We start from the raw sequence: 54,001 nt of genomic DNA, 5'->3' as shown, positions 1-54,001 counted from the left end.
TGGCCCGCGCCGGTGCCGACGCAACGGGTGTGGCCAAGCGGTTCACCACCCGAAAAGGGGATGCGTTCGATGTGATGGCCGCATTGGCAGAAGAGGGGGCGTCATTTGACATTGTCGTTTGTGACCCACCAGCTTTTGCACCGTCAAAACAGGCCCTCGACGCCGGTCTGCGCGCCTATGAACGTGTGGCGCGGCTCGCCGCCCCGTTGGTGAAGAAGGGCGGTTATCTGGCCTTGTGTTCCTGCTCGCACGCTGCGGATTTGACGCGGTTCCGCAACGCATCATCGCGCGGGATTGGACGGGCTGGGCGGCGCGGGCAGATCATCCATATGGGCTTTGCCGGGCCGGACCATCCGCTTTTGCCGCATCTGGCGGAAAGCGGTTATCTCAAGGCGCTTGTCTACCGCCTATGAGAGTGATGATCGACGCCTGCGTGCTCTACCCGACCGTGATGCGCGAGGTGCTGATTGGTTGCGCGAAAGAAGGCCTGTTTGAGCCACGCTGGTCGACGCGCATTCTGGATGAATGGGCGCTGGCAGTGGCGAAGCTGGGCCCGCAGCAAGAGGTGATTGCGCAAGGCGAAATCGCGGCCCTCAAAGCAGCATTTCCCGACGCAATGGTGCGGTTTGAAGCCGATTTCGCGCGGCAATTCTGGCTGCCTGATCCGAACGACATCCATGTGCTTGCCGCCGCGGTCGCTGGATCATGCGACACGATCCTGACGCTGAACCACAAAGACTTCCCGCGCGATATCCTCGCGGATGCGATGCTAGAGCGCGCGGGGCCGGATCTATTCCTATGTGACCTCTTGTCTGAGGCCCCGGATCAGGTCCGGGGCGTGGCAGAGGCCGTGTTGGCGCAGGCAAATCACTTGTCCGAGCGGCCTTGGACGATGCGGGCGCTGATGAAAAAGGCGCGGCTTCCGCGATTTGGCAAGGCGCTGGAACGCGGTTAGGCGTTGGTCAGCCCGCCGCTCCATTTCGCCTCATTCGCCTCAATAGCGGCAATGCGCTGGTCGGTTTTCGGGTGGCTCAGGATCCAGGCTGGCATGGCGGCACCGCGCGCACCCGTCAGCTTCTCGAGCTTGGCGAAAAGCGATTTCTGCGGCCCTGTCCCGATGCCCGCCTTCACAAGCAGGGCCGAGGCATAGGCATCCGCCTCAAACTCGTCATTGCGGGAGAGTTTTGCGGCCAAGAGGCTGATCAGCCCATTGACGATCCACGGGCCGATATAGGGAATGAACCGCCCGACAATCATTATCAGTGCAGTGCGCATTGCGTTCTGACCGGAAAAGTCGATCATCCTGCGGCGGGAATGGCCGAGGGCCACATGACCCAGCTCATGTGCGATGACGCTCGCCATTTCTTCAGAGGTCACCTGACCTTGCCGGTATTTGTTGAAGAACCCGCGTGTAATGAAGATGCGCCCGTCAGGTGCGGCCAGGCCGTTGACCGGCTCAATCTCGTAGATGTGGACCCGGATGCGGTCGATATCGAGCGCCTTGGCCATATTGTCCATTAGCACCTTGAGGATCGGGTCGGCCAGTTCGGTGGAGTTCGCGTCCAACTCGCGCTTCGTCCGCCACGCAGAAAAGCGATACATGGCCAGACCGTAAAGCACGGCAAGCAGGATGGGCATCAATTTGATCATGCCGTGAATATGGGGGCGTGTGCCGAGATTTCAAAGTGCGCAATGCCGCAGGCGCCGTGGCTAGACGTCGAGCCTTTCCTTTGCAATTGCATGCAGCTTTTGCGGTGCGGGCAAGGCGAGGGCGCGCTGCAGGAAATCGTCGTCTTTGAACTTGGTGCGATAGGCGCGCATATAGTCCACCACGGTGATCCTGTCGCCGTCGTAAAGTGTAAGATCAACCTTCATCCCCCTGGAAACGCTGCCTTCTTGAAGGACCCGCGCGTAGGCGCCGGGGCGCTCCGCGGCGTAAAACTGCTTGATTGCGCGCCCGTCCCCGATATGGGCGGCATAGGTGGCGCAGGGGATGCGCGGCGCAGTGATCTGCAAGGTAACATCGCCAATGGTCAGGATGTCTCCCATCGCGAGGGATGACGTATCTAGGTCCGAGATCACGAGATTTTCACCAAAGAAACCGGGTAGTGTGTCACGGCCAAGCTCTTTTGTCCACCATTCCAGATCCGGCGTCCCAAACAGGTACACGGCCTGATCCACGCCACCGTGGTTTTTCAGATCACAGATCGCATCACCTTCCAGGCCAAGGCTATGGATGGCCACTGGCCCATCGACAGGTTTCTTGAAATGGCCGGTTGGACCTGTCTTGGCAGGTGTCTTTTCCGGCTTTCCAATCTGAATGCTGAGGAGTTCCATCTTAACGACCTAACAGTTTCATTCCGGTATCAATCCCTGACAAAGTCATCGGCACCATGCGATCAGCCCCGAAAATCTCTTGGATCATCGCAATCGACTGGGTGTAGGGCCAATAGCGTTGGTCGAGCGGGTTGATCCACAGGTGGTTCGGCCATTGCTCGCGCGCGCGGGTGAGCCAGGTTTGTCCCGCTTCCTCGTTCCAATGCTCATTGGCACCGCCGGGAAAGGCGATTTCGTAGGGCGACATGCTGGCGTCACCCACAAAGATGCATTTGTAATCCGGGCCATAAGTGCGCAGCACCTCCCATGTAGGGGTCTGCGCGTTCCAGCGGCGGCGATTGTCTTTCCAGACGCCTTCGTAAAGACAGTTGTGGAAGTAGAAATATTCGAAATGCTTGAACTCGGATTTCGCGGCGCTGAAAAGTTCCTCAACCACTTTGATATGTGGGTCCATGGAGCCACCCACATCGAGGAACAGCAGGACCTTGACGGCATTGCGGCGTTCCGGGCGGGTCTGGACGTCAAGATATCCATGCTCTGCCGTCGCGCGGATCGTGCCGTTCAGGTCGAGTTCTTCCGCCGCCCCGTCACGCGCCCACATGCGCAGGCGCTTGAGCGCGACCTTGATGTTGCGCGTGCCCAGTTCCACCGTGTCGTCAAGATTGCGAAACTCCCGCTTGTCCCAGACTTTGACCGCGCGTTGATGGCGACTTTTCTCCTGTCCGATCCGCACGCCTTCGGGGTTGTAGCCATAGGCACCAAAAGGCGATGTGCCCGCGGTACCCACCCATTTATTGCCGCCTTGATGGCGGCCCTTCTGTTCTTCCAAGCGTTTTTTGAGCGTTTCCATCAGCTTGTCGAAACCACCCATCGCCTCAATCTCGGCCTTTTCAGCGTCTGTCAGATGCTTTTCGGCAAGCTTCTCCAACCACTCTTTAGGCACATCAACGGCATTCAGCACAGCCTCCGCCGGGATCGCATCCAACCCTTCGAATGTTGCGGCAAAGGCGCGGTCGAACTTGTCGAGATGCCGCTCATCCTTGACCATGATGGTGCGAGCGAGGAAATAAAATGCCTCGACATCGTACGTGGCCAATCCGGCCTTCATCCCCTCCAAAAATGACAGGAATTCGCGCAGCGAGACCGGGACCCCCTGACGGCGCAGATTTTCAAAGAAGGGCAGAAACATCAGCCTTGCACGATGCTGCGTTGCACGAAAATCAGCACAAACAGCCCGATGAGGCCGAAGAGGATCGCAAAGACTGCGGCCCATTGTGCGATATCTTTGGCCGTGCCGCCCCGCCGCTTTGCGCGAAACGCACCCAGCAGAGCACCGATTACAAGTCCTGATAGCGGATAGATCATCGTGCTCCCTAGCTTGGCGGTATGCGCGGTGGTAACGACGCGATTTCGTTCAACCGATCAATCACCTCTTGTCGGCTGCCAAAGCCATAGAGGCCCCAACCTAGGCTGTCCAGTCGCAGCGCCATCCCTTCATCCGTGTCGCCCTGAAGGTCCAGTGCTTCGGCTTTGAACATCATCAAGAGCGCTAGAAGGGCCGCGTTTTCGTGTTGCTCGGCGACCGGAATGGCCTCTTCGGTGATGGTGATCGTGGCGTCGGCATCGCCTGAAATGAGTGTGAAGGCGGCCAGTTGCACCGCGATATGCGCCGAATGGATGTTGGTGACCGGGCTTTGCCCATAGGCACGGCCAGCGGCGTTGAATGCGCCAAGTGCAAGCGTGGCATCATTGCCGATCTGCAGGCGGCCAAAGGCGTAATTGGCGAAACCTTCGCGCGTCCCGGTCCAGCCACGGCTTTGGCCGATGGCGACGGCACGAGCGGCGGCCTGCCTGCGCCTGGAATCAGAGCTGCCATCGCTCAGAGCCGTTTCAATCGCATTAATCCATGCGCGCGAGGTGTTGCTGGGGATCTGTCCGCCGGGCCGTTCGCCGCGTGGGTTCAGCCGGGCCAGAATGCGGGGCAGGCGGTCGGCCACCTGGCGTTCGGTCATGCCGCTTTGCAGCTCAGGCGCATAATAGGTGCGCAGGATCAGCATATCAAATCCGGTCAGGACCGCATGGATATTGTCATCGTTGAAGATCGAATCTGGCAGGCGATAAAGGTCATTCAGCGGACCCAGGGCCTGTGCCAGCTCTTCGTGCAGACAGTCGCGGATTTCCTGCGGCGGGGCGTCCGAGGGCAAGAAGATCGCCGCCTTTTCACGCCGCCGCAAGGTAGCCCAATCCAATGTGGGCGTATTGCGGGCGCGGCGCAGTTCCGCCCAGCTTTGCACACGCGGCACGACAAAGCAGGCGGCGTTAGGCGCCACGCGCTGCAACGCACGGGACGGGACCGCTTCGATCACGATATTGGCGTCATCCCCTTGCGCGTAATTGATATCGATCCGTGCCTCGCGCCGCAGCCGGCCGAGCAAGTCGGTCAGGTCCTCCGTCAGCGATGGTGGCGGTGCGCCTGCCACGCGCACGGTAATCGGCTCTTCAAACCGGGTTAGAAGCGGGAGTTCTCGCCCACTTTCCATCCGGAAGGCGAGGTCGATGAAGTCCAGCGCGATTTCCGAATTCGGTCGCGTCGCGCGCCCGGGGCTCTCCGCCGCAAAGTTGCGCATCTCTGGGAAATCCAATCGGATCGGCTCCGGCCCCTCAGGAACTGGCGTGCAGGCCGCAGCGAGGGCGAGGGCAAGCGCCGTGAAACGCTTCATGCGGGCCTCTGATACTTGATGAATTTTGTCACTTGGCCAATCCGGTCGTAGAGCCGCCGCCCAACATGGTTGTCTTCCTCGGTCGTCCAATAGACCTGAGCCGCACCTGCTGCATCGGCGGCGGCGTAAACCGCCTCGATCAGCTTGCGCCCGACGCCCAAGCCCCGCGCCTCTGGGGCGGCGTAAAGATCCTGGAGGTAGCAGACATTCTCGATCCGCCAGCAATGGCGATGAAACAAATAATGCGCCAGGCCGACGGGCTTGCCATCCATCTCGGCGATCAGGCAGTTGTAGTCTTGCGCGTCGGTGCCGAGAAGCCGTTTGAACGTCGCTTCATAGACCTCTGGTGTCACGGATGTCCCATAGAATTCGAGGTAGCCGGTCCACAAAGCTTCCCATTCGGACCGGTCGGTGGATCGGAGTGGTCGTATCTTAGCTGCTGTGTTGCCTGCCATCGCGTTTCTTCTTTGTTTGTTTGACATCAGCATAGCCGCGAAAATCCCGCTGACCAATCAAATGCATGTGCAAGATGCACGCGGGCAAAACCTGTGGCTTATCGCCCCGACCGCGCCATAAAAGCCAGCCGCTCGAACAGATGCACGTCCTGTTCGTTTTTCAGAAGCGCGCCGTGCAGCTTGGGCAGCGCATTTGCGCCACCGCGCTTGAGGTCCTCGGCGTTCAGATCCTCGGCCAGAAGCAGTTTGAGCCAATCCAGCACCTCCGAGGTCGACGGCTTCTTCTTCAGCCCCGCCGTTTCGCGGATCTCATAAAATTGCGTGAGTGCCGCGGTCAGCAGCGCGGCTTTGATCCCCGGATGATGCACTTCGACAATCTGGCGCATCGTTTCCGCGTCGGGAAAGCGGATGTAGTGGAAAAAGCAGCGGCGCAGAAAGGCATCGGGCAGTTCTTTTTCATTGTTGGAGGTGATGATCACGATGGGGCGGTGCTGTGCTTTGACCGTCTCTCCGGTTTCATAGACGTGAAACTCCATCCGGTCGAGTTCCTGCAACAAATCGTTCGGAAACTCGATGTCGGCCTTGTCGATCTCATCAATCAGCAGCACCACCTTGCCGTCTGCGGCAAAGGCCTGCCACAGCTTGCCCTGTTTGATGTAATTGGCCACATCATGAACGCGTTCGTCACCTAACTGGCTGTCGCGCAACCGGCTGACCGCGTCATATTCGTAAAGGCCCTGCTGCGCCTTTGTCGTCGATTTGATATGCCATTCGATCATCGGCAGACCCAACGCGGCGCTGACCTGGCGGGCCAGTTCGGTCTTGCCTGTCCCGGGCTCGCCCTTGACCAGCAATGGCCGCTCCAGCGTGACCGCCGCATTGACCGCCATGGTCAGATCTTCCGTCGCAACATAGCTGTCAGTGCCGGTAAATTGCATGCTCGAAACCTCTTTATTTACCCGGCAACCTAGCAGGCATTTGTCAATCATCAACACCTCGCGACGAGAGCAAAAAGAGGGGGTGACAGTGCTGGGACAAGGGAGTACACCCGCCCCAAAATACAGGACCAAGGCACAGTGGGGGCTGGACCGGTGTGCATAAGGGATAAAGGGTATGACTATGAAAGCCGAAGTATTTCTGCCAGAAGACTATCGCCCCGCAGACAACGAACCGTTCATGAATGAACGCCAGACCGAATATTTCCGCCGCAAATTGTTGAACTGGAAAGCCGAGCTTTTGGAAGACAGCCGCGACACGGTCGCAGGCATGAAGGACCAGACCCGTAACATCCCTGATGTTGCCGATCGCGCGTCCGAGGAAACAGATCGCGCGCTGGAATTGCGCACTCGTGATCGTCAGCGCAAGCTGGTCAGCAAGATCGATGCAGCGCTGCGCCGCATTGATGAGGGCGAATACGGCTATTGCGAGATGACGGGTGAGCCGATTTCACTCAAACGCCTTGATGCGCGCCCTATCGCCACGATGAGCCTTGAGGCGCAAGAGCGTCACGAGCGCCGCGAGAAAGTCCATCGCGACGACTAGTCCGGGGCATAACGCAGGCCGCGACGTTGCTATCATCGGCGGCGGGATTGGCGGCTTGACGGCGGCTCTCGCCTTTGCCCGGCAGGACGCAAAAGTCACCGTCTATGAACAGGCACCCGCGCTGACCGAGGTTGGTGCTGGGTTGCAAATCACACCGAATGGTGCGCGAGCCCTGATTGATCTGGATTTGGGGCCGGCGCTTGCCGCTTCCGGTCTGGTGGCGCAGGCTGTTGTGCCGATGGATGCGCTGACGGGAGATGAGGTTGCACGGTTTGACCTCTCTACCCATAACCCGCCTTACCGGTTTTTGCATCGCGCTGCATTGATTGATCTTCTGGCCCGGGCCTGTGCCGCGCAAGGGGTGAAGGTCGTGCTGGACACGACCGTTTCTGGGGTCAGCGCAGATGGGTCGTTTGAGGCGGGCAGCGCTGTGGTCAAACCTCAACTGACGATAGGAGCTGATGGCGTCAAATCGCAGGTCCGTCAGACCATTGGTCGGCCCACCGAGGCCTTTTTTACCGGTCAGGTTGCCTGGCGCGCCATGATCACAAGACCGGATGCTGATCCTGTCGCACGCATCTGGATGGCGCCGGGTCGGCATATGGTGACCTATCCGCTGCAAAATGGCAGGCTCAACATCGTTGCCGTGCAAGCGCGGCAGCAATGGGCTGAAGAGGGGTGGCACCACCCGGATGAGCCCGGCAATCTGCGCGCCGCCTTTGCCGATACCTGTTGGGAGATCAAGGGGATCCTCGGCGAGGTCGAGGAGGTGAAGCTCTGGGGCCTGTTCCGCCATGAGGTGGCGCAGAACTGGCATGCCGGGCCTGTTGCGATCCTTGGTGATGCAGCACATCCAACTCTGCCATTTCTGGCACAGGGGGCCAATCTGGCGATTGAGGATGCCTATGTTCTGGCCCGGTGCTGCAATGAAAATGCGTCAATTGAGGATGCCTTACAGGCCTATCAGACGAAACGACGTGCCCGCGTCACCCGCGCCATCCGCGTGGCGAATGCCAATGCGCGTAATTATCACCTGAAGGGTATACAACGCCGGGTGGCGCACACGGCCTTGCGCGGCATGGGCCGGCTTGCGCCAGATGCTTTCCTCAGGCGGCTTAGTTGGCTTTATGATTATGATGTGACGGCGTGAGTTAGCGCCAGTTGCGGCTGGCCTGATGCGTCACACGTTCCAACACTTTGTGACTGCGCCAATCGACGCGGTAGATGTCGTTTTCGATGCGCATATAGACCCAGCCATCGCTCACACGGGGCAGACCATAATATGTCGCGTTCATCAGCATGGAGTATTCGCCGCGCTCCAGAACTTCCCCGATTTCAACAGGGCCGGGGCGGGGAGCAGCGGATTTCGGGATTGCGACACAGGCGGTTCCTGCCACGGCAATGCGGCATTGGGCCAATGACAATGATGGGAAAGACGCGGCCAAAACCGCAATAATCACCAATCTGCCGAGCATTAGATCGCTCCTTCGCGTTACCATCACTGCCCGGTTATTGTTGTTGTGGGGATACTGCAGCTTATGCCGCCAGGTCAACCCAGACGGGCACGTGGTCAGATGGCTTTTCGCGACCGCGCACATCTGCTTCGATCCAGCAATTGTTCAAAAGATCGGCGCATTGCGGGGTGAGCAGGAAGTGATCAATGCGGATGCCATCATTTTTGTCCCATGCGCCGGCCTGATAGTCCCAGAACGAATAATGGCCTGCGCCGGTCTCGCGCGCGCGAAAGGCTTCGGTCAGACCAAGATTCTGAAGACGGCGAAACGCGTTCCTGCTTTCAAGGCGAAAAAGCGCGTCTTCGCGCCACGCGTCAGGTCGCGCCGCATCCTCAGCCTGGGGAATAATGTTGTAGTCTCCGGCCATTAGGGCCGGTTCTTCAAGGTTCAGGAGTTCTGCCGCGCGTGCCCGCAGCCGCTCCATCCAGCGCAGCTTGTAGTCGTATTTCGGCCCCGGCGCCGGGTTTCCGTTCGGCAAATAGAGCCCGCAAATGCGGATCGTTTTTTCACCGATCACGGTCGCCTCAATATACCGCGCCTCTTCATCATCAGCGCCATCGCGCCCTGTGCCTTCCCCGCCGGGTAGCCCGCGCGTGACATCCTCCAGCCGCAGCTTTGACAAGATCGCGACCCCGTTGAAGCCCTTTTGCCCATGGGTTTCAACGTTGTACCCCTTGTCCTCAAAAATCTCGCGAGGGAAGCCCTCATCAACCGTCTTGATCTCTTGTAGGATCGCGACATCGGGCTGCGCGTCGTCAATCCACGCGGTCAATGCGCCAATGCGGGCCTTGATGCCGTTGATGTTGAAAGTCGCAATCTTCATGGCCGCCCCCTGATCAATGAGGCAGTTTTGAATGACGGGCCACGCGCGCGCAAGGCGCGGCGCTCAGTTTTTTGAAGCTTTCAGCTGTGCGCGCTTTGGCACGTCAGAGAGTGCCGCCGTCAAACCCCGAAAAGCGGGGCGGCTGTCAGCCTTCACCATATCTTTGCGCAATTGCATGCAGGTGAAGACCGTATGGACCACGGCAAGCCCCGCAAGGCCAATCAAGGCCCATTCGACGGGTGTGACTGTCATCATCTCCTGCATCGGTCGCCTCTCAACTGCTGCACAACCTATATAGTTCATATTGATACATTATTGAAGGCCCTGCAAAAGCGCTTTGAAATTCTCGTAATTCGCACGCTGAATCCGTAAGCTCGAAATCTTACGAAAAACGCGCCTGCGAAAGAGCGTGATGGCAGTGACCGCCACGCTTAACACCGAAACCAGAACGGCAGATGTCATCGCGTCGCTTTCGCCGATAAAGAGCGTCACGCCGGTCCCGAGGACCACACCGATCATACTGCCAAGCGCCAAGCGGCTGGGCACCAGATCGCTTTCCATGCGCGCGGCATCCTCGTTCAGATCGCGGATTTCGTCGGCGAGGCTCTGGCTCATGACCTCAACGATATCGGTGAGCGTCACGGCGTTGCTGTCGCGGGCCCCCACCACCAACCTGTCGCGCAGATCAAGCCGCGATGCGCCATCCTGCAGAGCCTCTTGCAGCAAACCCACAAATTCGGCCTCATCGACAGGCAAGCGGTGTTCGCCGCTGATCTGATCAAGGATCAGCGCGGCGAGCTTTTCATTGTTGGGCATTACATCGAGAAGGACGTGCCGCAGCCACAGGATGATGTGGCATTGGGATTGTTGATGACAAAGCGCGCGCCGATCAACTCTTCGGAGAAATCAATAACCGCATCCGTCAGAAAGGGCAGGGAGATGCTGTCGATCACGACCGTCTCACCCTTGTTAGACAGGACTAGGTCATCATCCTTGGGTTCATCGAGGTCAATCTCGTACTGAAATCCCGAACATCCGCCGCCTTCCACGGCAATGCGCAGCGCCTTGCCTTGCGCTGATGCGCCGATCTCAGCCAGGCGTTCAAAGGCGCGTTCGGTCACTTTTGGTGGGAGTGTCAGCATGTTAACGGCCCTATCGGTTCGCGGTTGGTTGCAATATAAGGGCCCCAGGCAAGACGGACAAGACAGGCAAACATCATGGCAGCGCCATATGCGACGGACCCCGCGCACCCGCGGGGCCGCCTTTATGCTGAAGAGGAAAGCACCTTTCGCTCGCCTTTTCAACGGGATCGCGACAGGATCATCCATGCAAGCGCCTTTCGGCGGCTCAAGCATAAGACGCAGGTCTTTATCGAACATGAGGGCGATTATTTTCGCACGCGCCTGACCCATTCGATTGAGGTGGCACAGGTCGCGCGCACAGTGGCGGCGGCCTTGGATCTGAATGTCGAGCTGACAGAGGCGGTAGCGCTGGCCCACGATCTGGGTCACCCCCCATTTGGCCATACCGGCGAGGAAGCGCTGAATGCACTGATGCAGCCCTATGGCGGGTTCGATCACAATGCGCAGGCCCTGCATATCGTGACCAATCTGGAGCGGCACTATGCGGAGTGGGACGGGCTGAACCTGACCTGGGAAAGCCTCGAAGGGATTGCCAAGCACAACGGCCCTGTGACGGGCGACGTTCCCTACGCCTTGGCGGCCTACAACGCGCGGCACGATCTGGAACTGCACACCCATGCCAGTGCTGAGGCACAGGCGGCGGCCTTGGCCGACGACATCGCCTATAACAACCACGATCTGCATGACGGGTTGCGGGCTGAATTGTTCAGCACCGATGAACTCGCCGAATTGCCCGTGCTGCAGGATTGTTTTGCGCGCGTTGATGCGAAGTATCCAGGGCTCAACTACTATCGCCGCCGGCACGAGGCGTTGCGCCGGTTCTTTGGGGTGCTGGTTGAGGACGTGATCACCGTCAGCCGTCAGAACCTCGCGGACCTTGCGCCGTCCTCGGCGCAAGATGTGCGTGATGCGGGGCGGATGGTTGTCCAGTTCTCGCCTGATCTCTGGGCCGATCTGAAGGTCATCCGCGATTTTCTGTTTAGACGCATGTACCGCGCCCCTGCGGTAGTGAGCATGCGCGATGTCGTGACTCAGATCATCAATGAGCTGTTCCCGTTCTTCCTCGAAAACACGCATGAATTACCCAAGCAATGGCGCAAGGATGTGGCTGAAGCTCCGGACGAAACTGCGCTCGCCCGGATTGTTGCCGATTACATCGCGGGCATGACGGATCGCTTTGCCATTCAACAACACAAGCGCCTGATCGGTGGCGCTGACATCCCGGCGGGTGTGATTGACGCGAGTTGATCGAACACTGCCGGAGGGGCAATTTCTTTGCAAAGAAATTGGACCCAAATCCTGGGTCAGGATTTGGTTGCAGACTTTTTCTCAAAAGTCTGCTTGCCCTGCGCCATCTGGGTGATACACCGCCCAAACACCTGATTTTGGATCGTCAAATGAACCTTTTTGCTGATATCCGCACCCGTGTTCTGGCCTGTCTTGACCGGATGGTCGCTGATGGCACCTTGCCTGAGAGTCTGTCGACCGCCGCGATTACGGTCGAGCCACCGCGCGATGCCGCACATGGGGATATGGCCACGAATGCCGCGATGGTGCTGGCCAAGCCAGCAAAGATGAAACCGCGCGACATTGCAGAGAAGCTGGCCGAGCATCTTCAGGCCGATTCGCAGATCGCCGTGGCCGAGGTGGCGGGGCCGGGTTTCCTGAATATGCGGCTGGTGCCGGATGTCTGGCAGGGGGTTATCAAAGCCGCACTCAGCGATCCCGACTTCGGAAAATCTACGTTGGGGCAGGGCCAGAAAATGATGGTCGAGTATGTCTCGGCCAACCCGACGGGGCCGCTGCATGTGGGTCATACGCGGGGTGCTGTCTTTGGCGACGCCTTGGCCCGGCTTCTGGGCTATGCGGGCTTTGACGTCACCAAGGAATACTACATCAACGACGGCGGCGCGCAGGTCGATGTGCTCGCGCGGTCGGTCTATCTGCGCTATCTGGAGGCGCATGGGCAGGAGGTTGCCTTTCCCGACGGCACCTATCCGGGTGATTATCTGATCCCGGTGGGCCAGGCGCTCAAAGACAAGGTGGGCGATCAGTTCATCGACAAAGGCGAGCAATACTGGCTGGAAGAGATCCGGGAATTTGCCACTGACGCCATGATGGACCTGATCCGCGAGGACCTTGCGCAGCTTGGCGTGACCATGGACAGCTTCTTTTCGGAGAAGTCGCTTTATGGCACTGGCCTGATCGAAAAGGCGATTGAGACGCTTGATGAAAAGGGCCTGATCTATCGCGGCGTGCTTGAGCCGCCAAAAGGCAAAGTGCCCGAGGATTGGGAGCCGCGCGAGCAGACGCTTTTCCGGTCAACCGCTCATGGTGATGATGTTGATCGTCCGGTGCAGAAATCAGACGGGTCATGGACCTATTTCGCCCCGGATATCGCCTATCATTACGACAAGGTCGAACGCGGTTTTGACCAGCTGATTGACGTTTTTGGCGCGGACCACGGCGGCTATGTCAAACGTATGAAGGCCGCTGTTGCGGCACTTTCAGACGGCAAAGTACCGCTCGACATCAAACTGACACAGCTTGTGAAGCTTTATAAGAACGGTGAGCCCTTCAAGATGTCGAAGCGGGCAGGGACATTCGTGACCCTGCGCGATGTGGTCGATCAGGTCGGTGCCAACGTGACCCGGTTCCACATGCTGACCCGCAAGAACGATGCGCCGCTCGATTTCGATTTCGACAAAGTGCTGGAGCAGTCGAAGGACAATCCGGTCTTCTACGTCAACTATGCTTATGCCCGCGTGAACTCGGCCGTGGGCAAGGCCTCTGCATTTGCCACCGTCGATGACGCGACCTTGGCGAGTGTTGACTTGTCTGGTCTGACCGACGAAGCCGAACTGACACTGATCAAAAAGCTCGCCGAATGGCCGCGTCTGGTTGAGATCGCAGCGAAGGGTCATGAGCCCCACCGGATCGCCTTTTACCTCTATGATCTCGCCTCGGATTTTCATGCACTCTACAACAAGGGCAACGACGATCCCGCCTTGCGCTTTGTCCAAGAGGGTGACTCAGATACCACACAGGCGAAAATTGCCCTCATCAGGGCCGTAGCGATTGTTATTTCGCACGGTCTTGGTATTCTTGGCGTCGTTCCGGTGGAAGAGATGCGTTAACGCACGAACTGCCGGATCGAGCTGGTGAAATGACCCATTAAGCCAAAACGGCACGGGCAGTGAGGCAGAGATGGCAGTTTATGATGAGGGGTTTGCCCCGTCGGACGGCGCAGGTCGCGCAAGTGTTTTCGCAAATTATGCAGGGGCGGCACTATCGCTTGCCATGATCATTGGCGTGGCCTTTTGGGGCTACAAGCTGATCATGCGCGATGTCAGCGGCATCCCTGTTGTGCGCGCGATGGAAGGCGAAATGCGGGTGCTGCCGGACAATCCGGGCGGTGCCGTTGCATTGCATACGGGGCTGGCCGTGAATGAAGTGGCGGCTGTTGGCGAGGCGGGCGGTCCCGAAGACCGGCTGGTCCTGGCGCCGCGCACGGCTGGACTGGCGCAGGAAGATCTGGAGGCGCAGCCGCAAGCCGAGGTGGCGGAGATCGTGCCAGCAAGCCTAAGCACCGATATCGCGGCACCCGCGCAACCCGTGGCCGAGAGCAGCGAAGAAACCACGACCGATGATGTGTTGGCCATTGTCGAGCAAATCGCAGCTGAGGTTGCAGAGGCGGAAGCCGTACCCGCCGTCGCCGTCATCCCGGCGTCGGTGCCCGGCGTCTCCGTCTCGCTGCGCCCGCTGATCCGGCCTACCAGCTTGCAGGTTACGACCGCGCCTGCTGCCCCGGCAGGGGCCACAAACAATAGCGAAGTTGCCGTCACAACAACGTCTTTCGCGGCCGGCACCAATCTGGTGCAGCTTGGCGCCTTCACCTCACCCAGCCTCGCTGCACAGGAATGGAACCGCTTAGAGGGTCGGTTTGCAGAGTTGATGACGGGCCATGACCGCGTCATTCAGGTCAGCAACCAATCCAGCAATACATGGTACCGTTTGCGCGCCAGCGGCTTTGCCGACAGGGCCGAGGCGCGGCGCTTCTGTGCCGCTCTCTCTGCCGAAGGGGCCGAGTGTATCGCTGTTGTGGTTGACTAAGTGCCGAACACGGCCGCGATTTTCGGACCTGAAGGGCCTGAGGTCACCCCATGGGAACGCGACTTTTTTCGCGATGCCGACCCGCTTGGCTTCATCCTCTTTGCGCGCAATATCGAGAACCCTGACCAGCTCCGCCGTCTAACCAATGATTTGCGTGAAAGCGTTGGACGACACGCGCCGATCCTGATTGATCAGGAAGGCGGCCGCGTGCAGCGCATGCGCGAGCCGCATTGGCGCGAATATCTGCCCGCGCTCGACCAGATGCGGCGCGCCACTGATCCGATGCGCGCCCAGTGGATCCGCAACCGGCTGATCGCGGCGGAACTGCATGCGGTTGGGATCGACGTAAATTGCGCGCCCTTGGCCGACCTTGTCGAGGACGCCACTCATCCGGTGCTGCGCAACAGGCTCTACGGCGGCGATATCGCGACCGTGGTCGAGGCCGCGCGCATTTGTGCAGAGGCGCATCTGGTAGGGGGCATCTTGCCGGTCCTGAAACACATTCCCGGCTATGGGCGCGCGGCCGTGGATAGCCACACGGACTTGCCTCGCGTTGATGCGGACCGGGCCGCACTTGACGCGCATGATTTCGCGCCATTCCGGGCCTTGAATGACATCGCGATGGGCATGACGGCCCATATCGTCTTCAGCACGATTGATCCTGATCAACCCGCCACGACCTCCGCCAAAATGATGCAGGTTATCCGGCAGGATATCGGCTTTGACGGGCTGATCATGACGGACGATCTGTCGATGGAGGCTTTGTCGGGAACGGTCGCAGAACGCGCCGCAGCATCAATCAAAGCGGGCTGTGACATCATCCTGCATTGCAATGGCAAGCCGGATGAGATGCAGGCTGTGGCGGAAGCCGCGGGCGAGATGACCGCGCAGGCCAAGACCCGCGCAAATCGCGCGCTTGCGCAGCGAAAAACCCCTGATGACATTGACATCCCAATGCTAGAAGCGGAATTTGCAGCGCTATTGGATTGAGGGCGCATGCAGGGCGACGAGTTTCAGGAAGACACGATCAGCGTGACCGAGCGCATGGCCGCCGAGGCCCTGATCGTGGATGTCGGCGCCTTTGAGGGGCCGCTTGACCTGCTCTTGACCCTGTCGCGGACGCAAAAGGTCGATCTGCGTCAGATCTCGATCCTGGCACTGGCCGAGCAATATCTTGCCTTTGTCGAAAAGGCCAAGCAACTGCGCCTCGAATTGGCCGCCGATTATCTGGTGATGGCGGCCTGGCTCGCCTTCCTGAAATCCCGCCTTCTACTGCCGCCCGATCCGGCGGAAGAGGGGCCAACCGGTGAAGAGCTCGCGGCACATCTCGCCTTCCAACTCGAACGCCTGCAGGCGATGCGTGAGGCCGCCGCGAAACTGATGGCGCGCGACCAGCTGGGGCGTGATTTCTTTGCGCGCGGGATCACCGAAGACGTCCAGCGGGTTCGCAAGGTCACTTACACCGCGACGCTGCTCGACCTGATGCAAGGCTATGCGCGTATCCGCACGCGCGATGATTTCCGCCCCTTCGTGATGGACCGCCAGCATGTCATGACCATGGAACAGGCGCTGGAACGCATGCGCCATCTGATCGGTTTTGCCGGTGACTGGACGGATATTTCCAGCTATCTGCCCGATGGCTGGAATGTGGATCCGCAGCGCGTCCGCTCAACCACGGCAGCGACCTTTGCCGCGTCGTTGGAACTGGCCAAGGAAGGCAAGATCGAAATCCGGCAGGGCGAGACCTTCGCGCCCATTCAGATCCGCAAGAAAGCCCCGAAAGATGAGTAAGCCCGAAAACGACAGCCTGTTCGAGGCCCCGCCCATGGGAGAGCAGGAAAGGATGGTTGAGGCCATTCTTTTCGCCACGGCTGATCCCGTCAGCATCACGGAACTTGTCGGGCGCATGCCCCATGGCTGCGACCCGGCAGAGGCGATTGTGCATTTGCGCAAACGCTATGAGGGCAGGGGGGTGAACGTGGTGAAGGTGGGCGATGCCTGGGCCATCCGCACCGCCCCCGATCTGGGCTTTCTGATGCAAAAGGAAACGGTCGAGACCCGCAAGCTCAGCCGCGCAGCCATCGAAACGCTGGCCATCATCGCCTATCACCAGCCTGTCACCCGCGCCGAGATCGAGGAAATCCGCGGCGTCAGCGTCAGCCGCGGGACGATTGATCAGCTGATCGAGATGGAATGGATCCGCTTCGGGCGCCGCAAGATGACGCCGGGCCGCCCCGTGACATTCGTTGTCACGCAAGGATTTCTTGATCATTTCGGCCTAGAGAATGCGCGTGATCTGCCGGGTCTCAAGGAATTGCGCGCCGCGGGGCTTTTGGAAAACCGACCGCCGCCTGGCGCGGCGACGCTCGCCGATGGCGAAGATGCGGATGACGACGATAATCAGGCCGAGATGTTTGAAGAATGATAGCGACCGACTATCTATAAAGTTATCGCAGTAAGGGTCGTGCCATGAATATGAACCAGCTTCTGAATATGGTCATTCGTATGGTCATGCGGCGCGGTATCAACGCAGGCATGAACCGCGGTGTTAAGATGATGGGGCGTCGCGGTCAGCCATCTGCCAACGCAAAGCAGGACGCGCCGACATCGCCGTGGCAATCGCGTGACGATAGCCGCAATGGGTCCGAGCGCTAAGCCGTTAAAGATACGTTTGTGATAGCGGAACTCGGCAAAAAATGACGTCGCAAATAAAGAGATTTTCCTGGGCGCGGCCTAAGGCATTCTCGATAGCGTTGCGCGATGGCAGCTTTGCCTTAGCACAAAGTCTACATTCCCCCTACATCGCGTTTTTCGATTTGTTTTCACAGGACAACCGCTGGGATGGCTGTCTGCTCAGCGCTGAACGGCTGATGTATATCAACCCCGTAACGCGGCAGTTTCTGCGCCGCGCCACCCTTTATCCAGTACAGGAGGTGGCGCCAATCGCACCGCCACTTCCTAGCCGGTGGATCCATCAAAGCCCGCGTGCACAGACGGTCATGGTCTTCGGTGATACCGATGATGCGATGGATATCATGACGTTCGGTGCAGATGGTGCGACTCTGGTTGAGAAGGACATTCTCAGGGGCGGTCCCGGCAAGCATCCAAGCGGCATCTATGACCGAGTGGTGATTGAAACCATCGCGGACGAAGACGATGCAACGATTGACGGGCACGAACTGATGTCAGTTGCTGTCTATCCAAACGTGAATGAACGATTGCTGCTGAACAAACTGATGGGGCACCGGCGTGATCCGATGAAGGATTTGCAGTTTAACAAGCCGATCCCGACTAACTATCTGACGTTCATGAAGATCATCAGTGGCAAGCATCGATTAAGTGATTTGGGCTACTAAGAGTTTTAGCGGGGGCGCGGCGAGGACTTGAAGTGTTTAGAGAGTTTCAAACCCTGCCCCTGATAGTTCGATTTGATCTCACGCCCGTAAAGCGCCTCTGGCAGCGCAGCCATGTTCTCATAGACCAACCGGCCCACGACCTGCCCATGTTCCAGCACAAACGGGGCTTCGTGGCAGCGCACCTCCAAAACACCGCGTGAGCCGGCACCACCCGCAGCGGCGTATCCAAAACCGGGGTCAAAGAAGCCCGCATAATGGACACGGAATTCGCCGACCATCGCCAGATAGGGAGCCATTTCGGCGGCCTGCATGGGTGGGATCACAATCGCCTCGCGGCTGACGAGGATGTAGAACGCGCCGGGGTCGAGGATGATCCAGCCGTCATCGGTATGGACAGGCTCCCAGAACTCTGCCGGGTCGTAGTGGTTCAGTTTCGACAGATCGATGACGCCGGTATGCGGCTTCGCACGGTATCCGACAAGGTTGCCGTCTTCCGGGCGCAGATCGACGGAAAAGCCCAAACCGTCTGAGATCACCGGATCGCCCGAGACGATGGGGCTTTCGGCGTGCAAGGCGCGCAGGGCGTCATCGGACATGAACGTTTTGCCCTGGCGAAAGATGATCTGATTCAGCATCTGGCCCGTCTGGGCCACGACGGAAAAAGAGCGCGGGCAGATTTCCACGTAAAGCGGGCCCTGGTAGCCCTCTGGCACGCGGTCGAATTCAATCCCGTGATCGGTGATGATGCGGGTCAAAAGATCCAACCGTCCGATGGAGGATTTGGCGCTGGCTGCGGCGGTCATGCCGTTGGGAAGATTGAGGTTTTCCATCAGCGGGACGACATAGACGCACCCCTTTTCCAGCACCGCGCCCTTGGTCAGATCAATCGAATGCATCTGGAAATCAGCCAACCGGGCGGCAACAGTGCGCGACCGGCCTGCAAGAAACGACGCGCGCACCCGGTAAGCCACGTCCCCCAATCGCAGATCGAGCGACGCGGGTTGGATTTGCGCGGGGGTGATCTCTTCCTGCGCTGAGATCGCGCCATCTGCGATCATCGCTTTGATCTGGTGATCGGCCTGCACGCCGCTTTTCATCATCAACCGCCCCCTCCAGACAGCACAACGCCCGCTGCGCAGACGCACAAGCGGGCGGTTATTATTGGTCGGGCTAGCAGGACTTGAACCTGCGACCTTCCGTCCCCCAGACGGACGCGCTACCAGGCTGCGCCATAGCCCGACTGCAGGCCTTCATAACGATATTGGGTGAAGGAGCAAGCCCGAAAAGCATCGCTTGGCTCAGGCGTTTTGCATGCCGTCACGCAAGGCTTCGAGCCGCGCAAGAAGCGGCGCGATGGCGGCCGCTTGTTCCTTGATCGCCGCCGCGTCGATTGAAATCTGCCCCACCAGACGTCCAGGAATGTCGGGCAAATCGGACGGCAAATCGGGCAAATCGATCTGGAGGGCAGGTGGCGGTGTCTCGTCCACAAACGGGAAAGCATCCTGAACCGGCGCAGCGGGTAACGGCTTCGGTGCCGCTTTGACAGGCGCAGGTTTCGGTGCCGGTTTGGGCGCAAGCTTGATCTCGGGCGTCGGGTCGGTCATCGACTGGCCCAATCCGGCCACGTATTTCACACCCTTTTCGCGCAACAGCTTCTGCGTACCTTTGATGGTCAACCCATCTTCGTGCAAAAGCTGCTTGATCCCACCCAGTAGATCCATGTCCGTGGGGCGATAATAACGGCGTCCGCCAGCCCCCTTGACCGGCTTGATCTGGCTGAACTTGCTTTCCCAAAAGCGCAGGACATGGGTGGGGGTATCCAACCACTCCGCGACCTCACTGATCGTGCGAAAGGCGTCCTTGGCCTTGGCCATCGATCAGCGCTTGTTGCCCGCTGCCACGCGATCTTTCATCAGATGCGAGGGGCGAAAGGTCAGCACGCGGCGGGGGTGAATAGGAACCTCCTCCCCCGTCTTGGGGTTGCGGCCGATCCGGGCGGCTTTCTCACGGACAGAGAAGGTGCCGAAGGACGAGATTTTGACCGTCTCGCCACGCACGAGCGAGTCCGACACATGGTTCAGCACACTTTCAACGAGATCCGCGCTGTCGTTTCGAGAGAGGCCAACCTGGCTGTGAACCGCGTCCGCAAGGTCCATACGTGTCAGTGTTTTATCGGCCATCATCAATCCCCTGTGTTTTATTGGACGAGCATAGGCTCGCCGGAAATTCAGAGTCAATAACAATGGCTTGGCATTCGGCCTTGACAGTCGCTTTCTGCCTACCAGCGCAGAACGACGGCGCCCCAGGCCAGCCCGCCACCGATGGCCTCGGTCACAATCAGATCGCCTTTTTTGATCTGACCGTTGGCGACGCCGACCGAAAGGGCCAGGGGAATCGACGCGGCCGATGTGTTGCCGTGGTCCTGAACAGTGACGACAACGCGGTCCATGCCCACACCCAGTTTCTTGGCGGTGGACTGTATAATGCGGATGTTGGCCTGATGCGGCACGACCCAATCCACGTCATCAGCGCCCAGTCCAACTTTTTCGAGGGCGGTATCGGCGGTCTGGGCGAGTTTTTCGACCGCATGGCGGAAGACCTCTTTGCCTTCCATACGCAACATGCCGGTATTCTGGGTAGCAACCCCGCCATCGACATAAAGCAGGTCTTTGTAGCGCCCGTCAGAGTTTAGATCGATAGAGAGAATGCCACGATCGGTATTGTCGCCACGGCCATCCGCGACCCCCAGCACCAAGGCACCCGCACCGTCGCCAAAAAGCACGCATGTGCTGCGGTCGGTCCAGTCCATGATCCGGCTGAAAGTCTCGGCCCCGATCACAAGAACATTGTCCGCTTGACCTGATGCAATCAGCGCATTCGCGTTCGCCAAAGCATAGACAAAACCGGCGCAAACCGCTTGGACATCAAAGGCATAGCCGGTGGTGTTGCCAATGGCGTGTTGCACCATCGTCGCCGCTGACGGGAAGGTCATATCCGCTGTGGATGTGGCCAAAACGATGGCATCCACCTCAGAGCCTTCCAGACCGGCCATATCGAGTGCCGCCCGCGCGGCGTGGGTTGCAAGCTGCGAAGTGGTTTCACCCGGTGCTGCCAGATGGCGCCGCTCAATCCCCGAGCGCGCTTTGATCCATTCGTCAGTTGTATCGAGCGTTTTTTCGAACTCGGCGTTGGGAACAATGCGCTCAGGCAGGTAATGCCCGACCCCTTTCACCACTGCACGACGTACCATGTTGATTTGCCTGTTTAGGTATCGAGATCATCTGTCTCAATTTCTTGACCTGCATCTTGGGCAAGTGATGCTGCAGATGCAACCCGCGCCGCCAGTTTATCCGAGAAACCGCTCTGCGCGAGGCGGTAGGCTAGATGCAGCGCCGCCGCCACCCCTGTTTCGTCGGCAGAGCCATGGCTTTTGATCACAGTTTGATTGAGTCCAAGAAAGACACCACCATTGACGCGCCTTGGGTCGATCCGCTTACGCAGGCGTTTCAATGAACCGCGCGCCAGCACCGCTGCAATGACGGAAAGCGGTGTTTTCATGAAGGCCGCGCGCAAGAGTTCCGCAATCAGCGTGGCAGTGCCTTCACCGGTCTTCAGCGCCACATTGCCGGTGAAACCATCGGTTACAATCACGTCGATCTTATCCGACGGCAAATCGCCGCCTTCGATGAAACCGACATAATCGAACTCACCCTTTTCCGCAGCATCTGCAATGAGTTCGTGGGCAACCTTCAACTCGGCCCGGCCCTTATGCTCTTCGGTGCCGACGTTCAAAAGGCCGATGCGTGGGCGGGCGATGTCCAGACCGTTGCGGGCATAAGAGGCCCCCATCAACGCATAGGTGAGCAGGTCGTCTTGATCGGCGCGAATGTCGGCCCCGGCATCAAGCATCACGTTGAAACCTGCCGGATTGCGCGAGGGCCAGAGGCAGGCAATGGCGGGCCGGTTCACACCCTCGGCCTTGCGCAGCCGCAACATCGACATGGCCATCAGTGCGCCGGTATTGCCGCAACTGACACAAACAGCGGCCTCGCCGTTGCGCACCGCCTCAATCGCCGACCACATAGAGGTTTTCTTGCCGTGCCGCAGCGCCTGGCTGGGCTTGTCGGTCATCTCGACAACGTCTTTGGCGTTGGAGATTGTGACGCGCTCGGCGATCTTGTGCTTTTCGACGAGCCGCTTCAGCTCTTTTTTGGGGCCATGCAGGACCGCGCGCGCCTCTGTCGCCTTGCCCATAAACTTCGCAAGGCCTGCAACAACAATTGCAGGCCCCTGATCGCCACCCATGGCGTCGACGGAAAGCACATTGCTTGCAGCATGCCCGGATTGCGGCGCTGCGTCCGTCTGGGCTTGTGTCATGCTGCTGCGCCTCTGGCTGGCGGTTTATGCCGCGTCGTCTTCGAGGTCGATTTCGTTCGTGTCGGCGATCACTTCACGCGATGCGTAGTGGCCGCAAGAGGGGCACACGTGATGTGGGCGCTTCAATTCACCACAATTGTCGCATTCAACAGCATTCGCGCCGGTCAGCGCATGATGTGAACGCCGGTTGTTGCGGCGCGATTTGGATACTTTGTTCTGCTGGACAGCCATGTCTCAACCCTATGATAGTAGGGCGTCGCGCCCTGATTTCCGTGCATCTGGCCGGGTCCTACGCCATTGCGGCAGCCCTGTCGAGACGCGATGTAAAAGAGGCCGCGAACATACTGCGATTCCGCATTTGTGCAAGCCTTTTTCCACGCGCACGTTGAGCGGCTTATTTGCCTTTCTTTTCAAGCTCTTCGCGTAAGGCACCAAGGGCGGCAAACGGTTTTGCCGCCTCATCCGTCATCGGTGTGACGCCGGGTTCGGCAAAAACGGTCTCGTCCAGTTGCGCACCTTCACTGCGCGGATAATCGGGGAGGGCGAGCGCCAAGGCCTCGATCATCACCGCATTCAGGTCAAGAATAGCCGGCAGCGGCTCGATCGTATCATCTTCGGGCATTTCGCTTTCGCCGCCATCAGGTTCGACCCAATCCGCGACGTAGTTGCGGGTCACCTCCACATCAATCCGTGTCGTTACCGGGTCAAGCGTGGTCACGCATGGCTGCACGACAGTTGCGCCCAGCGTGCTGTCAAGTGCCCAGTCGCAGGCGCCTGCGGGGGTCAATTGACCGGCAAAGCGCAATTTCCTGATTTGCGTGATCCCAAGTTCGTCGGCGATCCCCGCACGCTCTTCTGCGGTGGGCACAAGCGCAAAGTCGGTGGCCCGCCGGTTGGGCAGATCCGCCAAACGCAAGTGTGAAGGGGGCAGGGCGGTCACGGGTGCTTCCATTCTTGAACAGGGTCAGGTCGTGCTGTAGGGGGGATAAAAGCCCAAAGATGCCAAAGCAAGAGGCCCGCGATGATCCGCCATTTCCCGCTTTCCCCCAGCCTGCGTATGCTGGGTCTTGTGCTGGGCGTTGCCGCAGCCGCTGGCTGCACGCGGATGGAGCGGTTTCACGGCTTTGCCCCATCCGACGCGGATCTGGCATCGGTTCAGGTCGGTCAGACCACCAAGGATGCGGTCCTGGCCAGTTTTGGCCCGCCCATCTCTGACGGAACGCTCGACAATAATGCAGTCTACTACGTTTCGAGCAGGTTTGAGTTTTTTGGCCCATTCGCGCCGGAGGAGACAGATCGGCAGGTGGTTGCGATCCGCTTTGACGGAAACGATGTGGTGCGTGACGTCGGGCGGTACACTTTGCAAGACGGGCAGGTTGTGTCGCTGGATCGGCGTGTGACCGAGGACGGGATCAACGACGTGACGCTGCTGGGCCAGCTTTTGCGGTCCTTCGGACGTTTCAACGCAGCGACCATTCTGGGCGAAGAACCTCAGGACTTCTAGTCGCTAGGCCACTGGTCCAAGGGTCGTTGGCTCGGCTCACGTAACAATTGATACACTATTGATGCATTTGAGAATTGCCGCTATGGTCTCCCTGTTCTCAGGGCGGGGCGGAATTCCCCACCGGCGGTATGGGGCCATCAGCCCCAAGCCCGCGAGCGCCTTTGGCATGCCAAAGGGTCAGCAGATCAGGTGAGAAGCCTGAGCCGACGGTCATAGTCCGGATGAAAGAGAGCGGGTTGAACGGGCTTTGCGCCCGGTCTGTCCTGTTTGCCTTGGGTCATACGCAAGGAAGAAAGGACAGATGCGATGATCCAGATGGAAATGAAAAGAGGGGTCGTGATCGGCCCCATTTATTTTGTGACCGCCGGGGCGCTGTTTGCCGGTGCAAATACGGCGGTGCAGGGGGCGGGGATGCTTTATGGCGTGCCGTCGCCCACGATTGCCTTTTGGCAATATGCCTTGGCTGCGCTGGCCGCCTTGCCGCTGGTTTGGCACGCACCGTGGCGGACGGGACGACCGGGCCTGCATATCCTGCGGGTGGTTCTGGCCGCGATTGGCGTGCAATTCTGGGTGGCGGGGCTCGCCCATGTGCCGATCTGGCAGGCGGTTGCCTTGATCCTGACCTCACCGCTATTCGTGACCTTGGGTGCGGGTCTGTTTCTGCGGGAACGGCTGACATGGTCGCGTGTCCTGGCCGTTTTGCTGGGTGGCTTTGGCGGGGTGCTGATCCTCGCTCCCTGGGAAGAGGCGTTCAGCTGGGCCGCATTGCTGCCCGTTGGGGCGGCGGCGTTCTGGGCGGGTTCGTCGCTTGTGACAAAGCTTCTCACTCGGACCGAGGATGCAGGTACGCTGACGCTCGCCTTGCTTGTGTTGCTAGTGCCGGTCAACGGGTTTGCAGCGTTGGGGTCCGGGTTTGCCGTGACGGTAGAGGCGCTGTGGCTGGTGGCCTTGTCAGGGCTCTTGATCGCGGGTGCGCAGTATCTGCTGGTGAAGGCCTACGTGGTAGCCGACGCCGCTTACCTGCAACCTTTCGATCACCTAAAGCTGCCGCTCAACGTGCTGTTGGGGCTGGTGTTTTTCGGCTTTGCCCCACCGGGGCTGATGTGGGTCGGCGCAGCCGTGATACTGGTTGCCGGGGCATGGGTGATGCGGGAGGAAGTGTGAGTTTCGCACCTTGCCGAATACCGATGCGGAGACTACGCAACACTAGACTTGCAAGGAAAGGAAGCCGCATGCGTCTATCAGGTCGGTATTGGATTGCCTTTATGATCTCTGTAGGTATTGCGGGGACAGCTGTGGTTGCTGATGAGATAGCTGCGGACGCGGTCAACGCGTCTTTTCTCGACTTCACATTGCTGGATAGCCACCCGGCTTGCGATCTGCCTGGTGGAACGGCATATCAGGTTTCATTTACAGCAGATGATCTCGAGTTCTTTCTGAGAACAAGGGATGCGCACAATGTCACGGTCGTATCCAACGATCAGCTGAGCGCACCCGAACTTTGTTACTTCAGAGAACGGCGCGGCGTCGACGTGGTGAGCATTCCGGTGGCCTGCGACGGCGATAGGCGTCCTGTCGATCCATTTGCCATGCTCAGCGCTGGTGACGTCTCACTTTCGATTGCGGCAGATGCGACACTCTGCCTTTCGCTGGAGGGCTTTGAGGTGTTGGATGGAACATGGACTGCGCATATGCAATCCGGTTCGCAGCGCGAGACGCACGAAGGTAATTTCCTGATACCAGCCCAAGAAAGCTGTGACGAACCGGTCCGGGTAACTGGCGCATATGCGACCTTGCATTTTGCCGTCTCGGGCATGTGGGGCCATCCGGGCGAACGCACGGGCTGGGGTGTTTTCGACAACTACGAAAGGCCGCGTGCTGCATCCGTGCTTCAGTTCGCACTATCAGGTTTGCCGTTTCGATCTCCGAATTCAGAAGGGGCTGGTTTTTCCGCAGGTACGCGGGCGTTTTTCTTTCCTATGTTTGAGGGAGAGGCGCGATGTCCCGACGGGGTGTGCCATGTGCCAGAGCGGTTCAACCGCATCGCGCCATACGCTGTCCCAACGATCTGTCCCGGATAAACACGACAACGCACCTTACTCAGGTACTTTTTCATTCTCTGGCTCAAACGTCAGCGCCACACCGTTGATGCAATAGCGCAGCCCGGTAGGCTGCGGGCCATCAGGAAAGACATGCCCCAGATGCGCGTCGCAGCGGTTGCAGTGGACCTCGGTCCGCTTCATGAAAAAGCTGCGGTCGATGCTTTCGCCGACAATCTCGGTATCGATGGGCTGATAGAATGACGGCCAGCCGGTGCCGCTTTCGAACTTATGGGCTTGATCAAAGACCGGCGCGTTGCAGCAGACGCATTTATAGCTGCCGGGTCCTTTGGGAAAGTCCTCATGCGTGCCTGCCCGCTCGGTCCCGTGTTTGCGGGTGACCTTATAGGCCAGATCGCTGAGCTGTTCGCGCCACTCTGCATCCGATTTGACGATCTTTTCCATCGGTTTCATCTTCCTTTTGCCTTGCTTGCGCTTAACTTAGGCCCCACGGATCGGTTCGCCAAGGTGAGGCCATATGACAATTGCGTTGCGCAAAGGCGCCTATGTGGTGCGTCTGGCCGATGGGCCTGCCGATATGGCGGCCTGCCAGCAGATGCGGCATGTCTGCTTTTGCGGCGGCACGGGCGTGGATGCGGATCGGTTTGATCATCTCTCGCATCACATCATGGTCGAGGATCTTGGCGGAAGCCTCACGGCTACCCTGCGCGTCGCGATCTGGCCCGACGGTCGCGCCATGCTTGGCGGCTATGCCGCGCAGTTTTATGATCTGTCGCGTTTGGCAGCAGCGCGCGGCCCATTTGCCGAGATCGGGCGGTTCTGCATCGACCCCGCCGTGCGGGATGCTGACGTCTTGCGCGTGATCTGGGGGGCGTTGGCCCGGATCGTGGACGCCGAAGATGTCCGCTATCTGATTGGGTGCACGAGCTTTGCGGGGCTTGATCCCGCGCCTTATCAAGCCGCCTTGGCTCTTCTTGGCAGGCGGCATGTGGCGCCTGGGCATTTGCGCCCGGCGCTGAAAGCGGGTGAGGTTACGCATTTCGCAACGGGTCCAAGCGACATGAAAAGCGCTCTGCGCCAGATGCCCGCCCTTTTGCGAAGTTATCTGATGATGGGTGGCTGGGTCAGTGACCATGCGGTGGTCGACCGTGACCTGCAGACGCTTCACGTCTTCACTTGCGTGCCCGTCGCCACCATTCCTGCGGCGCGCGCAAAGGCGCTGCGCGCTGTCGCTGGTTGACCCTTTCGGCATGCCGCACTAGCAGGCGGGCATGGCACGTGCACCGTTACTCCAACTCTCCGATATCGCGCTGACCTTTGGCGGCGATCCCGTATTTTCTGACCTATCGCTTGTGGTGCAGCCTGGTGACCGCGTGGCACTGGTCGGGCGCAACGGGTCGGGCAAATCGACACTGATGAAGGTGATGGCAGGGCTGGTCGAGGCCGATAGCGGCGCGCGGGTTTTGTCACCCGGTGTGACAGCGGGCTACATGGAGCAGGAGCCGACGATGGCGGGCTGTGCCACGCTGGGCGATTACGCTGCGAGCGGACTGGGGCCGGAAGAGGCCTATAAGGTCGAGATGGTGGCCGAGGGGCTGAAGTTTGATCCGGCGGGCGATGTGGCAACAGCCTCGGGTGGAGAGCGGCGGCGGGCGGCTTTGGCGAAACTGATGGCCGAAGCGCCCGAACTGATGCTGCTGGATGAGCCGACGAACCATTTGGATATCGAGGCGATTGCCTGGCTGGAAAATGAGTTAAAACAGACCCGGGCAGCCTTTGTTCTGATTTCCCACGACAGGGCATTTTTGCGCGCCTTGACCCGTGCCACTCTCTGGATTGATCGTGGACAGGTGCGGCGGGCCGAGCAGGGTTTTGACCGTTTCGAGGAATGGCGCGACAAGATCTGGGAGGAAGAGGATCAACAGCGCCACAAGCTCAACCGCAAGATCAAGGCGGAGGCGCGGTGGGCCGTCGAGGGGATCAGTGCAAGGCGCAAGCGCAATCAGGGCCGTGTTCGCGCCTTGCAGGAACTGCGGGCCGAGCGTGCCGCGCAGATCAAACGACAGGGCACTGCCGCGATGGCGTTTGATGGTGGGCCGGTTTCGGGGCGCAAGGTGATTGAGGCGGCAGGGCTTGCGAAGTCATTTGAGGGCAAACCCATCGTGAAAGGTTTTGACCTGACCGTACAGCGCGGCGACCGCGTGGCCTTTGTCGGCCCCAATGGTGTTGGAAAAACCACACTGATCAAGATGTTATTAGGGCAAGTTGAACCTGACGCCGGGCGGGTAAAACTGGGAACCAATCTCGAGATTGCGGTGTTCGATCAGACCCGCGCGGCACTCAACCCCGACATGTCGCTTTGGGAAAACCTTGCCAACGATCCGGAATTCGGCGTCTCGGGTAAATCTGATCAGATCATGGTGCGCGGCGCGCCAAAGCATGTGGTCGGTTATCTCAAGGAGTTCCTTTTTGACGAGGCACAGGCCCGCGCGCCTGTCCGCTCATTGTCGGGTGGCGAGAAGGCCAGGCTTTTGCTTGCGCGACTGATGGCGCGTGAAAGCAATCTTCTGGTCCTTGACGAGCCGACGAACGACCTGGATGTCGAAACGCTCGACCTCTTGCAGGATATTCTGGGTGAATATGATGGGACCGTTCTGCTGGTCAGCCACGACCGTGATTTTCTAGATCGGGTTGCCACCACGACCGTGGCGATGGAGGGCACTGGGCAGGCCGTTGTCTACGCCGGTGGTTGGACGGATTATCAAATGCAGCGTGGAGCGGATCCCGCTGGCGCGGCTGGGCCCTCCAAATCGGCGCCGAAAAAGGAAAAGCCGGTTGCGCCGAAACAAGTGGCTTCGGGTCTCTCCTTCACCGAAAAGCATCGTCTTGAGGAATTGCCGGCGGTGATTGACCGCCTGACAGCAGAGATCGCAAAGCTGGAGACACTGCTTTCCGACCCCGACCTTTTCACACGCGAACCTGTAAAGTTTCAAAAGGCGACCGAAGCACTGGTTGAGAGGCAACAGGCGCTTTCGTCGGCCGAGGATGAGTGGCTTTTGCTCGAAGAGAAGGCGGGTTAGCGGACATAACTCTCCAAGGTATGGAGGATCCTTGCCTCGGGCTACTTGGGGGGGAACGATAGCGACAGGTCCTTACGGCGTAGGCGCATGCGCTTCCGCGCGCGACATGGGATGTGAACGATACTTGGCGCGCCAAAAATGCAGAGCAGCCATCAGTACGAGAACGAGCAGTGCGAAACCCGTTAGCAGCGCGCCGGCCCATTCGCTCCAATGATAACGCAATTGCAAGGTAATAGGCTCGCCATCAAAACCAGCTGATGGTGGCAGGATGTCGACTGTGCCAAAGTCAAGGTTTGCAACGATTTCGAGGGCGGTGCCATCTGCTGCTTCGGCGCGCCACAGAAACCAATGCTGTACGGGCGCAAGCACCCGCTCCGCTTCAGGATTTGGGCGTAAGTTCACCCATCGGTCGTCGATACCATAGTCACTATACGTCGTCTGACGAGCAACTTGATGCGCGCGCGCAATCCGGTTGAATGCCACCTCATTGATATCTGCAACGTCGATACCAGCCTGCAGGGTGGCCCGTATCTCTGCCGTGGCTGCGAAACGCGCCTGCGACAGATACTCTGATGGTGCGTATCCTTTATCATAGGCATTCGTCTGGCCCGGCAAGTCGCCCGCCACGACGCTATGATAGATCATGGTGCCGGTAACGGCGATTACTGCAACAAGAGGCGTGATGACCCAAGGTTTGAGCGCGTTATTGCTGACACTTGCAACAATGGCCGCCGCCGCCAACGCGGTCGCAAGATCGGTAAAAACCATGAAACGCCACGGAAACTGAACTTTTTGGATGATCCAATGCTCCCACAGGAAAGTGGACAGGGTGGTGTTCATGAAAAGTGTAAGCAGAACGGGTAAGACGATGATGGTGCGTAGGGCACCACGCGTTCTGAATGCAGCGATGCCGCATATTACCGCCCCAAACACAAAGGCCACGACTTTGTATAGAGACGTTTCAGGATCAACGGGATTGGGCCCGCCTCCGAATAGCCAGTTTGTCTGTGGGCCGAACAACCAATTTGTGGCTGTGAAATACGGGCTATAGAGTAACTCTGTCGAGACGTGCGGCAGTAACGCCAGCGCCGGAAGCCAGTAAAATGCACCAAGCAGAACGCCAAGCGTGCTCCACATGACGTAGTGGCCAAACAGGCGAAGCCGCGCCTCCGGCGGCGTGCTAAAGTGAAAGACGTTCGCCAGCGCCAACAGCCCAAAGACATGTGCGGCCAACAGCGCCGTCGGCAGATGACACAATACTGTTCCCAGCACACCGAAAACGATCGCGCCTCCGCCGCGCTGTTGGTTGCGCAACTGATCCATCCCAAGCGCGATGAAGGGGAGGAATGCATAGGCCGCATACTCGGCCGCTGCCTGACGAAAAATCCAGTCAACCCACAGGTGATAGGGCAACAGTGCGTACAGGATTGCCCCAACCGCTGACGGTGCTTGTCCAAAAAACCTGCGGCAAAGCAGATAGACGCCCCAACTTCCCAGCAGCGACAGGCCGGCTATCGTCGCAACAAAAGGTGTCTCAGCCAAGCAGCCAGGGCAAAGCGGAACAGCGACAGCAGATGTCAGCCAAAAGGGTAGGGGGCCCTGAAAGAAAAAATCAAATCCGCCTATTCCACCATTCAGCGTTGGCAGAAACCTCGGCAGCATTGCGCCCGCCTGAAAAGCCTCTGAATAGCCGACGAGCCAGGCGTAGTTGAACCGCGTACTGTGGCTCGATGGCAGCCCAGCGTAGATCATGAACGCCACGTAGGCCGCCGCTAGAGCTGCGCAAAAGAGGATGATCCGCATTGACGACCCTTGGCACCCGGTATCACATTTCCTTAGTGTTAGCTTGTCAGGCTGGCAACATCTACTGCGCGCTATGAGACGGGTAAGCCTCAACCTCAGGGCATCCTGAGCGCCCCATCCAGGCGGATCGTGGTGCCGTTCAGGTACTCACATTCCACGATAAAGCGGGCGAGGGCTGCGAATTCGGATGGATCGCCCAATCTTCGGGGATAGGTCACATCGGCCGCTAGTCCATCCATAACCTCTTGTCCTAACCCTTCGAGCATTGGTGTGCGGAAGATACCTGGCGCGATTGCCATCACGCGAATCCCGTTGCGGGCGAGGTCGCGCGCCATGGGTAAAGACAGGCCGGCGATGCCCGCCTTGGAGGCTGCATAGGCCGCCTGGCCCTTTTGCCCGTCGAAGGCCGCGATTGAGGCCGTGTTGATGATGACGCTGCCCTGGTCCATCTTAGCCGCCGCGAGCCGGGCGATGTTAAAACTGCCCACAAGGTTGATGTCGATGGTCCGCTGAAAGCTGTCGAGGGCGTGCGGCCCCTCGCGACCCAGCGTCTTCTCTGTCGTCGCGATGCCTGCGCAATTGATCACGGTATTTGGGCCGCCCATCTCGTTAGACGCTTTGTCCAGCGCCTTCGCAACGCTGCCCTCATCCGTGACATCGACCTCATAAAATGCAGCGCCAATTTCTGCCGCATATGCGGCCCCGCTAGCGTTTTGATCGAAGATCGTCACGGTTGCGCCTGCAGTGACCAGACCTTGCGCCGTCGCGGCGCCGAGCCCTGATGCGCCGCCTGTGACAATGGCACGGGATTGCGTGATATCCATGTTACCTCTCTCGTTGTTTGTAGCGTGCCTGAGCACCGGCGTGCACGCAAGAGCCGGGCAATGGAGCCGTTCGTTGCGTAACGAAGGTGGGTTCGTACGGCACATCTCGCTTGCGGCGGCTGATCGATCGAAATGAATGTGCAGGCATCGGCAATGTTCGAGCTAGGCTTGATGGGAGGAACAGCCGGTCGTCGGCAGAAAGGTCCTGATTGGCGCTGTTGAAGAAGCGGGTAGGCCCACCGCCGTATCCCATCCTTTGCCCGGGGGTGAGTTCCACCAGGGTGACCTACACGCGCAAATCCTGGTTTACCTTGTCGTCCAGGACGCACTTCAGGACGTATCACCTGCGGTCTTTTCGGCTTCCTTGATCTCGGTCCAAAGGGCGTCCATTTCCGCGAGGCTGCTTTCAGCCGGTGTCTTGCCTCGTGCTGCAAGTGCGTCTTCGATGGCGGCGAACCGGCGCTCCACCTTCGCATTTGTCCTACGCAATGCGGCCTCGGGGTCCACGTCAAGATGACGGGCGAGATTGGCGAGCACGAACAAGAGGTCGCCAAATTCGCTTTCAACGTCATCCGGCGTCAAGTGGTCGCGCGCCTCGACCAGTTCCTGCGCCTCTTCCACGATCTTATCAAGCACGCTTTCAGTACGCTCCCAGTCAAAGCCGACTCGTGCCATGCGCTTTTGGAGTTTGACGGCACGGGTCATGCCGGGCAGGCCGATAGCAACCCCGTCAAGCGTCCGCTTTTGAGCCTTTCCGGCGCGCTCGGCGGCCTTGATCTGCTCCCAATCGGCGACTTGTTGGGCGGCAGATTTGTCCCGGCTCTCATCGCCGAAGACATGCGGGTGGCGGGCAACCATCTTGTCGCTGATGGCCTTGACCACAGTGTCGAAAGTAAAATGGCCAGCCTCGGCGCCCATTTGCGTGTGATAGACCGTCTGCAGCAAAAGATCGCCGAGCTCACCCTCAAGTTCGGCCCAGTCGTTGCGACCAATCGCATCGGCGACCTCGTAGGCCTCCTCAATCGTGTAGGGGGCGATGCTGTTGAAATCCTGCTCGATATCCCAGGGACAGCCCGTATCTGGGTCCCGCAAGCGGCGCATGATTTCAAGAAGGCGCCGCATACCGCCGTCAGGATCATTGATTAGCTGGTCGTCTGCCATAGCGGCCCTCATTGTTTGGGGGGACGCTATCCAAACAAAAAAGCCGCGCCAAGAGGCACGGCTTCTCCGATTTAACTGCGCTCACCTAGAACTTCAGAGCGGCGCGAATGGAAATTGAGTCAAGATCGACATCCACCTCAGGATCTTCGTCGTCGAATGTTGTACGCCTTGTAAGGTACTCCGCGCTAATGATGGCGTTGTTGCCTAGGTCAAAGTCAGCACCAACGCCAAAGTTCAAGCCATTGGCGTTTTCATCGCCGTCGCTAAGGCGTGAAAAACCTGCAACTGCATAAAAAAGCAGGTTGTCAACAGCGAAACCAGCGCGGCCTTTCAGATCAAGAATGCTAAAGTCGTCACTGATCGTCTCACCACCGACTTCAGCTTCAACGTCACTGGCCTGAGAAAGCGCCAGTTCGCCACCAAATACGAAATCGCCGTTCTGGACGTTGATGCCACCGAAAATGCCGACACTCGTTGTGTCATCTGCATCAGAGGTAACCTCTACCCCCGCAAGTTCTGTAGAGACTTCTGTGTTGAAGTTGCTACCCAAGGTAAGCCCCGCATATGCGCCGTTCCAGTCAGCCAACGCATGTGTTGGCAGGGCGGTGGCGAGTGCCAGCAAAACTGTTTTGAACCGATAAGTCATTGGCCATTCTCCAGAAGTGACTTTGTTGATGTTCCCCCTTCGGATATCGTCTGGCGCACCAAATGCACCATGGCCCGGTACTATTGGTTTTGCGGGTGTTGCCGCTACGTCACATTTCAAGCTGGATGCTCGGCGCTTTTCCGCCTTGTTCAGACCGCACCGCAGAGTGCGGTCCGAGGTTTTCTCGCCTGACTAGAAGCGGAATGCGGCACGAAAGGAAAAGGTGTCGGCAGTCACATCCGTGTCCACCTCGTCCTCAAAGACAACGCGGCGCGCGAGGTATTCAGCGCCAAGCGTGATTTGTTCGCTGACTTGGTAATCGGCCCCAATGCCGAAGTTGAAACCCTCGGCGGTGTCGTCCTGGTCATCTGCCACATCTCCGCCAGAGATATTGATTTGCGACAGACCGGCCGTGCCGTAGACAAGCGCATCACCAAGATCGTAGCCAGCCCGCGCTTTCAGATCGATCAAGGTAAAATCAGCAACAGATGTTTCTCCGTCTTGATTGGTGGCTTCGAAGTCATCTGCCGCCGAAATCGCAAGTTCGCCGCCAAATACCAGATCACCGCGCTGGACCTGATATCCGCCGAAGATACCAAGGATTGTATCCACTTCGATTTCGGCTGAGAGCTCTTGCCCTTCGAATTCGGCAGTAGCTTCACCTTCAGCGAGAAAGCCAAGCGAGCCGCCCACATAGCCACCTGTCCAGTCCGCTAGGGTCATCGTTGACGACAGGCTGAGCATCGTGAGAGCGCAGATTGCCGTTTCCAGTGTTATTGTACGCATACGCTATTCCTCATTGCATGATTGAGCGCACCTGAATGGTCGCTCTTACGAGGCATACGCGTCGCCTTGCACATCTATTCTGTGCATCGACCATAAAGACCGATGTGGCAAAAAAGGCCGCGCCAAGTGGCGCGGCCCCGTGGTCCTCCACAGGTAAGGAGTGCTAGAACCTCACGCTGGCGCGAAGGTTGATGGTGTTCGCTCGGAAATCAACATCGTCATCGACGACCAAGTCATTGATTTCGTATTCGCCATTGAGATCGCGGAACATGAACTCAGCGCCCACAGTGAAGTTGTGACTGACCTTAATGTCTGCACCAAAGCCAAAGCCAAGGCCGGACGCAACAACGTCTTCGGCGGAGGTGGAAACCGCAATAGCAGAGCGGCTAATGACGCCATAGCCAAGGACATTCCCGAAGTCGTAGCCTAAGCGGGCTTTCAGATCTCCCTCGCCGTATGCGACATCAACAATTGCATCTTCCAACTCGATGTCGTCAGCAGCGGCATAGGCAAATTCTCCGCCAAAAACGAAACGACCGTTTTGCGACTGATATCCTATAAAGAAGCCAAATGGCATCGCTTCTTCGATCTCTTGGACAGTGCCAGAGCTGAGTTCCAGTTCTCCTTCTGTGACATTTCCAACCGAGGCACCAAAATAGAAGCCGCTCCAGTCGGCGGAGGAGGCGGTCGGCAACAGCGTCGCGCCGACAATCGCGAGTGATTTGAAGAGTGACATTGTAAATCCTTACTAATTTCATCTTGTGAGTGCTTGTTAATTCTGCCGCTGCAACTGAAACAGCGTTCAAACGTGGCAATTTTGAGATGTGTCGGGTGGGTCACACATTCGGTTTGCGTGTCCCATGCAATCCGCTTGCCACCTCGTCCGTCGCACGGCATCATTCAGAAAAACACTCCCTGCGGTAAGCCTGCAAAAATGCGGAACAAACGATGCCAGTCATCAACCGAATAGCTGATTTTGCCACCGATATGACAGCCTGGCGGCAGCATCTCCACGCCCATCCTGAACTGCGCTTTGAATGCTTCGAGACAGCGGCGTTTGTCGTCAATCAGCTACGCGACTTTGGTGTTGATGAGATCCATGAGGGTATAGCGACATCGGGCGTTGTCGCGATCATCGAAGGGTGCGCTGCAGGCCCTACAATCGGGCTGCGTGCGGATATGGATGCGCTTCCGATTGAAGAGACGACCGGGCTTCCCTATGCGTCGACAATCAAGGGCAAGATGCATGCCTGTGGGCATGATGGTCATACCACGATGCTTCTGGGTGCTGCGAAGTACCTTGCAGAAACACGGAACTTCGCAGGCCGCGTTGCGCTGATTTTTCAACCGGCAGAGGAAAACGGCGGCGGTGCGGAAGTGATGGTTAATGAAGGTGTGATGGATCGCTTTGGCATCAAAGAAGTCTACGCGCTCCACAACACACCGGGCGCGCCGTTGGGAAGTTTCCATACCACGCCCGGACCTATCATGGCGGCGGTCGATACGTTTGACATCCATATCAAAGGGCGCGGCGGGCATGGCGCGATGCCGCATGAGACGGCTGACCCCATTGTGGCTGCTGTGGGCATCGTCAACGCGATCCAGACCATCGTCAGCCGCAACCACGCGACACATGATGATCTGGTTGTGTCCGTCACGCAGATCCACACCGGATCTGCTGACAATATCATCCCCGAAACAGCCTATATCAACGGGACCGTGCGCAGCTTTGATTCTGCAGTGCAGGGGATGGTGATGGCACGCTTGGATGAAATCGTCGCGGGCCATGCCGCCGCCTACCGGGTTCAGGCCGATCTGACCTATCAGGTCGGGTATCCGGCAACGGTGAATGATCCTGATTGCACGACTTTTGCCGCCTCTGTCGCCCGCGACATTGCGGCGGATGTGGTGGATGATGCGGGCCGGGAAATGGGGGCTGAGGATTTTGCCTACATGCTCAATGCGCGTCCGGGCGCCTACCTTTTTGTCGGCAATGGTGACACGGCGGGATTGCATCATCCGGCCTACGATTTTGATGACAGGGCGGCGCCATTCGGGGCATCTTTCTTTGCGCGTCTGGTTGAGAAGGCTTTGCCCGTTGCCTGACCTCATTTGCCGTCGTGATTGGTCCAAAAAGGGATGGCGCAATGACGCTTGATAAGGCTCGGGAGGAGGTTGACGCCGCGATCACGCGGAAAGACCCGCGTGGGCTGGCGTTCGAGAACGCCTTTGGCGGTGCAACGTCTTTTCTGCGTCGGACCTACACGAAAGACCTCACGGGGTTTGATCTGGCCGTCACCGGTGTGCCTTTCGACCAGGCCGTCACCCACCGGCCCGGCACGCGGTTCGGGCCACGTGCCATCCGCGAGGCCTCGACCTTGCAGACCTTCGACCCACCCTACGGCTGGGACGGCTTTGATCCGTTGAGCGCATTTGCGATCGCTGATTATGGCGATCTATCCTTCGACTATGCGGATGTTGGCAGCGTACCGCGGCTTTTGCAGGCGCATATTGCAGGCATTCTGGGACAAGGCTGCGGGACGATCACGCTCGGCGGCGACCATTTCATCACGCTGCCGATCCTGCGCGCCTATGCCGAAAAGTACGGGCCATTATCCGTGATCCAGTTTGATGCACATTCGGACCTTTGGCCCGATGATAACATGGATCGCATCGACCATGGCACGATGATGTATAAGGCGGTGAAGCTGGGCGTCGTCGATGTCAGCCGCTCAGTCCAGATCGGCATTCGGACCGAGTGTCCGGACTATCTGGGCATCCAGTACGTCGACGCGCGGACCTGCCATGAATTGGGCAGTTCTTATGTCGTGGACCGCGTGAAGGCGATTGTGGGGGGCAATCCGACCTATCTGACTTTCGACATCGACGCGCTGGACCCGGCTTTCGCGCCGGGTACCGGCACGCCCGTTTGGGGTGGGTTGGCAAGCTGGCAGGCGGCGGCGATGCTGCGTGATCTCGCGGGGATCAACATGGTCGGTGGCGACGTGGTTGAGGTCTCGCCGCCCTATGACACGACGGGTGCGACGGCCATTGCGGGCGCGCATTTGGCGATGGAGCTTTGCTGCCTTGCGCTCTGGAACAAAAGGAAAAAGTGATGCCGAACATGCCCATTTCCGGTAATGATCTGGCGCGCTTTTCGGGGCCGCAAACCTTTATGCGCTTGCCAGAGGCTGTATCGCCCGAAGGGTTGGATGTGGGCTTTATTGGCATCCCGATGGATATTGGCACGTCCTGGCGCTCCGGTACGCGGATGGGGCCAAAGCAGTTGCGCGAGCAATCGGCGATGATCCGGCCATACAATATTCAGACGGGTGCTGCACCCTTTGACGCTTTGCAATGCGCCGATCTGGGCGATGTGGCGATCAATACGTTTTCGCTGAGCGGCAGTATTCGCGTAATTACAGAGGCTTATGCGACACATCTAAAGCATGATTTTGTGCCGATGACCCTCGGTGGCGACCATACGCTGACCCTCCCTGTCCTGCGTGCCGTCGCGGCAAAACATGGCCCGCTGGCGCTTGTCCATGTGGACGCCCACGCGGATGTGAATGATGAGATGTTTGGTGAGCGGGAGACCCATGGCACCGTGTTCCGGCGCGCTTACGAGGAGGGGATCATCACCGCCGACAAGGTCTTTCAGATCGGTCTGCGCGGCACGGGCTACACGGCGGATGACTTTACCGAAGCGGCGGGATGGGGCTTCAATCAATTCCTCGCACCCGATTTGTGGCACAAGTCTCTGACGCCCTTGGCGGCTGATATCAAAGCAAAAATCGGCGATCAGCCGTGTTACGTCACCTATGATATCGACAGCCTTGACCCTGCTTTCGCTCCCGGAACCGGCACGCCAGAGATTGGCGGTCTGACCACGCCACAAGCGATGGAACTGATCCGGGGCCTGCGGGGGCTGAACATCGTCGGCTGCGATCTGGTGGAGGTTTCACCGCCTTACGATCCATCCGGCAATACGGCCCTCACGGGGGCGAACCTGATGTTCGAGATGTTATCGATCTTGCCGGGCGTGCCGTATCGTTAACGGTCTTCCAGATAATCGGCTGAGACATAGCCCGTGACCGATGGACTGTCGGCCAAGGACACCTCACACCAACGCTGCCCCACCTCTGTCACGCATTGGCGCCTGTTCAACACTGTGCCGTCCGGCAGGCCCATGATGATGTTGAAGCCCAGGCTGGGGCCCGAACGGAGCTTGAGCAGATCATCTCCGGCGCCGGTCACAACAACCTGATTTGTGCCGATGGGAGTGCAACCTGCCGCCGCAGCAAGAGCCAAGAAAGTGCAAAGAAGAGCGCGCGCCATGTATCACCTTTTTCTCCTGCGTAGCGCGGCATGTGCGCAAAGCCCAGCCCGGAATGGTTTGCGCTGGTAGCCCCGGCGCAGAATGCATACATAACGGCAACACCGCTCATCAAGGGAATGGCTGATCCATGCGCTTTCTGACTGTGCTTATCGTTCTCGTTCTGGCGCTCATGGCCTATATCCGGCTCGCCCCAACGAACGCCGAGAAATGGTACGCTTTGCCTGATGTGAACGAACCCGGCGATACTCGGGAAGAGGGCGGATTTCTCGCCGTGCGCCGTATCACAGCACCTGCTGATGAGGTGTTAACGGCGGTCGAACAGCGTGCCTTGGCCACGCCGCGCACGCGCCTGCTGCGGGGCAACGTGGCGGAAGGGATGATCACGTTCCAGACCCGCTCCCTGATCTGGGGCTTTCCGGATCATACGACAGTGGCGGTGCAGGGAGATTTGCTGGTGATCTATGGCCGGTTGCGCTTTGGCCGGTCTGATTTGGGTGTGAACAAGGCGCGGATCGAAGGCTGGCTCGAAACGCTTGGCCCCTTGACCGCACCTTTGTGATCGGCCAATCCGAGCGTCATGATTGCAGCGGACCGCATTGAACAACTGATCGACCGTTTCCAGTTTCTGGAGGCGAAGATGGCCGATGGTGCCGCGGGCGCGGATATTGCCGCCTTGGGCAAGGAATACGCCGAACTGCGCCCGGTGGTTGAGACGGTGACGGCCTATAAATACCTGATCGCCCAGATCGCCGATGCGGAGGCGATGCTCTCGGACCCGGAGATGAAGGAGCTGGCCGAGGCGGAGCTGCCGGAATTGAAGGCGCAGCTTGAGGCGTCTGAGCATGACGTGCAATTGGCGCTGTTGCCGAAAGATGCCGCTGATGCGCGTCCAGCGCTTTTGGAGATCAGGCCGGGCACGGGTGGGGATGAAGCGTCGCTGTTCGCCGGAGATTTGCTGCGGATGTATCAACGCTATGCCGAAGGGCAGGGCTGGAAGTTTGAGATCCTTGAGGAAAGCCAGACTGAGCTCGGCGGGATCAAAGAGGTTGTGGCGCGGATCGCAGGTGATGGCGTCTTTGCGAAGATGAAGTTCGAAAGCGGTGTACATCGGGTGCAACGCGTGCCTGAGACGGAAAGCGGCGGGCGGATTCATACCTCTGCCGCGACGGTGGCCGTGCTGCCAGAGGCGCAGGACGTCGATATCGAGATCAATCCGGCGGATATCCGCATCGACACGATGCGCGCGTCAGGGTCCGGCGGGCAGCATGTGAACACGACCGACTCGGCGGTGCGCATCCTGCATGAGCCGACGGGGATCATCGTAGTCAGCTCCGAGAAGTCGCAGCATCGCAACCGTGAGATTGCGATGCAGGTGCTGAAAACGCGGCTCTTTGATCTGGAGCGGCAGAGGGCGGCGGATGAACGGTCGGCGGATCGGAAAGCGCAAGTTGGATCGGGTGACCGGTCGGAACGCATCCGCACCTATAATTTCCCGCAAGGCCGGATGACCGATCACCGGATCAACCTGACACTTTATTCGCTGGGGCAGGTGATGCAGGGCGATCTGGATGAGGTGATCACTGCGCTGCAGGCCGATGCACAGGCGACGCTGCTGGCGGAGATGGGCGCGTGACCACAGTTCAGGACGCGTTGCGTCAACTTGCCCGATATTTAGGGGAAGAAAGGGATGTCCCATGGTCAGATGCTGCGGTGGAACACCCCGCGCGCGAGGCGCGCCTACTGCTCGCACACGCCATGTCTGTTCCTGCAGAAAGGCTCACGCTTCTGGCTTACGACCCTCTTGACGAACAGGTCATAGAAGCTGCGTATGTATTTGCGTCACGTCGGCGCGGCGGAGAGCCCGCCAGCCATATTATTGGTTACCGCGCATTTTTCGGCAGAGAATTCTTTGTGGACAGTCGTGTGCTCGATCCGCGTCCAGAAACGGAATGTTTAGTGACCGAGGCTTTGAAGCACCCCTTTGCGGAGGTTCTCGACCTCGGGACGGGCAGCGGTGCGATCATCGTGTCGCTTTTGGCAGAACGGCGGGGCGCGGTTGGTATCGCCACCGATGTCTCAGCGGATGCCTTGCAGGTTGCCGAGCAGAATGCAGAGACACATAGTGTTGCAGGTCGGATCGGGTTTGTTCAGTCCGATTGGTTTCAAGCTGTGGGCGGGACATTTGACCTAATCGTCTCAAACCCGCCTTACATCGCCGCCCATGAAATGCCGTCACTCCAGTATGAAGTCCAGTGTTATGAACCCCGCCTCGCCCTGACGGACGAAGCCGACGGCCTGACTGCCTATCGGAAGATCGTGGCGGGGGCGCCCGCCCATTTGCGGCCCGGTGGGCGGCTGATGGTGGAGATCGGACCGACGCAGGCGCAGGCGGTCATTGCAATGATGGCAGAGGCCGGACTTCGGAACATTTCTGTGATTCCCGACCTTGATAGCCGGGACCGTGTTGTTGTCGGCCATTCTCCGCAAGAGACCGGCGAAACGCGTCCATAAGCCCGTAAAATCCAAACTTTCTGCAGTTTTTGCTTGTCTTGCCCCCATTCAAATGCTTATTCAAACGTATCGGCGGGTTTGAGAACCTTATCGGACCTCTCCCCGATCAGTCGCCAGAACATCGCAAGGCCAGATCATTTCAGACGCGCAAGAGGCGCGCATCGGCCAGCGTCACGACAGCTAAAGGCTAAATCTACTTATGAGATCATCGAAGTCACGGTCGCGGAATAAAAACCGCAATAACCGCCCGTCAGGTGGCAACATCATCAATCGGGTGTTTGACAGCCAGGGTCCCGATGGCAAGGTGCGCGGTACGCCGCAACAGATTATCGAGAAATACAATCAGCTGCATCGTGACGCCGTGTTGTCCGGCGACCGTGTGGATGCAGAGAATTATGCGCAGCACGCTGAGCATTACACACGGCTTTTGGCAGAGGCGCAGCGCGAGGTCGAGGCGAAGCGCGAAGAGCAGGAAGAGCAAAACCGCCAGCGTCAGGCCGAGCGTGATCGTGAGCGTCAGGAGCGTTTGAAAGCGCAAGAGGCGGCGGCGAATGATCCGGCCTCAATGGAACAGCCTGATGTGGCCGAGCCACAGGATTCCGGGCTGGTTGAGACACCTGAGGAAAAACCAAAGCGTCCACGCCGTCCACGAAAACCGCGTAATCCCGAGGGTGGGGGCGATGCGCCCAAACCTTCGCCGGATGACGGGGTGGCCCCAGAGGCCGCTGAATGAACACCAAGCCCTCCGATTTCGGGGGGCTTTATTTTTTGGACATCGAAGAAGTGTCCGGCACGATGCTGGACCGCGTTGTGATTGTGGGCGCAAATGGCGCGGGCAAGACTTGGTTGGCGCAGCATCTGGGAACGGCACTTGATGCATCCGTCATTCACAAAGATGCGCTGGCCTTGATGTCGGGTTGGCGCCAACGGCCGAGGAGCGAGGTGCAAGCCGCGCTTTGCAGAGCGGTGCAGGAAGACCGATGGATACTTGATGGTGGGCCGTCAATTCTCGGAGGGCCGGTCCTTGCGCGCGCCACATTAGTCATCTGGCTGGATGTGCCCGGTCCTTTGCGCGCCTGGCGGGTGTTTTCTCGTAGCGTACATTATTTCGGGCGCGTGCGCCCTGAACATCCGACGGGAAATCGTGATTGGCCTGGCCCGCGACAAATGCGGTTCTTATGGCGGGCCCTGACCGGCGGCGCGTCGTTTCGGCGTGCCATTGTCGGCGCATTGGCCGATACCGACATACCCGTTCTACGCCTTACAAAGAGGGCTGAGATACGCGTGTTTCTGCAGCAGTTAGCGCTATGATGAGGTCCGGGACGAAGCCGCGCTCAGACTGCGGGCGAGGGCGCAGAAGGCCTCAAGTGAGACTTGCTCGGCCCGCTCGGTAGGCGGAATACTGGCGGCTTGCAGATGATCTTCGATGGCCGGATCAAGTGGTTTTAGCGCGGAGCGCAGCATCTTGCGGCGTTGATTAAAGGCCGCGGCGACAACCTTGCTGAGCATGGCCGCATCTGCTGGGTAACGCGGGGCGGGCAGGGCGGTCAGATGAACAACGGCAGAGTGTACCTTGGGCGGTGGGCTGAACGCCTCTGGCGGCAGTGTCATGACGATCTGCGCATCGCTGCGCCATTGAGAAAGGAGCGCGAGACGCCCATAGGCCTTGCTGCCCGGCTGCGCCACGATGCGTTCAGCCACTTCGCGCTGAAACATCAGCGTCAGACTTGTCCAGAAGGGTGGCCAGTCTTGTGGTGTGAGCCACCGCACCAGCAACTCGGTCCCGACATTGTAGGGCAGGTTGGCCGCCACCTTGATCGGGGAGGTCAGGTGCATGAGCGGGTCGATTTCAAGCGCATCATCGTTGATTACTTCGAGCCGTCCCGGATAGGCCGCTGCGATCTCCGCCAGGGCAGGCACGCAGCGCGGGTCCTTTTCGACCGCAAGCACACGCCGCGCGCCTTCGGCCAAGAGCCCGCGGGTGAGGCCACCTGGGCCGGGACCAACCTCAAGCACATCGGCCCCTCTCAGGTCGCCTGCCAAACGGGCAATCTTGGCGGTAAGGTTGAGATCAAGCAGAAAGTTCTGACCCAGCGATTTCTTTGCAGCCAGATCGTGGGTTGCGATCACCTCACGCAAGGGGGGCAGGGTGTCGATCCCGCTCATCCCTGTTGCGTGACCATTTGCGCGGCGGTCCTGATGGCCGCGATCATGGATGTGGCGTCAGCCTTGCCTTTGCCCGCAATATCAAACGCAGTCCCGTGATCGGGCGAGGTGCGGATGAACGGAAGGCCGAGCGTGATATTGACGCCGCCAGAGAAATCGAGGGTCTTGATAGGGATGAGTGCCTGATCGTGATACATGCACACGGCGACGTCGTAACGTGCGCGCGCATTTGGGTGAAACATCGTGTCAGCGGACATCGGCCCGATGATCTCAAGGCCCTCACTGCGCAAAGCTTCGAGCGTGGGGGTAATCACTTCGATCTCCTCCCGCCCCATTTTGCCATCCTCACCCGCATGCGGGTTCAGACCCGCCACTGCAATGCGCGGGCGCTCAATTCCGAAGTCGCGGCGCAAGGCGGCATGCGTGATCAAAAGCGAATCTGTCAGCAGGCGAGCACTGAGTTGTGCGGGAACATCGGCGAGCGGAATGTGGATCGTAGTTGGCACCACCCGTAAATCATCACTGGCGAGCATCATCACCACCCGATCAACGCCTGCAAGTGCGGCGAGATATTCGGTGTGGCCCGGATAAGCGAAATCGGCCCCGTCCATCAATGCGGCCTTGTGAATGGGCGCGGTGCAAAGGGCGCTGGCGACACCATCATTGACCAGATCGACGCCAGTCGCAATCGCCGCGATGACGTGTGCGGCATGGCTTGGATTGGGGGCGCCGGGTGTTGCTGGCGCGCCGAAATCCTCAGCAAGAACGGGCAAAGCATTGCGGCTGATCTTTGCGATTTCATCCTCGCGACCCGCCAGCTGGATTGGCAGATCAGGCGGCAGATGCGTGGGATCCCCGATCCAGAGAAGCGGGATATCGCCGTGCAGACGTTTCCATGCAGTGGCCGCGATCTCTGGCCCGATGCCTGCCGGTTCGCCGCAACTGATGGCAATAGGTTTCATTAGTTGCGGATGACGGCCGAGGCGCGCAAATCCTCCAGCAGCGCATCTGCCAAAGCGGTAAGACGCTGACTGCGAATCTGGTTGCGCACAGTGTCGGGGTTGGCGCTGCCTTGGCCGGCATTTACGCGGTCGCACAGCATCAGAAACACCAGCGTGTTCCCGTTGTTGCGGGTCAGATTTGTCGAGACCTCGTTCCGGTCCAGCCGCGCAAGCTCAAGCGCGATGTCACTTGCGATGTCGGAAGGCGGAAGCGAAACGCGGTCAAGCACCTCCGCCGGTTGGCCACGCGCCACGCCATAAAGGTCATCACAGGTGTCGACGCGGTTGCGGATCTGTGCCGCTGCGCGCAAGGCGGCCTCGGACCGACCGCCGGGAATGTAATAGGCCGCATAATCAATGCTGACAGGTGGGGTGACGGGCAAAGCCGCCTCACGCGTACCGCGCAACTGGAACAGTGCGATGCCGTTGGTGATCGACAGAGGTTCGGTCACTTCACCCGGCTCCAGATCAAGAATGATCGCGCGGATTTGCGGTGGATAATTCGTTATTGGCAGCCACCCCAATCGCCCGCCATTGTCGCGCGATGGCAGGGCCGAGACTTGGCGTGCGGCGTCTTCAAACTCTGCAAAGGTCCGAAAATCCGAGATTATTTCGGCAACTTCCAGAGCCCGAGCGGCACGGTCAGGAGGTGCAGCGATGATGATTTCATTTAGTAAGACCTGCAACTCGGAGGTCGCACCGCTTTGTGCTGCAATGGCACGTTCGACATCGGCATCTGTCACATTCACCTGCCGCCCAAAACGCGCCCGGATATATTGACGCCAAGTGACGCCGACTTCGACAAAGTCGCGCAGCGTCTGTGGTTGCACACCGTTCTGCGCCAGAACCTGCAGAAACTGCGGAAGCGATAGATCGCCCCTTTGCGCGAATGCCTCCAGTTCGGCTTGCAACGCCTCCTCGGAAATCTCCAACCCGACGCGGTCCATTTCCTGTTGCTTCAGCCGGTCTTCGATGAGGCCATTCCGTGCGATTTCATTCAGATCACCGGTGGTGTTAAATACATCCAAAAGCCGCACGCGCTGCGACAGCTCAAACTGCGTGATGACCCGGTCATTGACAGTGATCGCGGGCGTCAACTGCCCTTGGGCGAGGCTTGCCGATCCAAAACCGATCGTTGCCGCCATCGCCAAGAGCGCAGCCCTCAAACCAAACGCACGCATGCTGTTTTCTGTCCTTTGTTAATTTCGACAGGCACCGGCAGGGGCGCCCCCGGCGCGCCCTGTCGAAAATCCTATGATGGCGCCACTTAACCGGTAATCGGTGGTGGGTTCAACAGTATCCGAAGAGGTGAACCTGCGCGAGGCGGAAACGTTAATCCTCACGCATTCGTTGCGCCATTCCAAACCGATGCCGCTGCGCACGGGCCTGTCGGCTGCAATGTCATAACGCGCGTCAACTCCCAACGACCAGGCGGCGCTCAAATCGAAATCAGCATCAAATGTCCATTCGGAGATCGTGTCGGGGCGGTCTTCGCCAATGTCGGCGCTTTGCCAGATATAGGAGGCATCCAGCGCGATCGTTCGGTTGCGCCAGGTCATGCGTGCATCTGCGCGGTTCAGCCCGCTATTGTCATCAATCAACCCGCGTGCATCCAGTAGAAAACCGCCCGGGATGGTCAATTGCCCGCCCACGAGCCAGTCTGATTGCACCTCCTCCAGGCCCGAGGATTGCGTGAATTCGGAATCTCCTTCGTTGCGCCAGACCCGCCCGAAAGACAGTGTTGAAGTTGTGCCAATGCGCCCGATCCGTGACCAGTTCAGCCCCGCTGCGAGCTGAGAGCCGGTTTCCACCGCATCATCGCCGGAAAAACGCGACAGATCAAAGAGGTTGCCGGTATCCAGTTCGCTGCGCGTGCTGTCCTCATTTGGTGGTTCACCACCAAAGGCTTCTGACCATGACGCGCTGATCGCAGGCTCCACCAGGTGCTGAATGCCCGTGGGACCAGACCGACCCAATGGCCAGCGCAACACGCCTGCCACGCCCGGCACGACGCGAACATCCGTGTCAGGAAAGGCGGCATCGTCCGCAACCCGATAGATATCTCCGCGCAAATCGGTCTGGACATTGGCAACCAAACCTTCTGGTAGAACCCAACTCTCCTGCCATTCACCGCGTAGGCCGCCACGGACGACATCCCGCCCGTCCTCACCATCCGTGTTGCTGAACCTGTATGCGGCGTCGAGGCTGGCATCAAAGGTCAATGTGCCACCAAAGGCGGGCCGGCTGCGACTTTGATAACGTGCGTCGGCAATGAGTGGTGGGAGCGAGTCATTCGCCTCATCATCGCGCAAGGTCTGGTAATAGGTCAGCCGCGTCTGGGCGAGCGTCGCATCAGTCACCCGCAAAAGTGAGACTGCACTGTCAAGCCTGTCTTTTCCCGAATACCCATAGTTTTGTAGATAGGCGCGGTCGCTGACCGCTTCGATATCAAATCTGAGTTGCACGTCATTTGGCAAATCAAAGGCACCTTCGGCAAAGATGTAAGAGCGGTTGTCTTCTCTTAGCGTGTCGTCACTCACGGCGGCGTCTGCGCGAATTCGCCCGCCAACGAAGGCCTGCCTGTAGATCAGCTCCAGCGTACGCGTTTCGGGCGAAATGTAGGGCGTGATCGTGATATCCGCATGGTCGCCCAGTGTTACAAAGTAAGGGATCTTGATCCCCGTACCGAGCTGCGTGGTGCTGCGTTGTTCAGGTTCCAGAAAACCCGTCGCGCGGTCCAATGACGGATCGGGCAGTCTCATACGCGGCAGCCAGAGGATTGGAACACCGCGAATACGGAAGGTGGCATTGGTAAAGTACAGGAGCTGTTCCTGCTGGTCATGGACCACGCGTTCTGCCCTGATTTCCCATAATGGAGGGCGGTTCCCACAAACCTGACATGATGTTGCAGCAGATTTGTAAAGCTGTGAGTAGCGCCCTTGGCGCTGATCGATCTGATTGGCGACAAGTTGTAATTGCTGATCAAGAACGATCCGGGCACCTTGCAAAATGCCGTTTTCAAGCCGTGGATCAAGCGTGCCCTGATCAGCGGTCAGAACCGTCCCGTCAGCCGTCTGAATAACGATTGGTCCCACGATCTGAAGCCGGTCCGTGGTCTGGTCGTAGATAATCTGCTGCGCGCGCATCCGGTCGCCGAGATAAAGGACCTCGATATTGCCAGTGGCAACCAATTGCCCCTCATCATTCAGTGTTACGCGATCAGCAACAAGCGTTGCAGCCCCTTGCGCAAGGCCTGCGCAGGGCCAGATGAGGCAGATCGCCAGCCACAGCCACCGCATCATCCATCCTCATTGTGCAAAAGGATACCCATGGACAGGCTCATTGCCGCCAGCGGCGGGGCCCATGCTGCCAGAATCGCCGGCAATTGGCCGTTCTCCCCTAGCACAAGCGCGAAATTGCGGATGAAATAGATCACGAAGGCCAGCAGGATCGCAAACATCACCATCAATCCCGTGCGGCCGCCGCGCTGATGGCGCAAGGTAAAGCTCGCCCCGATCATGACCATTGAGACAAGGAAGGCGGGGAGGGCCAGTTCTGTATGAAACCAAACGAGATGACGTTGTGCGGAAAACCCGGCTGTTTGCAGACGCGCGATAAAGGCCGGCAATTCCCAGATAGGGATCGAGGATGGTGTGCCGAAACTGTCGCGGATCTGATCGGGCGTCAGGGTCGAGGGGACGTCAAGCGTGTTTTGGAGCACAGCATTCGCTTCAGGTACGTCGTCATCGCCCAGCAGCCAGCTTTTGGCTGCGGTCAGCTGCCAGGCACCGGATGTCAGCCGGGCCGTGTCCGCGTCCACCCGCTGAACCGGGCGGCCTTGGGGTGAAAACGTAATAAACGTGACGTCCGACAGGATCGTTCCATCAAGATTTGCTCTTTGCGCGCGGATCACGGTCTGACCTTCAGCGTTCCCCTGACGCAACCACAGCCCGGACGAGCCAATTGACACGACCGAGCTATCGCCGCGCAAGGCGCCGCTCCGGAGCTCGTATTCCTTCGATGTGCTGGCGACGATCGGGTTCAGCACACCCACGGCCAACCCGCCGAGGCACAGGGCCACAATCAGCGGCGCAACGAGGGCCCGTATGGCCGATCGCCCCGCGGCCCGCGTCACGACCATCTCGGATGAGCGCGCGAGGCTGAGAAACAGCGCAATGGTTGCAAGGATCATGATCAAAGGCAGGATTTGATAGATGGCTTGCGGTATGTTCAGCAAAGACAGGGTGACGATCTCAACCATTGTGGCGTCAGACCGCCCATGGCGGCGAAACTGCTCGGTCAGATCGATAAAGATCATGATCAGAAAGAACACCGTGAAGACGCCCAGAAAGGTCATTAAAAAACGGCGTGCGAAATAGCGGTGCAAGATCATGAGGCGGCGATGTCCCGCACTCGGCGCTTGAACAGGTTTGGCCTGCCAGCCCAATACAGCAGGAACCAGACAATCATGAAGCCCGCGATGCTTGACAGATAGGTTGCAAACCAAAGGTTTGCGTCATTGCGCGCGGCATTTAGCCCGGCTGACTCGACGCCCTTGACCACCACAATCAAACAGATCGCAGCGACAATCTGACGCCAGACACCAAAGCGGCTGAAATTCCCGATCAGTAAGGTAGCGAAGCCGAGCAGCGCGGCCACTGTGCCGAGAAGGGCCTGATTGAACCTGTCATGCCCGCGAGACAGAAGGGGTGCGGCTTCTTCGCGTGTTGCCGCCTGAATTTCTGGCGTGGGGTTCAGAAGTTGCCAAGTTGACAGGTGGCTGGACCGCAGTCTCGCGTTGCCTGAAGTGTTGATCAGGCTGCCCACATTATAGGCAAAATCGGCAAAGGCCGTTGTGAACAGCCGATCGTCCTCAAGCCGCAGGTTTTGGACCATCCCGTCAATCATGACCAGTTGTGTGTCTTCGCCATCCCGCACCAGATACGCGCGCGAGGCCGTATAGGTCACATGTTCGGCGTTGCTGCGCGTGTCGGACAGAAAGATATCCTGCAATTCGCCCGCAGGCGTGATTTCGCGGATGTAAAAGGTCACGCCCCTTGCCGGTTCGATAAACTGGCCCTCGGTCAGCAATCGGGCCGTCACGCTTTGCGAGATTTCGGCCAACCGTTGGTCGTATTGTGCCCGGCTCATGGGAACCAGGAAATGCATCAACAGCGACATGAGGACCGCAACAATCAGTCCAAAGTACAGAACAGGGCGCGCAAGGCGGAAGGCGGAATAGCCTGTGGCCTGCACAACAACCAACTCAGATTCCGTGGTCATCCGATTAGTGACATAGACCGCCGCGGCAAAGGCCGCCAAAGGTAGCGCGAGCCGCATGACGCTGGGCAGCGTCAACGCCGTGAACTCCAGAAAGACGGTTGCTGATTGCCCATCAGCGATCAGTTGATCGAACAGGACAACGGCCCGATTGATCCAGTAGATCAGCACTAGAACAAGGCTGAAAAACCCAAACAGCACCATCAGTTGTGACAGCATATATCTGTCAAATCGCGCCAATGAACTGTCCTTTGTTTGTGTGTCCTGCCTTCTTGCGCGGCAGGCTATCCGATTGGTGCGGTGGATTGAACCGCTATCTGGTCAATACCAGCGGGCCGGGCTAGGTATTGCGGACAATTCATTGACGCGCAGGGAGTGCTTATGACGACACCAGCCGAAATCCAGTTCAAAGAGGTTGACCTTGACATCGTGGCAGAGGCCAGCGGCAAGGTTGTGGTGTTTGTCGGGCCAGATGCCCGCCTTGATGCGGGTGCGCGCCGTGTCAACCGGTTGACCAAGAAGGCGCTCGCGCGGTTTGTCGAAAGCGACCGGTTTGACAAGATGTCTTCGGGGGATGTGACACAGCTCGCATTTCCGGCAGGGCTTGCGGCCGACGCTCTCTGTGTTGTCAAACTCCCCCGCCGCCCCTCGGTGATGGAGGCGCGAAAGGCCGGGGCTGGTCTGGCCAAGGCGCAAGGCGAGAGCGATCTGCTGGTACTCGCCGGGACCTTGGCGCGCGCAGATGAGGTCGCACTTGGCCTGGCTTTGCGCGGCTACACATTCGACGCCCACAAGACCGATGATAAGAAGTCCGAGGGTGCCATCACCTTCATGGTGTCGAAACCTGAAGAGGTGGCAAAAGCTGCGGCACCAATGGCCGCGATTGCTGAGGGCGTGTTCTTCACCCGCGATCTAACCAATGAGCCCGCGAACGTCTTGACCACCGACGACTTTGCCGCCCGGCTCGCTGCGATGCAGGAATTGGGGCTGGAGGTTGAAATCCTCGAAGAGGATGAGCTGGAAAAACTGGGCATGCGCACGCTGCTCAGCGTAGGGCAGGGCTCTGCCAGCCCGTCGAAGGTTGTCGTGATGTCCTGGAATGGCGGCAAGAAGGGTGATGCGCCATTTGCGCTGATCGGCAAAGGCGTGGTGTTCGATACTGGGGGTATCAGTCTGAAGCCCCCGGCGGGTATGGAAGACATGACCATGGATATGGGAGGTGCCGGGGTCGTGGCAGGCGTTATGCGCACGCTCGCGCTGCGGAAGGCGAATGCCAATGTCGTGGGTCTGGTGGGGCTGGTTGAGAATATGCCCTCGGGCACTGCCACCCGCCCGGGCGATGTGGTCAAATCGATGAAGGGGGACACGGTTGAAATCATCAACACCGATGCGGAAGGGCGGTTGGTGCTCGCCGATGTCCTTTGGTACGCACAGGACCGTTTCAAGCCCGCGGGGATGATCAATCTAGCGACCCTGACGGGTGCCATCATCGTGGCGCTGGGTCATGAAAATGCCGGGGTCTTTTCCAACTCGGATGAGTTGAGCGACGCGTTTCTCAAAGCCGCAAAGACAGAGGGCGAGGGGGCCTGGCGTCTGCCATTGGCACCAGCCTATGACGAGCTTCTGAAATCGCGGATTGCGGATATGAAGAACGTGGGCGGGCGCATGGCAGGCTCCATCACCGCCGCGCAATTTCTGCAGCGTTTCGTCAAAGATGATGTGCCTTGGTGCCATCTTGATATCGCGGGCACGGCAAGTGTGAAGAAAGAGACGGCTTTGGCCCCGGCAGGCGCGACGGGTTGGGGTGTCATGGCGCTCAACCGCTTGATCGCGGACAAGTATGAGGGCTAGGTGGGCGCGGCGTTCTTCTATCACCTGACTGACAGCCCGCTTGAGGCAACGTTGCCCATGCTCTTGGGTAAGGCGCGGGGCGCGGGGTGGCGGGTGTTGGTGCGCGCCACGGATGAGGCGCTGCTGAAACGTCTTGATGACGTGCTGTGGCAAGGCCCGGAAGAGCAGTTCACGCCCCATGGTCTGGCCGGTGGGCCTTATGATGCAGATCAGCCGGTTCTGCTGGGCGATGTCTCAGCCGACGGTTTCGCTTGCGTGATGAGCGTGGCGGGTGCCGAAGTGACCCCGGATGAGGTCAACACGCTTGAGCGGACGTGTATCCTTTTTGACGGACATGATGGCGACGCGCTGCAACATGCGCGTGGTCTGTGGAAGGCCCTGACCGAAGCAGGCTGTGCCGCGCAGTACTGGGCGCAAGAGGACGGGCGTTGGACAAAGAAGGCCGAGAAGCAGCCGGATCAGTGAGCCGCGTCATACTCTGACAAGGCGCGTTTACTGGCCGAGCCGCGCCAACGCCGCTCCAGCAAACGCGCGATAGTCTCGGGCGGTGCATTCGCAAGCTTCGCCAGGACGATGTTGTACCCGTCATAATGGGCTTCGCGAAAAAACACGTCTGGCAGGATTTCGATCAGGTGGTCCCTCTCATCGTGTGGTACGTCAAGCAGCACAATGCTGTCATCCGCTGTGCGGTGTCGCGCGAGTAAACGCTTGCGGACTTTCAGCGACGGTTCGCCATATGATGTCGCTTCGATGACTTCTGGCCATTGCTGGGCGAGATCAACGACGTCTTGCCAAGTCATCTGAGCCTCCCAACCTGCCGATTTCAGTTAGCAAACGAGCGCTGGCAACTCCCGGATCACATTTGAGTCGCTGCGCGCGCGTGCCAGTGTCCAAGATCCTTCAAGAGACAAAAACAAACGTTTTGCAGCACTCGAGGCTTCGTCAGGTGATTGCCCAAGCCGCTGCGCATGGTCTGATATCCGGTCCATCCAGCGCGCAAAAATGCCGCTCAATGCTTCGCGGAAGGCCGCGTTGTCGGGGCCGCCATGCAGCGTCGCCGAGACCGGGCAACCAATCTTACCTTCATGAATGTCAAAGTATTTTGCCAGTTTGTAGCAGAACGTTGTTACCCCATCCGTGTAATCATCTGCTTCATCAAATGACGCGTCGATAATGCGCAAAACCTCTCGCGCGGCAATCTCGGCCGCAGCAAGGGCAAGGTCTGCCTTCCCGTTCGGAAAGTGGTGGTAAAGTGAGCCCTTGGGCACACCGGCGCGTTCCAGAACCTCGGCAAGGCCCACACCGTGATACCCTTTCTGCTGAAACAGAAAGCCAGCCTCGATGGCGAGTTTGGTGCGGGTGTCGGTCATGAAATCTCTTCTTGCATGAATAGACCGATTGGTCTAGTGCTGGATTTGGACCGACCGGTCTACTAGCGGAGTGGGGTGCTGAGATGAACGTACATGCAGGGATCGGATACGAGGATCAGTGGTTCTATTCGGGTGGCCAAAAGCTGCGTGGGCGCTTCTTTGGTACCTATACGCGCCCCAGGGCCGTTGCGGTGCTGCACGGTGCAACCGGCGTGCCACAACGCTACTACGCCAAGTTTGCCCGCTGGCTGGCAGAGGCGCGCAACATAGCCTGCCTGACCTATGATTACCGGGATTTCGCCAGCTCTGCGCGGGGATCGATGAAGACCTCCACAGCGACAATGGCGGACTGGGGCGTGCATGACCAACAGGCGGCGCGTGATCATGTGCGCAGTCTGGTGGAAGAGGTGCCGCTTTGGGTGATCGGGCATTCGCTGGGGGGCATGATGCTGCCGTTTCAGAAGGATCTCGATCAGATTGATCGCGTGATCGCGATTGCATCGGGCCCTGCGCATGTCACGGGGCATCCATACCCTTACAAGGTTTATGCGGCCGCTTATTGGTATGCGGTGGGTCCGCCCGCCACCTATTTGGCCGGTTACATGCCCGGGAAGCGTTTGGGCTTTGGCAATGACATCCCCGCAGGTGTCTTCTGGCAATGGCGGCGCTGGTGTACGACGCGGGGTTTCTTTGTCGGAGACATCGGAACCCAATTGCCGATGCCCGACTGGAACGGGGTGAAAGCGCCGGTGAAGGTCGTAGCGATCAAGGATGACGCATTGATCCCGCCCAAATCGGTCTGGGGGCTGATGGATTACTATCGCGGCGCCGACAAAACCCAGATGGTGGTCGATCCGGACGCCTATGATCTGGACGGGATCGGTCACATTGCCCCATTTGCAGAGGTAAATCGCGCGATCTGGGCCGATCTGATCGCCTGATTAGTTGTGGGGCATGAAGAACTGGAAAGTCGGGTCGAAATCCTCAGGCAATTCCGTTGGCGCTTGCGTGCAGGCGGCGAGCGTCAGCAGCAGGATCAGCGCTCTCATCGCGTCAGCACCAATTCACCATTGGCGATCTCGATCCGGTCGTAAAGCCCCAGATAGGTCATCCCCAAAAGCGACGAATCCATCGCGCCGCCATTGACGACGGCAGGCACATTGCGGTCCTGCATGGGGCCAATGGCGACGCTGGCGATTTCGACGGGAGCCGTCCGCACCACACCATTGGCGGTCTGCGC

65 protein-coding genes, 1 tRNA gene and 1 riboswitch (2 of these 67 only partly in view) are annotated in these 54,001 nt (G+C 58.9%); of the genes, 28 read left to right on the top strand and 38 right to left on the bottom strand.

What is annotated here, in order from left to right; genetic code table 11:
* Together SLH47_RS07320 and SLH47_RS07315 are read left to right on the top strand one after the other, a co-directional pair.
* A protein-coding gene (locus tag SLH47_RS07320) for an RSP_2647 family RNA methyltransferase (protein WP_320238814.1) crosses the window boundary here: on the top strand, positions 1–413 show its 3' end. The gene continues 793 nt to the left of window position 1, outside the view; 413 of the gene's 1,206 nt are visible here — the last part of the coding sequence; its start codon lies off the left edge, out of view; its stop codon occupies positions 411–413.
* Positions 410–955: an RSP_2648 family PIN domain-containing protein gene (locus SLH47_RS07315; protein WP_320238813.1), complete on the top strand. Its 546-nt coding sequence runs from the start codon at positions 410–412 to the stop codon at positions 953–955. Before SLH47_RS07320 ends, SLH47_RS07315 begins: the two co-directional genes overlap by 4 nt.
* Here SLH47_RS07315 and SLH47_RS07310 read toward each other — a convergent pair.
* The 7 genes from SLH47_RS07310 to SLH47_RS07280 form a co-directional block, all read right to left on the bottom strand.
* Positions 952–1,650, bottom strand: coding sequence for a M48 family metallopeptidase (locus tag SLH47_RS07310; RefSeq protein ID WP_320238812.1), 699 nt, complete (start codon positions 1,648–1,650; stop codon positions 952–954). The two genes, SLH47_RS07315 and SLH47_RS07310, sit on opposite strands and share 4 nt — an antisense overlap.
* A 60-nt stretch (positions 1,651–1,710) precedes the next feature.
* The gene (locus tag SLH47_RS07305) at positions 1,711–2,337 is read right to left on the bottom strand and encodes an MOSC domain-containing protein (protein ID WP_320238811.1); all 627 of its coding nucleotides are present in this window, start codon (positions 2,335–2,337) and stop codon (positions 1,711–1,713) included.
* A 1-nt stretch (position 2,338) separates the two neighbouring features.
* Complete coding sequence (locus tag SLH47_RS07300; protein WP_320238810.1) at positions 2,339–3,526, bottom strand: VWA domain-containing protein; 1,188 nt, start codon at positions 3,524–3,526, stop codon at positions 2,339–2,341.
* Complete coding sequence (locus SLH47_RS07295) at positions 3,526–3,702, bottom strand: hypothetical protein (protein ID WP_320238809.1); 177 nt, start codon at positions 3,700–3,702, stop codon at positions 3,526–3,528. Before SLH47_RS07295 ends, SLH47_RS07300 begins: the two co-directional genes overlap by 1 nt.
* A gap of 8 nt (positions 3,703–3,710) precedes the next feature.
* Positions 3,711–5,057 (bottom strand): DUF2927 domain-containing protein, encoded by a 1,347-nt coding sequence (locus tag SLH47_RS07290; RefSeq protein ID WP_320238808.1) that lies wholly within the window; start codon positions 5,055–5,057, stop codon positions 3,711–3,713.
* A complete protein-coding gene (locus tag SLH47_RS07285; protein ID WP_320238807.1) occupies positions 5,054–5,512 on the bottom strand; it encodes a GNAT family N-acetyltransferase in 459 nt (152 codons plus the stop codon). The genes SLH47_RS07290 and SLH47_RS07285 overlap by 4 nt, the downstream gene beginning before the upstream one ends.
* A 98-nt stretch (positions 5,513–5,610) precedes the next feature.
* Positions 5,611–6,450, bottom strand: coding sequence for a MoxR family ATPase (locus tag SLH47_RS07280; protein WP_320238806.1), 840 nt, complete (start codon positions 6,448–6,450; stop codon positions 5,611–5,613).
* 181 nt (positions 6,451–6,631) lie between these two features.
* Between SLH47_RS07280 and dksA the strand changes: the two genes are divergently transcribed.
* Positions 6,632–7,054 carry an RNA polymerase-binding protein DksA gene (dksA, locus tag SLH47_RS07275; protein WP_320239088.1) on the top strand — a complete coding sequence of 141 codons (423 nt, stop codon included), beginning with the start codon at positions 6,632–6,634 and terminating at the stop codon, positions 7,052–7,054.
* Positions 7,002–8,204: an FAD-dependent monooxygenase gene (locus tag SLH47_RS07270; RefSeq protein ID WP_320238805.1), complete on the top strand. Its 1,203-nt coding sequence runs from the start codon at positions 7,002–7,004 to the stop codon at positions 8,202–8,204. The genes dksA and SLH47_RS07270 overlap by 53 nt, the downstream gene beginning before the upstream one ends.
* Before the next feature lies 1 nt (position 8,205).
* Here the strand turns inward: SLH47_RS07270 and SLH47_RS07265 are convergent, their stop codons facing one another.
* The 5 genes from SLH47_RS07265 to SLH47_RS07245 all read right to left on the bottom strand — a co-directional run bounded on the left by SLH47_RS07265 (position 8,206) and on the right by SLH47_RS07245 (position 10,530).
* Positions 8,206–8,529 carry a hypothetical protein gene (locus SLH47_RS07265; protein WP_320238804.1) on the bottom strand — a complete coding sequence of 108 codons (324 nt, stop codon included), beginning with the start codon at positions 8,527–8,529 and terminating at the stop codon, positions 8,206–8,208.
* Positions 8,530–8,590: 61 nt separating this feature from the next.
* The gene (gene xth, locus SLH47_RS07260; protein WP_320238803.1) at positions 8,591–9,391 is read right to left on the bottom strand and encodes an exodeoxyribonuclease III; all 801 of its coding nucleotides are present in this window, start codon (positions 9,389–9,391) and stop codon (positions 8,591–8,593) included.
* Positions 9,392–9,454: 63 nt separating this feature from the next.
* A complete protein-coding gene (locus SLH47_RS07255; protein ID WP_320238802.1) occupies positions 9,455–9,643 on the bottom strand; it encodes a hypothetical protein in 189 nt (62 codons plus the stop codon).
* A gap of 60 nt (positions 9,644–9,703) precedes the next feature.
* Positions 9,704–10,207: a hypothetical protein gene (locus SLH47_RS07250; RefSeq protein ID WP_320238801.1), complete on the bottom strand. Its 504-nt coding sequence runs from the start codon at positions 10,205–10,207 to the stop codon at positions 9,704–9,706.
* Positions 10,207–10,530 carry an iron-sulfur cluster assembly accessory protein gene (locus SLH47_RS07245; RefSeq protein WP_320239087.1) on the bottom strand — a complete coding sequence of 108 codons (324 nt, stop codon included), beginning with the start codon at positions 10,528–10,530 and terminating at the stop codon, positions 10,207–10,209. Before SLH47_RS07245 ends, SLH47_RS07250 begins: the two co-directional genes overlap by 1 nt.
* 78 nt (positions 10,531–10,608) lie before the next feature.
* Between SLH47_RS07245 and SLH47_RS07240 the strand changes: the two genes are divergently transcribed.
* From SLH47_RS07240 to SLH47_RS07205, 8 genes are all read left to right on the top strand, one after another.
* A complete protein-coding gene (locus tag SLH47_RS07240; RefSeq protein ID WP_320238800.1) occupies positions 10,609–11,781 on the top strand; it encodes a deoxyguanosinetriphosphate triphosphohydrolase in 1,173 nt (390 codons plus the stop codon).
* Between the two features lie 149 nt (positions 11,782–11,930).
* Positions 11,931–13,670, top strand: coding sequence for an arginine--tRNA ligase (gene argS, locus SLH47_RS07235; RefSeq protein WP_320238799.1), 1,740 nt, complete (start codon positions 11,931–11,933; stop codon positions 13,668–13,670).
* A gap of 70 nt (positions 13,671–13,740) precedes the next feature.
* A complete protein-coding gene (locus SLH47_RS07230; protein ID WP_320238798.1) occupies positions 13,741–14,646 on the top strand; it encodes an SPOR domain-containing protein in 906 nt (301 codons plus the stop codon).
* Complete coding sequence (nagZ, locus tag SLH47_RS07225; protein WP_320238797.1) at positions 14,647–15,636, top strand: beta-N-acetylhexosaminidase; 990 nt, start codon at positions 14,647–14,649, stop codon at positions 15,634–15,636. It abuts the gene before it with no gap.
* A 6-nt stretch (positions 15,637–15,642) separates the two neighbouring features.
* Positions 15,643–16,437: a ScpA family protein gene (locus tag SLH47_RS07220; protein ID WP_320238796.1), complete on the top strand. Its 795-nt coding sequence runs from the start codon at positions 15,643–15,645 to the stop codon at positions 16,435–16,437.
* A complete protein-coding gene (scpB, locus tag SLH47_RS07215; RefSeq protein WP_320238795.1) occupies positions 16,430–17,071 on the top strand; it encodes an SMC-Scp complex subunit ScpB in 642 nt (213 codons plus the stop codon). Before SLH47_RS07220 ends, scpB begins: the two co-directional genes overlap by 8 nt.
* A 44-nt stretch (positions 17,072–17,115) precedes the next feature.
* Positions 17,116–17,301: a hypothetical protein gene (locus SLH47_RS07210; RefSeq protein ID WP_320238794.1), complete on the top strand. Its 186-nt coding sequence runs from the start codon at positions 17,116–17,118 to the stop codon at positions 17,299–17,301.
* 98 nt (positions 17,302–17,399) lie between these two features.
* A complete protein-coding gene (locus SLH47_RS07205) occupies positions 17,400–18,002 on the top strand; it encodes a hypothetical protein (RefSeq protein ID WP_320238793.1) in 603 nt (200 codons plus the stop codon).
* A 5-nt stretch (positions 18,003–18,007) separates the two neighbouring features.
* Here the strand turns inward: SLH47_RS07205 and SLH47_RS07200 are convergent, their stop codons facing one another.
* The 8 genes from SLH47_RS07200 to SLH47_RS07165 all read right to left on the bottom strand — a co-directional run bounded on the left by SLH47_RS07200 (position 18,008) and on the right by SLH47_RS07165 (position 23,331).
* Positions 18,008–19,099: a 2'-deoxycytidine 5'-triphosphate deaminase gene (locus tag SLH47_RS07200; RefSeq protein WP_320239086.1), complete on the bottom strand. Its 1,092-nt coding sequence runs from the start codon at positions 19,097–19,099 to the stop codon at positions 18,008–18,010.
* A gap of 65 nt (positions 19,100–19,164) precedes the next feature.
* A tRNA-Pro gene (locus SLH47_RS07195) sits at positions 19,165–19,241 on the bottom strand.
* Positions 19,242–19,300: 59 nt separating this feature from the next.
* Complete coding sequence (locus tag SLH47_RS07190; RefSeq protein WP_320238792.1) at positions 19,301–19,876, bottom strand: MerR family transcriptional regulator; 576 nt, start codon at positions 19,874–19,876, stop codon at positions 19,301–19,303.
* Positions 19,877–19,879: 3 nt separating this feature from the next.
* Positions 19,880–20,182, bottom strand: a complete 303-nt coding sequence (ihfA, locus tag SLH47_RS07185) for an integration host factor subunit alpha (protein ID WP_320238791.1) — start codon at positions 20,180–20,182, stop codon at positions 19,880–19,882.
* Positions 20,183–20,280: 98 nt separating this feature from the next.
* Complete coding sequence (locus tag SLH47_RS07180) at positions 20,281–21,252, bottom strand: beta-ketoacyl-ACP synthase III (RefSeq protein ID WP_320238790.1); 972 nt, start codon at positions 21,250–21,252, stop codon at positions 20,281–20,283.
* Between the two features lie 14 nt (positions 21,253–21,266).
* Entirely contained in the window at positions 21,267–22,379 is a 1,113-nt protein-coding gene (gene plsX / locus SLH47_RS07175) for a phosphate acyltransferase PlsX (protein ID WP_320238789.1), read from the bottom strand.
* 24 nt (positions 22,380–22,403) lie between these two features.
* Entirely contained in the window at positions 22,404–22,610 is a 207-nt protein-coding gene (gene rpmF, locus SLH47_RS07170) for a 50S ribosomal protein L32 (RefSeq protein WP_320238788.1), read from the bottom strand.
* 163 nt (positions 22,611–22,773) lie between these two features.
* Complete coding sequence (locus tag SLH47_RS07165; protein WP_320238787.1) at positions 22,774–23,331, bottom strand: DUF177 domain-containing protein; 558 nt, start codon at positions 23,329–23,331, stop codon at positions 22,774–22,776.
* A gap of 69 nt (positions 23,332–23,400) precedes the next feature.
* Here SLH47_RS07165 and SLH47_RS07160 point away from each other — a divergent pair, with 69 nt between their 5' ends.
* The 3 genes from SLH47_RS07160 to SLH47_RS07150 all read left to right on the top strand — a co-directional run bounded on the left by SLH47_RS07160 (position 23,401) and on the right by SLH47_RS07150 (position 25,964).
* Positions 23,401–23,883 (top strand): outer membrane protein assembly factor BamE, encoded by a 483-nt coding sequence (locus SLH47_RS07160; protein WP_320238786.1) that lies wholly within the window; start codon positions 23,401–23,403, stop codon positions 23,881–23,883.
* 89 nt (positions 23,884–23,972) lie between these two features.
* A riboswitch (FMN riboswitch) is annotated at positions 23,973–24,120 on the top strand.
* A gap of 69 nt (positions 24,121–24,189) precedes the next feature.
* Entirely contained in the window at positions 24,190–25,047 is an 858-nt protein-coding gene (locus tag SLH47_RS07155; protein WP_320238785.1) for a DMT family transporter, read from the top strand.
* 68 nt (positions 25,048–25,115) lie between these two features.
* Entirely contained in the window at positions 25,116–25,964 is an 849-nt protein-coding gene (locus SLH47_RS07150; protein ID WP_320238784.1) for a hypothetical protein, read from the top strand.
* Positions 25,965–25,979: 15 nt separating this feature from the next.
* On the opposite strand, the gene msrB is transcribed toward SLH47_RS07150, so the two are convergent.
* Positions 25,980–26,387, bottom strand: a complete 408-nt coding sequence (msrB, locus tag SLH47_RS07145; RefSeq protein WP_320239085.1) for a peptide-methionine (R)-S-oxide reductase MsrB — start codon at positions 26,385–26,387, stop codon at positions 25,980–25,982.
* Between the two features lie 73 nt (positions 26,388–26,460).
* Here msrB and SLH47_RS07140 point away from each other — a divergent pair, with 73 nt between their 5' ends.
* Complete coding sequence (locus tag SLH47_RS07140; protein ID WP_320238783.1) at positions 26,461–27,183, top strand: GNAT family N-acetyltransferase; 723 nt, start codon at positions 26,461–26,463, stop codon at positions 27,181–27,183.
* Between the two features lie 31 nt (positions 27,184–27,214).
* Complete coding sequence (locus SLH47_RS07135) at positions 27,215–29,023, top strand: ABC-F family ATP-binding cassette domain-containing protein (RefSeq protein ID WP_320238782.1); 1,809 nt, start codon at positions 27,215–27,217, stop codon at positions 29,021–29,023.
* Between the two features lie 72 nt (positions 29,024–29,095).
* Here SLH47_RS07135 and SLH47_RS07130 read toward each other — a convergent pair whose 3' ends face one another.
* The 6 genes from SLH47_RS07130 to SLH47_RS07105 all read right to left on the bottom strand — a co-directional run bounded on the left by SLH47_RS07130 (position 29,096) and on the right by SLH47_RS07105 (position 34,979).
* Positions 29,096–30,826: a hypothetical protein gene (locus tag SLH47_RS07130; RefSeq protein ID WP_320238781.1), complete on the bottom strand. Its 1,731-nt coding sequence runs from the start codon at positions 30,824–30,826 to the stop codon at positions 29,096–29,098.
* A 95-nt stretch (positions 30,827–30,921) separates the two neighbouring features.
* Positions 30,922–31,650, bottom strand: coding sequence for an SDR family oxidoreductase (locus tag SLH47_RS07125; RefSeq protein ID WP_320238780.1), 729 nt, complete (start codon positions 31,648–31,650; stop codon positions 30,922–30,924).
* A 330-nt stretch (positions 31,651–31,980) separates the two neighbouring features.
* Positions 31,981–32,811, bottom strand: a complete 831-nt coding sequence (mazG, locus tag SLH47_RS07120; protein ID WP_320238779.1) for a nucleoside triphosphate pyrophosphohydrolase — start codon at positions 32,809–32,811, stop codon at positions 31,981–31,983.
* 85 nt (positions 32,812–32,896) lie between these two features.
* The gene (locus SLH47_RS07115) at positions 32,897–33,433 is read right to left on the bottom strand and encodes an outer membrane protein (RefSeq protein ID WP_320238778.1); all 537 of its coding nucleotides are present in this window, start codon (positions 33,431–33,433) and stop codon (positions 32,897–32,899) included.
* A 216-nt stretch (positions 33,434–33,649) separates the two neighbouring features.
* Positions 33,650–34,243 carry a porin family protein gene (locus SLH47_RS07110; protein WP_320238777.1) on the bottom strand — a complete coding sequence of 198 codons (594 nt, stop codon included), beginning with the start codon at positions 34,241–34,243 and terminating at the stop codon, positions 33,650–33,652.
* 163 nt (positions 34,244–34,406) lie between these two features.
* Positions 34,407–34,979 (bottom strand): outer membrane protein, encoded by a 573-nt coding sequence (locus SLH47_RS07105; RefSeq protein WP_320238776.1) that lies wholly within the window; start codon positions 34,977–34,979, stop codon positions 34,407–34,409.
* Positions 34,980–35,191: 212 nt separating this feature from the next.
* On the opposite strand from SLH47_RS07105, the gene SLH47_RS07100 reads away from it, so the two are divergent.
* The 3 genes from SLH47_RS07100 to speB (SLH47_RS07090) are packed head-to-tail and all read left to right on the top strand — an operon-like array spanning position 35,192 to position 38,300.
* Positions 35,192–36,349: a M20 aminoacylase family protein gene (locus SLH47_RS07100; RefSeq protein ID WP_320238775.1), complete on the top strand. Its 1,158-nt coding sequence runs from the start codon at positions 35,192–35,194 to the stop codon at positions 36,347–36,349.
* A 41-nt stretch (positions 36,350–36,390) separates the two neighbouring features.
* On the top strand, positions 36,391–37,359 hold the full coding sequence (gene speB, locus SLH47_RS07095) for an agmatinase (RefSeq protein ID WP_320238774.1): 969 nt from the start codon (positions 36,391–36,393) through the stop codon (positions 37,357–37,359).
* Positions 37,359–38,300 (top strand): agmatinase, encoded by a 942-nt coding sequence (gene speB, locus SLH47_RS07090; RefSeq protein WP_320238773.1) that lies wholly within the window; start codon positions 37,359–37,361, stop codon positions 38,298–38,300. The genes speB (SLH47_RS07095) and speB (SLH47_RS07090) overlap by 1 nt, the downstream gene beginning before the upstream one ends.
* Here the strand turns inward: speB (SLH47_RS07090) and SLH47_RS07085 are convergent.
* The gene (locus SLH47_RS07085) at positions 38,297–38,581 is read right to left on the bottom strand and encodes an SH3 domain-containing protein (protein WP_320238772.1); all 285 of its coding nucleotides are present in this window, start codon (positions 38,579–38,581) and stop codon (positions 38,297–38,299) included. The genes speB (SLH47_RS07090) and SLH47_RS07085 overlap by 4 nt on opposite strands.
* 128 nt (positions 38,582–38,709) lie before the next feature.
* On the opposite strand from SLH47_RS07085, the gene SLH47_RS07080 reads away from it, so the two are divergent.
* The 5 genes from SLH47_RS07080 (at position 38,710) to SLH47_RS07060 (ending at position 42,404) form a co-directional block, all read left to right on the top strand.
* Positions 38,710–39,141: a DUF1499 domain-containing protein gene (locus SLH47_RS07080; RefSeq protein ID WP_320238771.1), complete on the top strand. Its 432-nt coding sequence runs from the start codon at positions 38,710–38,712 to the stop codon at positions 39,139–39,141.
* Between the two features lie 18 nt (positions 39,142–39,159).
* On the top strand, positions 39,160–40,215 hold the full coding sequence (gene prfA / locus SLH47_RS07075) for a peptide chain release factor 1 (RefSeq protein WP_320238770.1): 1,056 nt from the start codon (positions 39,160–39,162) through the stop codon (positions 40,213–40,215).
* Entirely contained in the window at positions 40,212–41,093 is an 882-nt protein-coding gene (gene prmC / locus SLH47_RS07070; RefSeq protein ID WP_320238769.1) for a peptide chain release factor N(5)-glutamine methyltransferase, read from the top strand. The genes prfA and prmC overlap by 4 nt, the downstream gene beginning before the upstream one ends.
* A 199-nt stretch (positions 41,094–41,292) precedes the next feature.
* Positions 41,293–41,826, top strand: coding sequence for a DUF4167 domain-containing protein (locus tag SLH47_RS07065; RefSeq protein ID WP_320238768.1), 534 nt, complete (start codon positions 41,293–41,295; stop codon positions 41,824–41,826).
* Positions 41,823–42,404: a DNA topology modulation protein FlaR gene (locus SLH47_RS07060; protein ID WP_320238767.1), complete on the top strand. Its 582-nt coding sequence runs from the start codon at positions 41,823–41,825 to the stop codon at positions 42,402–42,404. Before SLH47_RS07065 ends, SLH47_RS07060 begins: the two co-directional genes overlap by 4 nt.
* On the opposite strand, the gene rsmA is transcribed toward SLH47_RS07060, so the two are convergent.
* Genes rsmA through lptF form a run of 6 tightly spaced genes read right to left on the bottom strand, consistent with a single transcriptional unit; the run spans position 42,399 to position 49,759 of the window.
* Complete coding sequence (gene rsmA / locus SLH47_RS07055; protein ID WP_320238766.1) at positions 42,399–43,259, bottom strand: 16S rRNA (adenine(1518)-N(6)/adenine(1519)-N(6))-dimethyltransferase RsmA; 861 nt, start codon at positions 43,257–43,259, stop codon at positions 42,399–42,401. The two genes, SLH47_RS07060 and rsmA, sit on opposite strands and share 6 nt — an antisense overlap.
* Complete coding sequence (gene pdxA, locus SLH47_RS07050) at positions 43,256–44,221, bottom strand: 4-hydroxythreonine-4-phosphate dehydrogenase PdxA (RefSeq protein ID WP_320238765.1); 966 nt, start codon at positions 44,219–44,221, stop codon at positions 43,256–43,258. The genes rsmA and pdxA overlap by 4 nt, the downstream gene beginning before the upstream one ends.
* Complete coding sequence (locus tag SLH47_RS07045; RefSeq protein ID WP_320238764.1) at positions 44,221–45,441, bottom strand: peptidylprolyl isomerase; 1,221 nt, start codon at positions 45,439–45,441, stop codon at positions 44,221–44,223. The genes pdxA and SLH47_RS07045 overlap by 1 nt, the downstream gene beginning before the upstream one ends.
* Positions 45,442–45,459: 18 nt before the next feature.
* The gene (locus SLH47_RS07040; protein WP_320238763.1) at positions 45,460–47,562 is read right to left on the bottom strand and encodes an LPS-assembly protein LptD; all 2,103 of its coding nucleotides are present in this window, start codon (positions 47,560–47,562) and stop codon (positions 45,460–45,462) included.
* Positions 47,559–48,653 (bottom strand): LPS export ABC transporter permease LptG, encoded by a 1,095-nt coding sequence (gene lptG / locus SLH47_RS07035; RefSeq protein WP_320238762.1) that lies wholly within the window; start codon positions 48,651–48,653, stop codon positions 47,559–47,561. The genes SLH47_RS07040 and lptG overlap by 4 nt, the downstream gene beginning before the upstream one ends.
* Positions 48,650–49,759: an LPS export ABC transporter permease LptF gene (gene lptF / locus SLH47_RS07030; protein ID WP_320238761.1), complete on the bottom strand. Its 1,110-nt coding sequence runs from the start codon at positions 49,757–49,759 to the stop codon at positions 48,650–48,652. Before lptF ends, lptG begins: the two co-directional genes overlap by 4 nt.
* A 162-nt stretch (positions 49,760–49,921) precedes the next feature.
* On the opposite strand from lptF, the gene SLH47_RS07025 reads away from it, so the two are divergent.
* The gene (locus SLH47_RS07025) at positions 49,922–51,391 is read left to right on the top strand and encodes a leucyl aminopeptidase (protein ID WP_320238760.1); all 1,470 of its coding nucleotides are present in this window, start codon (positions 49,922–49,924) and stop codon (positions 51,389–51,391) included.
* Positions 51,392–51,856: a DNA polymerase III subunit chi gene (locus SLH47_RS07020; protein ID WP_320238759.1), complete on the top strand. Its 465-nt coding sequence runs from the start codon at positions 51,392–51,394 to the stop codon at positions 51,854–51,856.
* Here SLH47_RS07020 and SLH47_RS07015 read toward each other — a convergent pair.
* Positions 51,850–52,191: a hypothetical protein gene (locus SLH47_RS07015; protein WP_320238757.1), complete on the bottom strand. Its 342-nt coding sequence runs from the start codon at positions 52,189–52,191 to the stop codon at positions 51,850–51,852. The two genes, SLH47_RS07020 and SLH47_RS07015, sit on opposite strands and share 7 nt — an antisense overlap.
* A 27-nt stretch (positions 52,192–52,218) precedes the next feature.
* Positions 52,219–52,761, bottom strand: a complete 543-nt coding sequence (locus tag SLH47_RS07010) for a TetR/AcrR family transcriptional regulator (protein ID WP_320238755.1) — start codon at positions 52,759–52,761, stop codon at positions 52,219–52,221.
* A gap of 83 nt (positions 52,762–52,844) precedes the next feature.
* Between SLH47_RS07010 and SLH47_RS07005 the strand changes: the two genes are divergently transcribed.
* Positions 52,845–53,702, top strand: coding sequence for an alpha/beta fold hydrolase (locus SLH47_RS07005; protein ID WP_320238754.1), 858 nt, complete (start codon positions 52,845–52,847; stop codon positions 53,700–53,702).
* Here the strand turns inward: SLH47_RS07005 and SLH47_RS07000 are convergent, their stop codons facing one another.
* Positions 53,703–53,810: a DNA polymerase III subunit chi gene (locus SLH47_RS07000; RefSeq protein WP_320238753.1), complete on the bottom strand. Its 108-nt coding sequence runs from the start codon at positions 53,808–53,810 to the stop codon at positions 53,703–53,705.
* Positions 53,807–54,001 carry the 3' end of a TIGR02281 family clan AA aspartic protease gene (locus SLH47_RS06995; protein ID WP_320238751.1) on the bottom strand. The gene runs 384 nt beyond the window's last position, so 195 of the gene's 579 nt are visible here — the last part of the coding sequence; the start codon falls outside the window, past its right edge — the gene reads right to left on this strand; the stop codon is at positions 53,807–53,809. Before SLH47_RS06995 ends, SLH47_RS07000 begins: the two co-directional genes overlap by 4 nt.

The organism is Cognatiyoonia sp. IB215182 (assembly GCF_033963905.1).
Classification (GTDB): domain Bacteria; phylum Pseudomonadota; class Alphaproteobacteria; order Rhodobacterales; family Rhodobacteraceae; genus Yoonia.
The sequence above is the reverse complement of the archived record's forward strand: the minus strand, read 5'-3'. Positions and strand labels throughout refer to the sequence as shown.

Excerpts from the sequence above, each read along its gene's own strand:
- dksA (WP_320239088.1), top strand. The coding sequence starts at position 6,632 with ATGAAAGCCGAAGTATTTCTGCCAGAAGACTATCGCCCCGCAGACAAC.
- SLH47_RS07200 (WP_320239086.1), bottom strand. The coding sequence starts at position 19,099 with ATGAAAAGCGGCGTGCAGGCCGATCACCAGATCAAAGCGATGATCGCA.
- SLH47_RS07085 (WP_320238772.1), bottom strand. The coding sequence starts at position 38,581 with ATGGCGCGCGCTCTTCTTTGCACTTTCTTGGCTCTTGCTGCGGCGGCA.
- SLH47_RS07135 (WP_320238782.1), top strand. The coding sequence starts at position 27,215 with ATGGCACGTGCACCGTTACTCCAACTCTCCGATATCGCGCTGACCTTT.
- SLH47_RS07150 (WP_320238784.1), top strand. The coding sequence starts at position 25,116 with ATGCGTCTATCAGGTCGGTATTGGATTGCCTTTATGATCTCTGTAGGT.
- SLH47_RS07190 (WP_320238792.1), bottom strand. The coding sequence starts at position 19,876 with ATGGCCAAGGCCAAGGACGCCTTTCGCACGATCAGTGAGGTCGCGGAG.
- SLH47_RS07160 (WP_320238786.1), top strand. The coding sequence starts at position 23,401 with ATGATCCGCCATTTCCCGCTTTCCCCCAGCCTGCGTATGCTGGGTCTT.
- SLH47_RS07290 (WP_320238808.1), bottom strand. The coding sequence starts at position 5,057 with ATGAAGCGTTTCACGGCGCTTGCCCTCGCCCTCGCTGCGGCCTGCACG.
- scpB (WP_320238795.1), top strand. The coding sequence starts at position 16,430 with ATGAGTAAGCCCGAAAACGACAGCCTGTTCGAGGCCCCGCCCATGGGA.
- SLH47_RS07025 (WP_320238760.1), top strand. The coding sequence starts at position 49,922 with ATGACGACACCAGCCGAAATCCAGTTCAAAGAGGTTGACCTTGACATC.
- SLH47_RS07280 (WP_320238806.1), bottom strand. The coding sequence starts at position 6,450 with ATGCAATTTACCGGCACTGACAGCTATGTTGCGACGGAAGATCTGACC.
- SLH47_RS07080 (WP_320238771.1), top strand. The coding sequence starts at position 38,710 with ATGCGCTTTCTGACTGTGCTTATCGTTCTCGTTCTGGCGCTCATGGCC.
- lptG (WP_320238762.1), bottom strand. The coding sequence starts at position 48,653 with ATGATCTTGCACCGCTATTTCGCACGCCGTTTTTTAATGACCTTTCTG.
- SLH47_RS07220 (WP_320238796.1), top strand. The coding sequence starts at position 15,643 with ATGCAGGGCGACGAGTTTCAGGAAGACACGATCAGCGTGACCGAGCGC.
- SLH47_RS07285 (WP_320238807.1), bottom strand. The coding sequence starts at position 5,512 with ATGGCAGGCAACACAGCAGCTAAGATACGACCACTCCGATCCACCGAC.
- pdxA (WP_320238765.1), bottom strand. The coding sequence starts at position 44,221 with ATGAAACCTATTGCCATCAGTTGCGGCGAACCGGCAGGCATCGGGCCA.
- SLH47_RS07130 (WP_320238781.1), bottom strand. The coding sequence starts at position 30,826 with ATGCGGATCATCCTCTTTTGCGCAGCTCTAGCGGCGGCCTACGTGGCG.
- lptF (WP_320238761.1), bottom strand. The coding sequence starts at position 49,759 with ATGCTGTCACAACTGATGGTGCTGTTTGGGTTTTTCAGCCTTGTTCTA.
- SLH47_RS07140 (WP_320238783.1), top strand. The coding sequence starts at position 26,461 with ATGACAATTGCGTTGCGCAAAGGCGCCTATGTGGTGCGTCTGGCCGAT.
- SLH47_RS07265 (WP_320238804.1), bottom strand. The coding sequence starts at position 8,529 with ATGCTCGGCAGATTGGTGATTATTGCGGTTTTGGCCGCGTCTTTCCCA.
- SLH47_RS07305 (WP_320238811.1), bottom strand. The coding sequence starts at position 2,337 with ATGGAACTCCTCAGCATTCAGATTGGAAAGCCGGAAAAGACACCTGCC.
- rpmF (WP_320238788.1), bottom strand. The coding sequence starts at position 22,610 with ATGGCTGTCCAGCAGAACAAAGTATCCAAATCGCGCCGCAACAACCGG.
- SLH47_RS07155 (WP_320238785.1), top strand. The coding sequence starts at position 24,190 with ATGATCCAGATGGAAATGAAAAGAGGGGTCGTGATCGGCCCCATTTAT.
- SLH47_RS07000 (WP_320238753.1), bottom strand. The coding sequence starts at position 53,810 with ATGAGAGCGCTGATCCTGCTGCTGACGCTCGCCGCCTGCACGCAAGCG.
- SLH47_RS07230 (WP_320238798.1), top strand. The coding sequence starts at position 13,741 with ATGGCAGTTTATGATGAGGGGTTTGCCCCGTCGGACGGCGCAGGTCGC.
- SLH47_RS07255 (WP_320238802.1), bottom strand. The coding sequence starts at position 9,643 with ATGACAGTCACACCCGTCGAATGGGCCTTGATTGGCCTTGCGGGGCTT.
- plsX (WP_320238789.1), bottom strand. The coding sequence starts at position 22,379 with ATGACACAAGCCCAGACGGACGCAGCGCCGCAATCCGGGCATGCTGCA.
- mazG (WP_320238779.1), bottom strand. The coding sequence starts at position 32,811 with ATGGCAGACGACCAGCTAATCAATGATCCTGACGGCGGTATGCGGCGC.
- ihfA (WP_320238791.1), bottom strand. The coding sequence starts at position 20,182 with ATGGCCGATAAAACACTGACACGTATGGACCTTGCGGACGCGGTTCAC.
- SLH47_RS07125 (WP_320238780.1), bottom strand. The coding sequence starts at position 31,650 with ATGGATATCACGCAATCCCGTGCCATTGTCACAGGCGGCGCATCAGGG.
- rsmA (WP_320238766.1), bottom strand. The coding sequence starts at position 43,259 with ATGAGCGGGATCGACACCCTGCCCCCCTTGCGTGAGGTGATCGCAACC.
- SLH47_RS07210 (WP_320238794.1), top strand. The coding sequence starts at position 17,116 with ATGAATATGAACCAGCTTCTGAATATGGTCATTCGTATGGTCATGCGG.
- speB (WP_320238774.1), top strand. The coding sequence starts at position 36,391 with ATGACGCTTGATAAGGCTCGGGAGGAGGTTGACGCCGCGATCACGCGG.
- SLH47_RS07240 (WP_320238800.1), top strand. The coding sequence starts at position 10,609 with ATGGCAGCGCCATATGCGACGGACCCCGCGCACCCGCGGGGCCGCCTT.
- SLH47_RS07010 (WP_320238755.1), bottom strand. The coding sequence starts at position 52,761 with ATGACCGACACCCGCACCAAACTCGCCATCGAGGCTGGCTTTCTGTTT.
- SLH47_RS07105 (WP_320238776.1), bottom strand. The coding sequence starts at position 34,979 with ATGTCACTCTTCAAATCACTCGCGATTGTCGGCGCGACGCTGTTGCCG.
- SLH47_RS07295 (WP_320238809.1), bottom strand. The coding sequence starts at position 3,702 with ATGATCTATCCGCTATCAGGACTTGTAATCGGTGCTCTGCTGGGTGCG.
- argS (WP_320238799.1), top strand. The coding sequence starts at position 11,931 with ATGAACCTTTTTGCTGATATCCGCACCCGTGTTCTGGCCTGTCTTGAC.
- SLH47_RS07310 (WP_320238812.1), bottom strand. The coding sequence starts at position 1,650 with ATGATCAAATTGATGCCCATCCTGCTTGCCGTGCTTTACGGTCTGGCC.
- SLH47_RS07005 (WP_320238754.1), top strand. The coding sequence starts at position 52,845 with ATGAACGTACATGCAGGGATCGGATACGAGGATCAGTGGTTCTATTCG.
- SLH47_RS07315 (WP_320238813.1), top strand. The coding sequence starts at position 410 with ATGAGAGTGATGATCGACGCCTGCGTGCTCTACCCGACCGTGATGCGC.
- prfA (WP_320238770.1), top strand. The coding sequence starts at position 39,160 with ATGATTGCAGCGGACCGCATTGAACAACTGATCGACCGTTTCCAGTTT.
- SLH47_RS07040 (WP_320238763.1), bottom strand. The coding sequence starts at position 47,562 with ATGATGCGGTGGCTGTGGCTGGCGATCTGCCTCATCTGGCCCTGCGCA.
- msrB (WP_320239085.1), bottom strand. The coding sequence starts at position 26,387 with ATGGAAAAGATCGTCAAATCGGATGCAGAGTGGCGCGAACAGCTCAGC.
- SLH47_RS07300 (WP_320238810.1), bottom strand. The coding sequence starts at position 3,526 with ATGTTTCTGCCCTTCTTTGAAAATCTGCGCCGTCAGGGGGTCCCGGTC.
- SLH47_RS07100 (WP_320238775.1), top strand. The coding sequence starts at position 35,192 with ATGCCAGTCATCAACCGAATAGCTGATTTTGCCACCGATATGACAGCC.
- SLH47_RS07180 (WP_320238790.1), bottom strand. The coding sequence starts at position 21,252 with ATGGTACGTCGTGCAGTGGTGAAAGGGGTCGGGCATTACCTGCCTGAG.
- SLH47_RS07065 (WP_320238768.1), top strand. The coding sequence starts at position 41,293 with ATGAGATCATCGAAGTCACGGTCGCGGAATAAAAACCGCAATAACCGC.
- speB (WP_320238773.1), top strand. The coding sequence starts at position 37,359 with ATGCCGAACATGCCCATTTCCGGTAATGATCTGGCGCGCTTTTCGGGG.
- SLH47_RS07250 (WP_320238801.1), bottom strand. The coding sequence starts at position 10,207 with ATGCCCAACAATGAAAAGCTCGCCGCGCTGATCCTTGATCAGATCAGC.
- SLH47_RS07165 (WP_320238787.1), bottom strand. The coding sequence starts at position 23,331 with ATGGAAGCACCCGTGACCGCCCTGCCCCCTTCACACTTGCGTTTGGCG.
- SLH47_RS07060 (WP_320238767.1), top strand. The coding sequence starts at position 41,823 with ATGAACACCAAGCCCTCCGATTTCGGGGGGCTTTATTTTTTGGACATC.
- SLH47_RS07015 (WP_320238757.1), bottom strand. The coding sequence starts at position 52,191 with ATGACTTGGCAAGACGTCGTTGATCTCGCCCAGCAATGGCCAGAAGTC.
- xth (WP_320238803.1), bottom strand. The coding sequence starts at position 9,391 with ATGAAGATTGCGACTTTCAACATCAACGGCATCAAGGCCCGCATTGGC.
- SLH47_RS07045 (WP_320238764.1), bottom strand. The coding sequence starts at position 45,441 with ATGCGTGCGTTTGGTTTGAGGGCTGCGCTCTTGGCGATGGCGGCAACG.
- SLH47_RS07110 (WP_320238777.1), bottom strand. The coding sequence starts at position 34,243 with ATGCGTACAATAACACTGGAAACGGCAATCTGCGCTCTCACGATGCTC.